We start from the raw sequence: 57,450 nt of genomic DNA on the forward strand, positions 1-57,450 counted from the left end.
GCCAACATTAAGAGATAAGCCTCATCGAAAGATGAGGCTTTTTTCGTTATGGCGTTGTGGATATTTCGTGTCAGTGACGCTAATGCTTCGGGCTCGAAGCATGTGGTTATCGTCATAGCCGGCCATCCCAATTCCTACGAGTGTACGTTATTGTTATTCGGATCAGTCCGAGATAATTTTAATCTCTTAGCTTGTAGCTGACGCTCTATCCCTACAGGTAACGTCTATCTTTTTCTTGTCCTAATTGACTTAATATCGTTTATATTGAAGTATTTATTATTAAGCAGATACTTAAATTCCAAGAATGATTGAAATTGAGTAATTTGCCCCAAGATCGTCTTAAGTGCTGCAGTTTTGTAGCGTCCATCAATGAGGTCCATGCCATGCTTTATGATTTAACGGTTGTACAATTTAGCAAGATGCTGAAAAATTTAAGCGTTATTCTTGAAAAAGGCGAATGCTTCGCAAACCTCAAGAAAGTTGATATGTCGGTTCTATTAAACTCACGTTTAGCGCCGGATCAATTCAATCTTATTCGCCAAGTTCAGATTGCCTGCGATACTGCCAAAATTGGCGTGGCACGTTTGACCGATAACTTAGATACAGTGCCAAAGCACGATGATAGCGAAACGACTTTAGCTGAGTTACAAGCGCGTATTAGCTCAGTATTAGATTACTTAGCGACGTTCAAAGCGGATGATTTTGCTAATGCGGCCACGATCCATGTCTCACAACCGCGTTGGGAAGGAAAATATCTGACGGGTTATGAGTTTGCCATTGAGCACGCTATTCCGAACATTTACTTCCATGTAACAACAGCCTACGCGATTTTGCGCCACAACGGTGTTGAAATTGGCAAGAAAGATTACCTCGGCGCTATGCCATATAAGTCGTAAATCTAGGCTAGATGTAGTACTGTTGCGTAGCCTAATTGTTGCGCAGCAGCGCTTTGCCGCTCGAGCTTACCAACCTTTCTGCATTACTACCTGTTCTTTCTTTACTTATGTTATGCCGCTTTGTCGCCGGGAAATTTAGGACTCGTTAGGGTTCTGTTGCGTCGATGAAGTAAATCAATACTCAGTTTTTCATTTCGACCTTATGTCTCGATCATCTTCATCCTATCAGCATGTATTTAATCTTGTTGGCTTAGGTGAATGATATGGACCGTAAGTTTATGAGTCGCCAAATTATCTGTTACTTAAATAGTGAATGGCGAATTGACTCATTATAGATGACCTGTTTTTTCGTCTAGAGCAGGGATTTACTGGAAGAGCCTATTTAAGGTTCTAATTAAAGGAGTTAGCTATGTCTATCGAATCTCAAGCCGTCGAGAGTCCTACGGATGCAACGACAACTGATTTACCGATGAAGAGCAAGAAAGCCAAAAAAGCCGCCATTACCAGTGGTTTGCGCCTCAAAGACAAGTTGACCCAAGACACTCGCCGCCGAATTGAAATTCTGCACGAGCAACGCCAACTATCCAATCGTTTCGGTGTGGATATTGAAATTGACTAAAGCCATCGGCTTGTCGCTAAGTATTGGATATCACATTTAGATATTTAGCCCGCATGTACAGCTTCACGACGTCCGTCGTGGAGCTTGCTCTCTTAACTTAGTAACTTAGTAACTTTGCTGACTTAATTCATACTCCATTATCGTGACCATCTCGCCCTTATAATCTTCATGCGAAATCATTGACCAACCCAGCGCTCGATAAAAATCGGCTTTATCTGCAGTAAATAAATAGATTTTCTGTAAACCAATCGCTCTAGCATGCTCAATGACGGCATTGACTAGCAACTTACCTAATCCTTTATTTCGATGGTCTGCATTCACATACACATTGGCGAGCCACGGGCTTAAGTCAGTTCGGCTGTCCATATCTGCGATGATTAATGAAGATGATCCCATCACTTGATTTGCCTGTTCGCAGATAAACATCTTGGGGATGGCGGCGTCAGTTAAATACTCGTTCATTTCCTCAATCAACGTAGTGACTGAAGCATCCGCAGAAATCAAATGTGCCCATGCTTGATGATGCCACTCCGCCAATTGTGGAATGTGCTGCGGGGCCGATTTTAGGTCGATAACTTTCATATAAATCTCTAGACTGATTGCTGAAAGGGGGAATGGGCAAATTATACCCTCTATTGGCTTGCATGAACTCAGTGGGCACAGGCCGAGTGAGTATACCGTTTAACTCGGGAGCGGCAGAAATACGCTGGCTTTAAGCCCGCCTTGTTTCGCATGGCTAAAACCGAGTTCGCCTTGATAACTGTCAACGATATCTTTGCAGATAGATAATCCTAAACCATGGCCCTGGATGCTTTCATCTAGCCGAATGCCGCGCTCAATGATAACGGACAGCGCGGCATCGGAGACGCCTTCGCCATCATCACTCACTTCTATCCCATAGCCTGTGGTTGGCACGTTTTGCTGACTGATATGGATCTCAATATTTTTGCGACCATGCTTGCAGGCATTATCCAGCAAGTTGCCTAAGAGTTCGAGTAAGTCATCCCGATCAAATGGCATTACTAAGCCGCTCGTGTAATGGCTATGAATAATGCGGTCTGGGTAAATGCGCTGCATTACTTTGATTAGCGGCGCAAGATCGTCATCGAGCACGGTATAACGCCCTGGAGTGGACAGGCCAACAATCTTAGTGCGCTTAAGCTCTCTCTCGATGATGTGGTGCAGGTTTGCGAGCACCTTGCTGCCCTCACTCCGCTGTTCTGGTGGAAGGCTTTCTAGGTAGGACTGCAGCCCTTGTAACGGACGTTTCATTTCGTGGGCTAAGTTACCCAAGGCATTACGGGAGCGTTGTACTCGCTGGCCCAATTGACTGACTAAACGATCTATCTCTTCGATCAGTGGGACTATCTCACTTGGCACTTGGTCAGGATTGATTTCTTGCCCTTGGGTGCGCATTTGCCGTATAGCTTCTGGCATCTGCTCTAAGGGTTTAAAACCGCGTTTAAGTAATTGATACTGTGCTATTAATAGAATGACAATCGTGAGCAACACGGCTGCGCTGGCAAAGGCTAAAAACTGCACTTGGGTTTGTTCAAGCGAGCTAATATCTTCTGTCACCCACAGGGTAACTAATTGATCATCTTTGATAACGGCCTGACTGAACATCAGCCAATGCTCTTTGCTGACAAACTCAGTGGCTTGGTGTTGCTCACCAGCGGTCAGTTTAGGCATGTTCACGTTATGGTCGAATAGGGAGCGTGAACGCAGAGTTTGCTCGCCGATTTGAATCGCAAAATAATGCCCAGAATTAACCCTGTGGTACACATTGGGCAAGCTGTCGGTGGTGAGCGCCCATGTGCCATCGGGATTATGATTCAGGGCGGAGATCAGGCTGTCGGCATCGTGTTGTAGACGCGAAGCGACAAAGTCTTGGGTTAATATTTGGATGCCTTGGTATAGAAAATACAATAACAGCACCATGGCAAAGGTGAGCGTGATCAGCAGATTGCGCGTCAGATAACCCTTGAGTGAATACACGCCTTTACTCCTTGAGTCGATAACCTTGGCCGCGGCGGGTTTCGATATAATCCTTGCCTAAGCGTTGGCGCAGGCGGTTGACGTACACTTCGATGACATTGCTGTCTTTGATTTGATCTTCTTCGTAAATGCGTTCACTGAGCTCTGACTTAGAGACGATTTTGCTGGGATTGACCATTAAGTAATGCAGCAGACGATATTCAATCTTAGTCAGTTCTATCACTGCACCATCAACATTAGTGACAGCTTGTTTGTCGACATCGAGGGAGACGCCTGCATGCTGCAACACATTGTCGGCGCGGCCAAAGTGGCGGCGAATCAACACTTCGAGCCTTGCGAGTAGTTCTTCGATGTGAAAAGGCTTGCCGAGGTAATCATCGGCACCCGCCTTGAGGCCATCGACCCGTTCGTGCCACGCATCACGGGCGGTGAGAATAAGCACTGGCATAGCCAAGCCTTTTTGTCGCCATTGGCCGAGGACTTGTAAACCGGGTTTGCCGGGTAAACCGAGATCGAGGATCACGGCTTCGAAGTTTTCTTCTTCGCCTAAAAAGGCACCGTCGATACCGTTATCGGCGTGCTCGACGGTATAACCCGCCTTGTTAAGGGCGGGGATGAGGCGCGCGACCAGATCAGTATCATCTTCAATCAATAGCAAACGCATCAGTCGACCTTTTCCTTTAGCCACTCGCCGGTTTTGGCGTCAATCTTGATTTCATACACTATGCCATCGTCACGAAGGATTTCGAGCTCGTAGATGATCCTTCCATGTTTTTGCTCGACTTCGAGATCGAGCAACCGTCCCTTTAGTCGTGATTCATAGCGTTGCATTATGGTGTCGAAGGGCAAAACCTTGCCCTCCTTAACCCACTCGACCACCTTGTTTGAAAGATCATCGTCGTGGGCATTGCAGCTGGGGCTGCTAATCATCCCAACGGCCAAAGCCAGGAATATTAACGGTATCTTCATCGAATATGCCCTTCTCTGCGAGGTTGTGACAATTGCTGCATTGACTGAATGAGCCGACTTTGGGGTTATCTTGCACCATACGCCTTGGGATCTCATCGTGTTTGCGAATAAAAAATGCCTGTTCTGTGATCTTCTGCGGCCCAGACCCTACGAGCAGCGGCGTGCTGTTTTTCATCACCTTACCATTTTGCGCCGCATGTTGAACCAGATATTCCTCAATTCTAGCAGTGACTTGAGGATCTAGACTGGCGTTGTCACCAAAGTGATTATCAAGATTTGCGGTAATGGCGCGCCACTTGTCGGCGGGGAGTAAGTTCGCGGGATAAGCCATGTGGCAGCTGCCACATTCTGCCGTATATTCCGCATTTTGTGGAACAGCGCGGCTGAGCTCGCGGCCATCGTCGGCATAGCCTGTGCCGGTTAAGGTTAGGCTGATGCCGATAACGCCAATGGCTAATGCCGCGGCTGTGAGTGATGAGCCGAGGAGCCAGCTAATAGGGTGTGCTTGTTGAGTCATGACATCTTCCTTTTTGTGTCGTTACCTTCTGTGGAAGGTATTGAAATTAATCGATTTAATTAAATGAGTTATTGAATGAGTAATATGGTCGACATTTGGCGGTTATTGCAGGCTTAACCAGAGTAAGGCATCGCCTTTTTCCTGTGGCGTGCAGTCGCGTTTAAAGGTCCAGTTACAGTTACGGGTAAACCATTTCTCAATTTTGGCTGAGTCGGTTAACCGATCTGCGGTAATCGACGGCGCCATAGGGTCAATGGGTTTACGGGTATTGTGGTGCATCCCCATGTCCGTGACTTTGGCGGTATGGCAACTGGCGCAGCTTCGACCGTCCATGTCCTGTAGCCAAAGCTTTTGTCCTGCGGCGGCGGTAAAGGGTCCAGCGCCTTGGGCTTGATAGCTTTGCAGTTGCGTGCCGATACGCTCGGCGCTAAGTGGCAGGCTTTGCACTTTACTGTTGGCGGCGCTAACGCTAAGGCTAGTCAGCAGCAAGGTGGAAATCGCTATTATCGCAAGGCGACTTTTATTCGTGTGTCTGGTTAATCTGTTCATAGGGCATTCCTTTTGGGCTGGATGTCTTATTGCTAAGCAAAATGGCTAATGGATTAATCTTCTTGTTCCACTGGGCGTTGTTTCTTGCCCGTGACCATGGCTCTGACTAAGTTTTCTTTGTGTAATAGGCTGCTGACGATGACGCCGCCAACATGGATGACCACAAGGAACACTGTGAAGTTGGCAAAGAATTCATGGACTTCTTTTATGGGGCCTTCGGGCAAAGTGGCGAAAAAGCTTGTGGCTAATGGGCCGTGCCCGTCGGTTGCGTACAGAGCTATGCCTGAGAATCCCGTGATGGCGATGCTGGCAATCAAGGCCACTATCATCATTGCCCCAGCGGGGTTATGGCCTATGTAGTCTTTGGCTTTGCCCGTGATGAGCCCTTTGAGGTACACCAGCACTTCTTTAGGGCGAGTGATAAAGTTGCTAAAGCGCGCATTGTGGGTACCCATCACGCCCCACAGCAGGCGAAACACCAGTAAAATTAAGATGCTATAACCTGCGTAACTGTGGATGGTCATCCACTCGTCTTCGCCTTCAGTGAGGTAGGCTAAGGCAAAAAAGCCGACGAGTGACCAATGGAATATGCGGATCAACAGGTCCCAGACTTTGATGGTTTGCAGTGTGTTTGATGACATGGTGTGACGCTCCTAAGTGGGTTTAGGTGTAGGCTACTTAACCCAAACTTAAACCTCGCTTAAATTTTGAGGCGCGAACATTTATCTAATTGATGGGGGTGAGTGGTGCGCTTGCTCGGGTGGCGAGTGTTAAATGTCAACTCAAGTGTCCTTGTTAACCTATTGGTATTAAGGTAAATTCTGCCATCTCAACCGAGTGAAGGGATTAACTTATTTATGTCTACCGCCGTTATTCGCGCTTTTATCAGCCGCAATCCGAGTCGTAAATCCTTTTGTATTTATGCCGTTTTATTATTTTTGACCGAAGTATTAATCGCCTTATATGCACCTGCGGGTTTTATTCGTGGTTTTGTGGGCGATGTATTGGTGGTGATCTTACTGTTTTGCATGGTGCGCGTTGTTGTACCCCCAGTAGTCAATCCGGTAGCCAATAGTACAGACGAGGGTATTAAACGCTTTTTTCAAACTCCTTGGCTGGCGTTTGCGGTATTGCTGTTTGCCTTTGCCATCGAGTTTGGCCAGTATTGGGGCTTAGTCGATAAGTTAGGCTTGGGTGGAAATCGATTGGCGCGAATAGTGATAGGTAGCCATTTTGATCCACTTGATCTCGTGGCATATTTTGTCGGTTACTTGATCTTAGTGGGCTGTTATTGGAAAAGCCGCCAGTCCTAGTATTTGAATCCGCAAGAGCCGCGTGACGTGTGTTTTCGCGGATAAGTAGGCGAGATAGGTAGACGAGATAAGTGGGGTAAGGGATGCAGCCGATAACGGGGTTTTCACTGCTAACAGAGCATGCCTATGGGTTTGAGCCTAATCCACTGAAAATACCCCTGTATTTCAATGGCCAACCTACTCACACTTTTATTGCAGGCCTAGTGATTGAAGGCCAATATCGCTGCGTTTTATCCAATAAAACCTTGGGGTATTTGGTCATCACTTCTTTCGATTGTCCCTTCGAAGAATCGACCGAGTTTAGTCTGCTTGATGAAGGGTTTAAGCTCATTGCGACAACCTCTTTGGCGCAAATGTACGATTCTTTTCTGCTTTATGCCCATTGGCCTATGACAGATAACCGACTGAGGTTGCACTATTACGGTCAGTTTGTGCTGGATTTAGTGATGACAACGGGCAGTTCTTGGTTACCTTTTCAGCCAAAACTTAAACTGGTTGAAGTTATCGATCCCCAAAGCGATCCACAAACAGCCTCCTCTCTTGCTGAATTAGCTCAGCGTTTAGCGCGGATTGATAATATAAACTGAGTGAGGTTTGAATTAAATTCAGTTAAAAAAGAAAGGGCTATTCGCCCTTTCATGTTTATCACTTGTATCGATTACTCATGCGGAAAGTTTTATAAGCCTGCTTGCAAAGACGTTTAAAAACCTAATAAAAGCTTCCTCACATCAGCTTGTTTGAGCCCCAAAAACCTTAGAAGAAACCTAAAGGATTCACATCGTAACTCACCAAGAGATTCTTAGTATTTTGATAGTGGTTGAGCATCATCTTATGGGTTTCGCGACCGATGCCGGATTTTTTGTAACCACCAAAGGCGGCATGGGCAGGATAGGCGTGGTAACAGTTAATCCACACGCGGCCAGCTTGAATGCCACGTCCCATACGTTGAGCCGTGTTCATATCACGCGTCCACACACCAGCACCTAGGCCGTACTCAGTATCGTTCGCGATCGCTAAGGCTTCGGCTTCATCTTTAAAGGTGGTGACCGAAATGACGGGGCCGAAGATCTCTTCTTGGAAGATACGCATCTTATTGTGGCCTTTCATAATGGTTGGGCTGATGTAATAGCCTTCGCTTTGTCCGCCATCGAGTTGGCAAAGTGTGCCTCCCAATAGCACTTCTGCACCTTCAGCCTTACCTATGGCTAAGTAACTTAAGATTTTATCGAACTGTTCTTTAGAGGCTTGAGCGCCAACTTGAGTGTCGGTATCTAAGGGATCACCTTGCTTAATGGTTTGCGCACGGGCGAGCACTTTTTCGATAAAGCGATCAAAAATCGATTCTTGGACTAGCACCCGAGATGGGCAAGTACAGACTTCACCTTGGTTGAAGAAGGCCAGCAACATGCCTTCGACGGCCTTATTTAAATATTCGTCTTCATGGTCCATCACATCGGCAAAAAACACGTTAGGCGACTTACCGCCAAGCTCAACGGTCGATGGAATTAAGGATTCGGCGGCGCATTTTAAAATGTGATAGCCAATTTCGGTGGAGCCCGTAAACGCAAGCTTAGCGATGCGTTTGCTGGTGGCCAGTGCTTGTCCCGCTTCGGCACCAAAGCCGTTGACTACGTTAAGAATACCCGCGGGTAATAGGTCTTCAATTAGCTCGAGCAAGACCAGAATCGAGACTGGCGTCTGCTCCGCAGGCTTGAGTACCACACAGTTACCCGCCGCCAGCGCAGGTGCGATTTTCCATGCGGCCATTAAGAGCGGGAAGTTCCAAGGAATGATCTGGCCGACCACGCCTAAAGGCTCTGGGAAGTGATAACTGACTGTGTTGCCATCAATATCTGCAGCGCTGCCTTCCTGTGCGCGGATACAACCCGCAAAGTAGCGGAAGTGATCGACGAATAAGGGCAAGTCTGCATTTAAGGTTTCACGTACCGCTTTACCGTTTTCCCAGGTTTCGGCAACGGCTAAGTATTCGAGATTTTGCTCGACGCGATCGGCAATGCGCAGTAACAGGTTTGAGCGCTCGGTGACTGAGGTCTTACCCCATGCTTCTTTGGCTGCGTGGGCGGCATCTAACGCTAATTCAATATCTTGTGCATCGGATCGCGGGATTTGGCAAAAGTTTTGGCCATTCACGGGGGAACGATTGTCGAAGTATTTGCCATTGACTGGGGCGACCCATTTTCCGCCGATAAAGTTGGCGTATTTTTCTTTGAAGTTAACGATTGCGCCTGCGGTTCCGGGTTGAGCATAAATCATAGAATCATTCCTTCTTGTGGATAGCATGCTGGGCGTTGGCGATTTTTACGCTCTTGGCTTCAGCAAGGGAGTCTTGTTGATGCATCTCTGCTGGATGCCTTTTTAAATATTTTTCGTTTTGCTTTAAGCCAATCCTATTGATTAGCTTAGTGTTCTCTTATGCAACACCTGAGGCTTGCATACCAAGGGTGCATCGCAAGGAGAGTGCCAAACTGGCAGGAGTTGTACACTTGTTGTGCTAACAGTATGATGAAAAGCTAATTTTGCAGATTTGAATAAGTATGGGCACTCAGGGAGAGAAGTGTGTCCTGTGGTTACTTTGTCATTGAGTGGCACACAGCAATTGTGCCGAAACGGAACACAGCTCTGGGGAGCACGGCTATGGCAGTTAAACCGCATTTACCATCGACACAAGCGTGGTTGGCCGATTCATGGCAGCGCAGCATTGGCGCTGGCTTGTCAGAATTTCAGTTACCCCAAGATCTTAGGCTCGATGCCTGCGAACTAAAGCAGAAACATGAGCAATATCAAATGCTCATAGCATTAGTGCAATCCCATGCCTTGCCTTTGTTTAATCAGTTGATGGCGCATTCTAATAGCCGACTCTTGCTCTCCGATGCCGAGGGTTATGTGCTTAAGCATTGGGGCGTGAGTCGCTACTCCACAAAATTGGCGGATGTGGCTTTGGATATTGGGGTGAATTGGCTCGAGCAGCACAAAGGCACTAATGCTATAGGGACGGCGCTTACCGCCAAACAAGCGGTATCTGTAGTGGGTGAGCAACATTTTATTCGCCAAAATCGTTTTATGAGTTGTACCGCCTGCCCAATATTTTCCCCCCAAGGTGAGATGCTAGGGGTGATTGATATCACCAGCGAGCAGCAAAGGCACACTCAGCAGACGCTGATGTTAGTGTCCAGTTTGGCGCAACAGGTCGAGACCGCGCTTTTGTGCCATCTGCCCGATAGTCATTATCGAATCGATTTAGCTGCGCAGCCAAACCTGTTGAATTCGGGTTGGCAGGGTATAGTGATTGCCGATAGCGATGGTCGCATTGTGGGGTGCAATCCCATGGCGAAACAATTGCTTAATCATGCTAAGGTGGGCGATACCGTCGAGCAGTACTTAGGCGATAATTGGAGCCGTGCGGGTGGTTTTAATCAGCATTTAGCCTTGCATCTACAGACTCAATCCTTAAATATTCCCAGCGCTAAGGGTCGAGTTGCGATTAGCAATAAATCGCTCAATCAGTTGGGGGTTAGGTTTCGCGATCCTCTATTAGAACGCGCTTGGCAACATGCCAATAAGGTGATCACCAAGCAAATTCCGCTGCTAGTGCTCGGAGAAACGGGCGTCGGTAAAGAGCAGTTTGTTAAAAAGCTCCATGCCCAGAGTGCGCGTCGCACCGAGCCTTTAGTGGCAGTGAACTGCGCCGCATTGCCCGCTGAATTAGTCGAATCTGAACTTTTTGGTTATCAGGCAGGCGCTTTTACTGGGGCGAATCGCACTGGATTTATCGGTAAAATTCGCCAAGCTCACGGCGGCTTTTTATTTTTAGATGAGATCGGTGAAATGCCGCTGGCGGCCCAGAGTCGTTTACTCAGAGTATTGCAAGAGCGCGAAGTGGTACCCGTTGGCAGTAATCAAAGCTTTAAAGTCGATATCCAAATCATTGCCGCAACCCATATGGATTTAGAACAACAGGTGACTCAAGGGCTGTTTCGGCAGGATTTATTCTATCGATTGAATGGTCTGCAAGTACGTTTACCTGCGCTGCGTGAGCGGCAGGATATCGAGCGTATTATCCATAAATTGCATCGTAAACATCGTATCGCCGCGCAGGATATCTGCCCAGAACTGTTAGGGCAAATGATGCAATACGACTGGCCGGGGAATTTGCGTGAGCTGGATAACCTCATGCAAGTCGCTTGCTTGATGGCTGAAGGCGATGACACTTTAACTTGGCAGCATTTACCTGATTATCTGGCGGCCAAACTAACATGCGAGCCGTTAAAAGTAGACCTGTTACAAGCTGCATCTTTATGTGATGAATTTAAAGAGGTAAGCCGTCAACGTTCTGCATCACCCCTGCAAAGTGGTAAGTTCGCTGTGGAGCCGAATGCCACAAAGGTTCAATCGGATTCCCTAAATGAGGCGATTTATAGCAATGTGCTGCAGGCATACCAAGCCTGTAATGGCAATGTGAGCCAATGCGCTAAGCGTTTAGGGATCAGCCGTAATGCCTTGTACCGTCGATTAAAACAGATGGGGCTTAAGGATTAATGCTAGCTTACGGCTCTTGTTACGAAGCTCAATCAATCGCCAAATATCTCCTAATCACCCCACGTTTATCCACTTCGCAATAGACTAAAACCGAGAGGTTTTAGTCCACAATCTCTAGCTTCAGTATCTGACAATGTGACTTTTTGTTGTTGCCAATTTATGTCTAATAGGTTTTATTGATTCATATAATCGATAAAGATCGTTTCTTCTAATTATAAATTCAGAACTATACTGCGGGCAGGCAGAAAAGAGCTTGGCGTTATGCATAGAAGAGGAACTGTTATGCATCTTACTAAAAGCCTTTTAATTATTTCTATGGGTCTGACATTGAATGTACAGGCCCAAACTTTACCAACAAATACCCTGACACGTGACAATGGTGCACCTGTGGGTGATAACCAAAACTCGACCACAGCGGGCAGTAATGGCAGCGTGTTATTGCAAGATGTGCAGCTTATCCAGAAGCTACAACGCTTTGCCCGTGAACGTATTCCTGAGCGTGTCGTCCACGCCAGAGGCACAGGTGTCCATGGTGAGTTTGTATCGAGTGGCGATTTTAGTAACCTAACCCAAGCGGCACCCTTTGCACAAAAAGGTAAAGTGACGCCCGTATTTGTGCGCTTTTCTACCGTGATCCACTCGAAAGGTTCGCCAGAAACGCTGCGTGATCCCCGAGGGTTTGCGACCAAATTTTATTCGGACCAAGGTAACTGGGACTTAGTAGGTAATAACTTACCCGTATTCTTCATTCGCGATGCAATCAAGTTTCCTGACATGGTGCATTCACTCAAACCATCGCCAGTGACCAATATGCAAGATCCGAATCGTTTCTTCGATTTTTTCAGTCACGAAGCGGGGTCAACCCATATGTTGACTCAGGTTTACAGTAACTTAGGTGTACCTGCCAGTTATCGTGAAATGGACGGTTTCGGTGTGCATGCGTACAAATTTGTGAATCGAGATAACCAAGTTAAATACGTGAAATTTAACTGGAAGAGTCTGCAAGGTGTTAAAGGCTTACGTCCCGATGAAGTGGTTAAAGTCCAAGGACAAAACTTTAACCATTTAACCGATGATCTTTATAGTGAGATCAACAAGGGTAACTATCCTAAGTGGGATCTGTACGTTCAATTACTCGACCCGACTGAGCTTAATAAGTTTGATTACAACCCGTTAGACGCCACTAAGGTGTGGCTAGATGTGCCAGAACAAAAAGTGGGCACTATGACGCTGAACCGCATGCCTGCAAACTTCTTCCAAGAGACTGAGCAAGCGGCATTTGCGCCATCGAATTTGATCCCTGGGATTGAGCCTTCGGAAGACAGATTACTGCAAGGCCGCATGTTCTCCTACGCCGATACTCAGCTGTATCGACTCGGCGCGAATTTGTCGCAATTGCCGATTAATAACCCCTTAGTGGCGGTGGCAAACCACAACCAAGAAGGTGCGGGCAATATGGGGCATACCCAGTCCGATGTGAACTATCAACCGAGCGTACATTTAGCCTTGGCCGAAGATAATCGTTATCGTGCGGTAACAACTGCGCTGACGGGGACTGTGCAACAAACGGCTATTAGCAAGCAGGATAACTTTAGCCAAGCGGGCGTCTTTTATCGCAGCTTGAGCAAGCAAGATAGAGCAGATCTGATCACTAACTTGGCCGGTGACTTAGGCAAAGTGAACGATACCAATGTGAAACATCAGATGCTCAGTCACTTTTATCGTGCAGACCCAGAGTTTGGTGAGCGTTTAACCAAGGCCGTAAAGGGTGATCTGGCTGACGTTAAACAGCGTTCAATCTGATGTTGTTATTTTTAGGACTGTTTTGGTCGCAGAGATTTGCGCGTTAACAGTCCGAACCTAGTAAGTCCCGCAAGACGTAAACAAGCTCTTTTCTGCCCAGTTTAAGAGGGCGTCTTGCGGGCATTTCGTCACGTCTTATTGTTTAAATCTCTATTTTAGCTGTGCTGGAAGCCATTGATGAAACACACTATTGCTATCTTATTATTGATTATTGTGGCCCTGAGTATGTCGGTGGCAATGGGGGCAGGTTCGGCTCAGACACCCGCAACTGTGAGTCAAACGGACGAGCCCGATACCGCACAAGTACAATTGCTGGTGGACTACTTTTTTGCTGCAGCGCGTACCGGCGATATCACAGTGCTTGAGCATTTTCTCGATGCGGGCTTCCCTATTGACCAGAGAAATAGTCAAACCTATACCGCGCTAATGGTGGCGGCTTATAACGGCCAAGAGGCTGTAACGGATTTATTGCTTGAGCATGGTGCTAATGCTTGTTTGCAAGATAAGCGTGGTAATACGGCAATGATGGGCGCTGTGATTAAGGCCGAATTCAATATCGTAAAGCGGCTATACGCGAAAGAATGCGATGCGAGCCTAACGAATAATGCCGGAATGACCTTGACTGAGTTTGCCCGCTACTGGGGTCAAAGTGGCGCTTTACAGCAGGCGAGTTTGAAGCAATAAAGACGCTAGATCTTGCCATCTCTTGCGCTCGATCACTCTGGGTCATTATCTTTAATCTGTTTAGATCTCAGCATTTACTATTAGCAATAAGTCTGCTTGTTAATGATGTCTATGCCTTTTATGGTAACTTTTTGAATATCGTTTAATACGGTTTGGCTTTCGGAGAGCGATTTATGTTTGATGCCTTACTACTGACGCAAGAAGATAAACGTACGTTTGCTCAAGTTTCACAAATCACAGACGCTGATTTACCAGAAGGGGAAGTCTTGGTTGATGTCGCCTATTCCTCGCTGAATTATAAAGATGGTTTAGCTGTGACCGGTGCTGGCAAAATCATTCGTCAGTTTCCTATGGTACCAGGCATCGATTTTGCGGGCGTGGTGCGCGAATCGACGGATGCAAGATACCAAGTTGGCGATCAGGTGATTTTGACGGGCTGGGGTGTGGGCGAAAACCACTGGGGTGGTATGGCGCAAAAAGCGCGAGTTAAAGCCGACTGGCTGGTGCCCATGCCGCAAGGTTGTGATGCCGCTAAAGCAATGATGATAGGCACGGCCGGGCTTACGGCGATGTTGTGCGTGCAAGCGCTGCAGCAGGCTGGGATAACACCGCAAAGTGGGGATATTCTTGTCACAGGTGCCAGTGGTGGTGTGGGTTCTGTGGCGGTGACTTTGCTCGCCAATGCTGGCTATCGTGTGGTCGCCTGCAGTGGTCGGGTTGAACAGAATGCGCCTTTATTGAAGGAGCTTGGTGCCGTAGAAGTGATTGATCGCAGTGAGCTTGAACAAGATGCTAAGCCGCTTGAGGCGCAGCGCTGGGCGGGTGTGGTCGATACCGTTGGCAACAAGATCCTCGCCAAAGCATTAGCGCAAATGCAATACGGTGGCGCCGCCGCTATCTGTGGTTTAGCGGGCGGTTTTGCATTACCAACAACCGTTATGCCGTTTATTTTACGGGGTGTTAGCCTACTGGGAATCGACTCCGTTTCTTGTCCATTTGAGAAGCGAAAAGCGGCGTGGGAAGCTGTGATTAAAGCACTACCCGAACATTTTTATCAGCAAGCTTGTCAGCAGATATCATTGGCAGAGGTGCCTGATTTCGCGAATAAAATTATCCAAGGCCAAGTCACTGGACGTGTATTAGTTAAGCTGTAATCCCGTTTCCTACGTTTTAACACGATGGCAACACTGAGGTGTTGCCAATTACGACTAATTAGTTCTGCCTCCTATACTTGTTCTTCATATCGGCTATTTCGGTAGTGTAATCGTCACTTTAAGGCCCGTTGGTATACGGTTCTCGGCTTTAATCTTACCTTTGTGGGCGGTAATCGCCGCTTCAGTGATTGCCAGCCCAAGTCCCCAGCCGCCACTTTCTCTTTGTCTTGCCGAGTCTGGGCGGTAGAAAGGTTTAAAAATGGCATCGAGTTCGGCGGCATCTATGCCTGGACCATCGTCTTTTATGGTAATTTGTACTTGATCAGCCGTCGCACTCGCCTGCAGGTGAATGTCGCTTGCGGCATAACGGATCGCGTTACGCAGCAGGTTTTCAATCGCGCGGGAAAGTGATTTAGGAAAATGCGCTAACTCAATTTCTTCATCGATATCGATAGTAATGCTTTTACCTTGCTGTTCTGCTTCAAATTCCGCATCGTCTAAAACTTGGCTCAGGGATTCGGCCAAGCCTAAATGTACTTTGGTTTCGTTAGTGCTGAGCTTGACCCGCGAGAGTTCTAACAATTCACTGATAAGCTTTTCGAGTTGCTCAGCTTCATAACCTATGCGTTCCGTTTCGGTGGTCTGCTGACCTTTTTTACGGGCGAGGGCAAGGGATAACTGTAGCCGCGTCAATGGGGTGCGTAGTTCATGGGAAATATCCCCCATGAGCCGCTGCTGATTATTCACCATAGCTTCGATGGAGTCGGCCATGCTATTGAAGGCCTTGGCTAATTGGCCTATTTCATCTTTACGCTGTGTGGTTGACTTATCGACACGGTGACTTAAGTCACCTTCGGCGAGGGCATTCGCACTTTTTTTGAGTGAATTTAATGCTTTACCTAAATGCCACGCGAGCAAGCCACATAATAATCCCGAAAGGAAAATCGCTAGGCTTAAGGTTAATAACTTATTTTCGGCGAAGAAGAAGAACCAAGGCCGTGGATGGTTATCCGGTAGGCGGCCATAAAGTGAATAGGTTTCAGCGCCCAGATTAAATTGATAGGGACCAAACACCAGCTCATCTTTAAACTGATGGCTAATCGGTTGTTTTTCTTCATCTGCCATCAGCATAAAGCTGCGCACACCGCGACTCACCCTGTGGGTGTTGATCACTTGGCCTTGGCTGTTGACAAGATAGACCCGTAGAGGTTTACCTTCCATGTCTCTGTGTCTTTCCCAGCGCCGAAGAAAATCGGATTCCAGTAAGGCGGGGTTTTCTTGAATGCGCTTAGCTATCGTCGATAGGACTTTTTCAAGGTGAGGTGGCAGTGGCGCACGGTCGTGATTTTGTTGCAGCAATGGTAACAGACCCACTAAGGCAATGATTAGCGAGCTGCACAGCCAAAATCCGAGCAATAATTTGATAAATAAACGATTAGGCACAGTCGATACCGCCGTTATGGGAGCCAAATATAACCTTTGCCACGGATGGTTTTCACCCTTGGCCGACCATCGCTACGCTCGGGGAGTTTTTTACGTAGATTCGATAAATGCATGTCTAAGCTGCGATCGAAGGGCATGAGTTTTTTGCCGAGCACTTTCTCGTTTAACTCTTCCTTGTTCATCAACTCTCCAGCGTGCAGTGCTAGGGTGTGCAGCAGAGTGAATTCAGTGCCTGTGAGTATGATTAATTGCTCATTACAGTAAGCTTCTTGGCGCGATGGATCTAAGCGTAGATCGCCAAACTCTTGGGCGGGCGCGGCATGGATTTCTTGGGTTGTTAAGTTCGAACGACGAATAATGGCGCGGATACGGGCGATTAACTCTCTGTCATTAAACGGCTTTGGCAGATAATCATCGGCGCCGATTTCAAGCCCAACTACGCGATCGATTTCATCGCCGCGAGCGGTCAGCATTAATACTGGGGTTTGTTTATGTTGGCGCAGTGCGCGTAGCACTTCAAAACCGTTTAATTTAGGCAGCATGACATCGAGTAGGATCAGATCGTAATCTGCAGTCAGTGCCAGATCTAAACCTTGTTTACCGTCGTAAGCCAAGGTTAATTGAAACCCTTCTAACTCGAGCAGTTGCCCTAGTAGCTCAGATAACCCCAGATCGTCATCGATTAATAATATCCGACTCATACTGTTCCTTAATCTCTGTAATGTGGCCTCGTATGCCTGTTTATCATAGGCACTTTTAGCGCTTTGGCTGAGTATACCTGTTTTGATGTCAATTGCTGTGTAGCAATGTAAGCCAAAGTAAAGAATAGAGTTATTGCCGCAACTTTACAGTGATTTACTCAGGCAACGCCCTCACTTACATATAGGGGTTTAGACTGGAAGGGTCGAAAGTGACTCGGCTTAAAAGGGTCGTCACTGTGTCTTATTACTTGCCATATTAAAGTTGAACCATCGAGGTTAACACTATGAAAACATTATCACCTTTGAAAGCGAGCCTGTTTGCCATTCTAGCGAGTTCTGCGGTTTTCGCGACGGCAGTTAATGCAGCACCTAAGGATGCTGGCTGCGACTTCTCTAAATCTGAATTCCATAAAGGCGACCGCATGGAACATGGCGGCCGACATATGGACCACGGTGGCATGCATCGTATGTTTGAAGGGCTCGATTTAACGGATGCCCAGAAAGCTGACGTCAAAAAGTTGTTTGCCGATCAGAAAGCCACGCGCGCTGATAATCGTCCAACGAAAGAGGAACGCTTGGCCCATCGCACTGAGATGCAGGCCTTAATTACCGCGCCTAGTTTTGATGAAACACAAGCAAAGGCACTGATGAGTGCGCAGCAAGAGCAGCGTCAAATTCAAGCCATTGAACGTATGAAGCTGCATAATCAAATATTTAATCTGCTGACACCAGAGCAGCAAGCTAAGTTTAAAGCGCGATTTGAAGCACAAGCTGGTAAAGAACCTCGCGGTTAAGCGTCTTAGCTGATATACAATAGGGTCATAGCTTCCCAAGATAGATCCCTTATGACTCAAACTTCCCAATACGATTTTTGGGTCAAACTGGCTAGCCGCGCTTCCGTGGCTACCGCTTTGATCCTTATTCTTATCAAGATGTTCGCTTGGCTTTATTCCGGCTCTGCCAGTATGTTGGCATCTTTGACGGATTCCTTTGCCGATGCTCTCGCTTCTATTATCAATTTTATTGCCATTCGTTACGCGCTTGTGCCGCCGGATCAAGACCACAGATATGGCCATGGTAAGGCTGAACCGTTAGCGTCTCTAGCGCAATCCGCCTTTATTATGGGCTCCGCATTTTTATTACTGTTCTATGGTGGCGAGCGTCTATTAACACCTGTTCCGGTTGAAAATGCCACCATAGGTGTAGTTGTTTCTATCATAGCGATTGTGATGACGTTAGCTTTAGTCATGTTGCAGAAACGCGCATTAGCGGCGACAAAAAGTACTGTGGTTGAAGCTGATTCGCTGCACTATAAATCAGATTTATTCCTTAATGGTGCGGTATTGTTGGCATTAGTATTAGCGCAATACGGTTGGTGGTGGGCTGACGGTTTATTTGCGGTAATGATTGCATTTTATATTGGTCATCAAGCCTTTGGCTTAGGTTATCGCTCAATTCAAGCCTTGTTAGACAGAGAGCTAGACGAAGAAACTCGCCAGCAAATCACGCAAATCGCGATGGAAGATCCACGGGTGCAAGGGCTGCATGATTTACGCACTCGTCAAGCAGGCAAAACTGTTTTTATTCAATTTCATTTAGAACTCGATGGCAATTTGAGTTTGAATGAAGCTCACAATATCGCCGATACGACAGGGATAAGAGTCAAAGCCGCCTTCGAAGATGCTGAGGTGATTATTCACCAAGATCCAGTCAAACCTGAAGTCAACGAAACATAAATTAAGGGCAAGCTATGGCATGGATGCAGATGCAAAGTCACAGATGGGATCATTCCACTCGATTGATATGCCGCTATCATAGGCTATCGACTCGCTTTGAGTTGATAGCCGAATCTGTGATTTCTGACATTAGCATTCCTATGAGTACAGAAATCACGCTCCTGATGGAACAGAAACCTTCGATAGTAAATCAAGCGGATAGTACCGTATCTCCTGTGATAGCGGGGGCTTGGAGTCAGTTAGTCCTGCGTAAACATCTTTATTACTTACCGCAGAAAATTGATCTCGACATTGCTAACCAAGCTTATCGAGTCCATATTTGGCCATTATTCCTTTGGTGCACCCGTATTACTTGTGTGGCGACTAGCAGAGTTGTCGTATCCGAATGTTTGGATGTGAGAAGGCGTCGTTCCCTCATCCGTTGGCTATATGCGAGTTTTATAGGATTGTTGCGGGTGCTAAGTTAAAATCGTTAGTTGTTTCAATTTAAAAAATAATACTTACAGTAAATATTATTTAGCCACATAACGAATAACAATAACTTCCATTTTCCGACTCAAGCTGAATCAATGCTGTATGATTTGTATTTTGATAATTTAAATCATGACACTTCAGAATTGCTTATTGTAATATCCGCGCAGTCTAATACTTTCGTTAAATCATTGGGGAATTATGATGAATAAATTATCAATTGTTGCTATCTCTTTATTATCAGCATTAGCTGCCACTCAAGTCTCTGCAGCAACCGACACTACTGGATTTTATGTGGGTGGCGCATTAAATAGAGTCACAGCTGATGCTTTTGATGGTCCAGAAACTGGTACTGGTGTAGGTGTATACGGTGGCTATAACTTCAATGAATGGTTTGGTTTAGAAGCTAACCTGTTTGCCACTGGTGACTTAGGCGATAAGGATGTTGATATTAGTGCAGGTGCATTAAGCTTCACACCTAAATTTACTGCACAAATTAATGATATTTTTTCTGCCTATGCCAAAGTGGGTATTGCATCTATGGCGGCGAATGTTGATGGCTATGGTTACGATGAAGACTTTACTGGTTTTGGTTGGACTTATGGTGTAGGTGTTAATGCCGCCGTAACAGAGCACTTAAATATCCGTGTAAGCTATGATGTCACTACAGGTGATTTAGATGCCGACCGTAGCTATTTAGGATTAAAAGATATTGACACTGATATTAAGCAATTCGCTGTAGGTATGCATTATCAATTCTAATTTTTTAGATTTGGCATATTTAATTCATGCCAATGAAAATTAATTTCAAATAGAAAGGGATGTGAAGATATCCCTTTTTATTGTTTGATATGAATAAGCTTGTATTGATATAACGAGTAGTAATGTTATTTTATCTACTCAATCCATCGACAGTTCTTTTAATTTCCGTGTTAAGGTATTTCGTCCCCAGCCTAAACGTTTCGCCGCTTCCTGTTTATGGCCTTGAGTATGGCGCAGCGCAGTTTCTAGCAGTATGCGCTCGAATGCGGGCTGCACCTCAGTTAACAGATCGCTGTTTCCTTCCGAGAGTTTTTGGTCTATCCACTCAGTCAGTGCCGATTGCCAATCTTGGCTGCCTTTCGTTGTGTGGGTGACACTCACAGGGTCTTTCAGTAATTCTGGCGGTAAATCTTGGGGTAAAATTTCTTGCCCCGATGCCATTACGGTTAACCAACGACAGGTGTTTTCGAGTTGTCGGACATTACCGGGCCAAGGTAATTGGGAGAGTTTTACCGCGGTTTCCTTGGTCATTATTTTAGTTTCTACACCAATTTCCTTCGCTGCCGAGGCGAGGAAATGGGTAGCGAGCTGGGGAATGTCTTCTCGTCTTTGTGATAGTGGCGGCAAGTGCACGCGGATCACGTTGAGGCGATGGAACAAGTCCTCTCTAAAGCCACCTTTTTGTACTAATAATTCAAGATCTTGGTGGGTCGCCGCTATGATACGCACATCGACTTGTACCGCATTATGACCTCCGACGCGGTAGAATTGGCCATCGGCGAGCACTCTGAGTAACCGTGTTTGTACGTCTAACGGCATATCGCCGATTTCATCTAAAAAGAGCGTGCCACCGTTTGCTTGTTCGAAGCGACCTTGGCGCACATTGGCTGCGCCAGTGAAGGCACCTTTTTCGTGGCCGAATAGCTCAGATTCGATTAAATCCTTAGGGATCGCAGCCATGTTCAGCGCGATAAACGGTTTATCTTTACGTGGGCTGTGTTTGTGTAACGCGCCAGCCACTAACTCTTTACCCGTCCCAGATTGGCCATTGATCAGCACGCTGATTGATGATCGTGAAAGCCTGCCTATGGCGCGAAACACTTCCTGCATCGCTGGCGCTTCACCTATGATTTCGGGTGTTTTGACTTGGGCTTCCTGCGCGGGTGCAGGGCTCTGTTCAGTGGCATGGGTAAGTGCGCGCTCAACCAGAGAGATAGCCTCATCGATGTCGAAGGGTTTAGGCAGATACTCAAATGCGCCCGCTTGATAGGCACTCACTGCACTGTCTAAGTCTGAGTGCGCTGTCATAATGATCACGGGAATATGGGGATAATGCACTTGCAATCGTTCGAGCAGGCTTAAACCATCCGTGCCGGGCATACGGATGTCTGACACTATCACGTGCGGTTGCGATATTTCTAATGCCTGCCACAGGGATTCGGCGGCGGCAAAGCTGGCGGTGCTGAGCTTAGCACCTTGCAGTGCCTTTTCGAGTACCCAGCGTATCGAGCTGTCATCGTCGAGGATCCACACTTGTTCACTAATTCGCATCTTGCTTCCTCATACGGTATGGGTAGGTACAGTCGAAATTATTTAGCGCTTAAAATTGGTAATGAAATGATAAATTCTGTGTGCCCAGCGCTGGAGAGGCAATCGATCCTTCCCGAGTGTAAACGGGCAATATTATGGGCAATCGAGAGGCCTAAACCTGAACCTTGCTCACGGCTTGTCACCATGGGATAAAATAATGTGTCCATTAGCTCAGGCGGTATACCGGGGCCGTTGTCGATAATCGATAGGGTTAACACTAGCTTGTGACGCTGTGAACCTATAGTGACTTGGTGTTGAGTGCGAGTGCGGATCAAAATCTCGCCCCCCGTATGCTCAAGTGCTTGCACCGCATTTTGTAAAATGTTCAGCACAGCTTGCTGCATTTGGTCTGGGTCCATCTCGATATCGGGAATGGATGGATCGTAATCTCGTTTGAGCTGGATGTTAGCGGGCAGCGCCATTTCAACTAACTTATAGACCTTTTGCACCACTTGATGGATGTTGTGCAGACTGTGCTGTGTCGGTCTTTGGGGGCCGAGCAGGCGGTCCACTAAATTACGCAGCCGATCGGCCTGCTCTATGATGAGCGTAGTGAATTCCTTCAGCGCCGGATCATCCAGCTCCCGCGATAATAGCTGCGCCGCACCGCGAAGGCCGCCTAAAGGATTCTTGATTTCATGGGCTAAGTTGCGCACTAAAAACTGTGCCGCTTGCTGCTGTGCATCTTGACTCAGTTGCTGATGAATGCGTCTTTGTTGGTCGACTTGGCGCAGTTCGAGCAGGCTGAGTTCTGCCTCGTCATCGAGGGGAATAAGGGTTAAATCAACGGTATGATGTTGGCCATCGAGCGTGACTAGTGCTGCCGTATTGACCGTTAAGCTTTGGCCGGCTGTTACTGCATCCATTAATAGCTGGGCGTCGACACCGAGGATTTGATAATGCTCGGGCAAAGTTTGTTCTACGAGTCTATGGCTACCAACACCTAATAATTGCTCTGCTGCTGCGTTGGCATAACAAGGCTTGAGATCCTTATCTATGACAAGTACAGCGGTAACTAAATGATTGAGCAGTGTCTCTTTATCCATCGACCGTTCCTAGAAATAGGGTTGCACCACTATGGTGCACCAATCTGGTGCAAGCTGCAACTTGTCTTCATCAAACGGTTTAGTCAGGAGGAGTTAATCTAACTTCATGTATTTAAAGTTTTTATACTAACTTTTACTATACAAATAGTGACATTAACGCTTAGCTGCTTGATGAAGAAATATCTTTCTTGGTGAACTTGATGCAAAGACTTTGCCGTTTTGAGTCAAAGCGTCAACGACTAAGGTATGTTCACCTCTGTCGATGTTTTTGAGTTTGAAGGTACCGCCAATTTGCGGCTGACCGACGGGGTTGCCATCGAGCTTGAGGGCCATCAAATACTGACTTTTTAGCTCTGGGGTGATAGTCGCAACGACGTCGAAATCGCCATTGTTATCTCTGACGGTTTCCTCTTCGGTCGGAGAGGTAATATTGACTTGATATTGAATAGATTCAATTGCTTGAACTGAGCTGTTTAAGTCTGTTTTGGGCAGAGGAAGGGCAATTTGATTTAAGGTCTTATCTTTTAGCTCAACGACTTGGGCATTTGGCTGCGGCTCATCGGAGTAATGGACTTTGCCATCCTTATCGACCCATTTATAAACAGTCGCTTGCGCTAACATGCTAAATAGCACTAAGCCGATGAGTGTGAGTGAACGCATGCTAAAGTCCCTGTAGCCTTGAGATAGAGTTAATCAAGATTAGTCTCTTTGACATCAAAAATCATGGTGTTTGTTGCACTAAGTGGTTAAGGATGTCATCACAGAGAAGGTATAAAGTCGACAGAAAATGGGGCGGAAGAAACAGGGGTTAGTTAAAGTTGGTTAAGCTCGGGCACTAACATGTGCCCGAATTCTATCCATCAATTACAGGCTTGCATCGAGTTGTTTCTCGATCTCACTCGCTTTGACCCAAGCGGCATGTTGGGATAATTGAGTGGCATAGCGTTCAATGTGTTCAAATTTCGCGAGATCGCCACTGTTCGCCAGTAGTTCTACCACAAAGGACATCATGATATCCGCACCCGTGAGCTTGTCTGCAACAAGATAGGTTTTATCGGCCAACATATCATTGAAGTAATGGCTTATCTTACTGACTTCTATCGCCGCATAACCTTCAAGGAAATTGGTTTTACAACCGTCCTTTTGCACGAACATACGCAGTAACAAAGGCAGCATGGCTGAGCTTTCGGCAAAGTGTAGCCATTGCAGATAACTGACATAGTCTGCGCTGTCTCTGGCGGGGGCTAAGGTATCCGCCGCATATTTTTCAATAAGATATTCGGTGATCGCGCCCGATTCGGCTATCACTTGACCGTCCATTTCGATAACGGGTGATTTGCCTAACGGATGAATTTGCTTAAGTTCGGGTGGCGCGAGAAAAGTCTGGCTATCACGTTGATAACTCTTAATTTCATAGGGTTGACCGAGTTCCTCTAGCAACCAGATGATACGTTTAGAGCGTGATTTATTGAGATGGTGCAAGGTGATCATGGGCTTTCCTTTGGACAGTGAGAGTACATTTTGGCTGTCGCACTATTATGGTGCGACAGCTCTTTTTAACGTATTTAGCACACTTGTGCGCCTGTCTTTGTTCATTTCAAGCTGAGCGTCGCGTATTTACCGCTTAGCCTCTCGCGTTCAATTGCGCAACTATGGTTTCGGCTACGGCTTCGGATGATCCCGGATTTTGGCCTGTGATCAAATGGCCATCTGCGACGACAAAGCTTGTCCAGTCATCACCTTTGACATAATTGCCACCATTTTTCTTCAGCATGTCTTCAACCAAAAATGGCACGACATGAGTGAGTTGCACGGCTTCTTCTTCAGAGTTGCTGAAACCGGTAACACGCTTGCCGCCGACCAATGGCTTGCCATCACTGGTTTTAGGGTGCAGCAATGCAGCAGGCGCATGACATACGAGCCCTAGGGGTTTATTGGCTTGATAAAACTGTTCAATTAAGGCGATAGAATGTTTATCTTCGGCAAGATCCCACAGTGGGCCGTGACCGCCCGGATAAAAAACCGCATCATAATCGGCTGCATTGATTTCACTTAAGCGAGTGGTATTCGCTAGCAGTGCTTGAGCCTCAGGATCTTTGCTAAAGCGCGCAGTGGCTTCGGTCTGAAAGTCTGGCTCATCACTTTTTGGATCGAGTGGTGGTTGACCGCCCAGGGGTGAGGCTAAGGTAATGTCAAAACCTTTATCTTTAAAAACATAAAAAGGTGAGGCGAATTCCTCTAGCCAAAAGCCGGTTTTTAAACCGGTATCACCGAGTTTATCATGCGACGTGAGTACCATTAATATATTCATTTTCATACCTTTACCTAAGTTGCTCACATCAATACGTGTGAGCTTTGGGTTTAGTTCATTTGACGTTATAGGGCTAAGGTCAAAATGTTACGGCTCATGGCTGGATCAATGTTGCCATGTTCGCCGAGTGCCACCATGCCGTGCAGTTCAAGCTGCTTCACTACGGTATCAACATGGCTGGCATCGAGATCATAGGCAGATAAATGTGTCGGTATGCCCATAGCTTCGAAGAAAGCCTTGGTTTTTGCAATAGCGACATCGATGCGCTCGTCATCTCTACCTGTGTTGATATGCCACACGCGGTCGGCGTACTGGAGTAGCTTTTCGCGCTTAGCCTCTTTTGTACATTGCAACAGGGCCGGCAGTACGATTGCCAATGTGCGCGCATGGTCGATATCGTAAAGTGCAGTTAGTTCATGGCCAATCATATGGGTTGCCCAGTCGTGGGGAACACCGACGCCAATCGTGCCGTTGAGTGCCATAGTGGCAACCCACATTAAGTTCGCGCGAATGTCGTAATCTTCGGGTTGAACTAGCACTTGTGGACCAAGCTCAATCAAGGTTTGTAAAAGACCTTCGGCAAATCTGTCCTGCACGGCGGCGTTAACGGGGTAAGTGAGGTATTGCTCTGTGATATGTACAAAAGCATCGACAACACCGTTGGCCACTTGGCGCTCTGGTAGGGTGAAGGTTTTCGTCGGATCAAGTATTGAGAATTGTGGATAAACCAAGTCATTACGGAATGGCAGCTTAGCTTGCAGTGATTTGCGGGTCACTACGCTGGCGTTGTTCATTTCGGAACCCGTCGCAGGTAAGGTTAACACTGAGCCAAAAGGCATAGCTTGAGTCACATTGGCGCCCCAGCTAGTGAGAATGTCCCAAGGTTCGCCTTCAAATACCGCTGCAGCGGCCACAAATTTAGTGCCATCGATAACCGAACCACCGCCAACCGCGAGGAGGAAGTCGATATTCTGCTCACGCACTTGGGCGACGGCTTTCATTAAGGTTTCATAGGTTGGGTTTGGCTCAATGCCATCGAACTCGACAACGAAACGATTACCCAATGATTGTTTAACTTCGTCTAACGTGCCTGTTTTTCTAGCACTGCTGCCGCCAAAGAGGATCATCACTTTAGCATCGCTCGGTACTAGAGAATCAATTTCGGCGATAGTGTCTTTACCAAAACGGATGCGGGTCGGGTTGTAATAGTTAAAATTTAGCATGGATGATGTTATTCCTATTATTACTTTAAATGAGCAGCGTTAATTGAGCTGCATTAATTAATCGTCCGTCAAATTAGTAGACCAGTCGTCTAATTTCGGGGCATGAAAATGTATTCTTTAAAAATCTGGGCTGACTGATATCAGCCAGTATTAGTTTTGAGTCGGTATTAGGTTAAAGGGCCGTTTTAGGCGTTAAAATGGATTCAGTCGTTACGAGTGCACGTTCGAGTGCCGCAGGGCTGTGGCCCAACTTGTTCATTAAGCTGGCACCTAACCACATGTGATACAACATTTCAGCGGTCGATTGCGGATCTTGCTCGGCGATTGAACTGTCGTTTATGCCCACTTGAACACAAGTCGTTAACCTCTCTATGATACCGGCGGAACCTTTAAGTAAGGCAACACGCATGGCTTCGGATAAATCGGCCACTTCGGCGCTGAGTTTCACGACCAGACACTTTTGATCTATGCAGCCATCGGCTTGTACGTGCAACCATTGTTGCCAGTATTGCATCAAGCGTTGATAGCCTGTCAGTGCTGAGTCATTGAACAATGCGTCTAAATCTAATTGATATTTTTCAAAATAATCAGTAATAAGCGCTTCGCCAAATTGTTCTTTGGATTTGAAGTAGTGATAAAACGAGCCTTTTGGCACTTCGGCCGCCTGCAGCAGTAGGGATAAGCCGACGCTGGAGAAGCCTTTGCGTACGATCAGCTTGTAGCCGATGTCGAGAATGTGCTGGCGAGTGGATTGAGTTTCAATTTTCATGTGGGTTAGGATAAATCAAATTAGACCGGTCGTCTAGTGTTGTTTTTATCGGCGATTTCAACACATTCGATTTAGTATGCTTTGCATTGTGAGTTTTACGCTGCCTTGAGCCAGGTTAATAAAATTGCCAAATTGATAAATGTCAGACGGATAAAGCATGCAGATGGTGAAATTGTGGCAAGGAGAAATGGTTCGGTAGGACAACATACTCACAGTGCTGAGATAAACCGTCACTGTGAGCATTCTATTCACGATTGATGTGAAATATTAATCGTACTGCCACTCAATCGAGATGATTAGAGGTAGCTACAGCAATATTCGGCAATGGCAGTATTGCGGATTTTAAAGCTAACATTCGCAGCCAGCTCAAATTGAGTGCCTTCGCTAAACTCCTGCCATACAGAGCTCTCCGGTAACAACACCTCAAAACGGCCGCTAGTCACTTCCATGATTTCGCCTTGGGAGGTTGAGAACTCATATTCCCCTGGTAATACAACACCTAAGGTTTGCTTGCTGCCATCGGCAAAAAATACGCTACGGCTAGCCACTTTGCCATCAAAGTAGATGTTGGCTTTTTTAGATACTGACACTTGCTCGAGTAAACTCATTATTAATCCTCTATAAATTGGCTTGGGATGAATTTATATGCATATTTAATAAATTTCCATGCATCATTTGTCGCATGGATGTGCGCATTGAATATAAGTTGATGCTAACGTTCGGTTTATCGCTTATTTCCCACTATATCATTTTGTTTGAAATGGTCGGTATGGCTTGGTTGTCATTTAAAGTTATTAATCATTTTTCTACTTAAAAATAATGAGTTGTCGGAATTTTAGTGAACTTTTGATGAAAATAGTCGGCACCGCTTTGTTTAGCTGAGATTCTTCTCCTATAGTTTTAAGGCAGGTTTGATTCTGCAAAGATTGAAGGAATGGAATTCGACGCGCGACAAGGAGTCTCACCATGGGTTTTACTCGTAAAATTCAGCTTATCAGTTTATTGATTGTCCTATTACCCCTCATATTTGCCACCGCAATAGTGACTTACATTGCTCGGGATGAATTGTTTGCCGAGGCTCAGTCTCGTTTAGTGGCAGTGCGTGAGATCAAGCAACGGCAGATTGTTGGCATGTTTCAGGACTTTTCCGATAACCTGCAGGCCGTCAGCGCCGTAATTGCCAGCCAAAAAAGCCTCGATACTCTTACTGACATAGATCAAACCTTGCAGTCATTAAATAAATCCCTCGGTTTTTATGACCTATTTATTATTAGTGACGATGGCACCGTTTTATATACAGTGGCGAAGGAGTCTGATTTCGGCACCAATTTGCGTACTGGACCCTTCCATGATTCGGGATTAGCACAGTTATTCAATAAGGCATTGGGATCGGCGGGCACAGTATTACTACAAGATTTTTCCGCATACGCGCCTTCAAATGGTCAACCTGCGGCATTTATTGGCCAGTCGATTCAGTTCAATCAGCAAAGATTGGTGGTGGCGGCTCAAGTATCAATCGATCGCATCAACAGAGTTATGCAAATTCGTGAGGGTATGGGGCAAAGTGGTGAAACTTATCTCATTGGCCCAAATAATCGTATGCGTTCTGATTCTTTTCTCGATCCCATTAATCGCACTGTTACGGCTTCGTTTGCAGGAACGGTAGCTCAGAATGGTGTCGATACGCTGGCGGTAAAGGAGGCGCTGGCAGGTAAATCGGGTGTGATGCAAGTGAATGACTATAACAATAATCCCGTTTTATCCGCTTATTCTCCTGTCGTTGAGCTCGGTTTACGTTGGGGTTTGATGGCTGAAATTGATGTGAGTGAAATAGCAGCTCCCGCCTACCGTATGATGTTTATCGGCTTATCTGTTTGTGCAGCAGCCTTAGTGTTGGCGTTCGCTGCCGCTAAGTTAGTTACAGGGTTTGTATTAAAGCCGCTCGGCGGTGAGCCTGAGGACATGTGTAACTTGACCAGTATGATCGCCTCTGGCGATTTAACTCATAATTTACCGCATGTTCAAACGGATAATCACCTGATGAGTTGGTTGGCGCGGATGCAAACTAAGCTCAAAGAAATCATCAGTCAGCTGGTGGGCGTTGGGCATGAACTTGAATCTGCCGCCGAACAAAACTCTGCCGCTATGACACAAGCCGATTGCAGTATTCAGATGCAGGCTAAAGAAACTGATATGTTGGCTACTGCAGTTGAAGAAATGAGTTATGCCGCAGCTGAAATCAGCACGAATACGATGAGATCCTCCGATGAAGTGTCCGCCTGTACCCATTCGAGTGAAATTCTTTCGCAAAACTTGGCTAGTACTCGTAAAAGCTTAAAAGTGACCTTGAGCAGTTTTGCAACTATTCATCAACAGGTGGGCAGTCTTGAGGCGGATAGTCAGAAAATCGGCTCAGTATTAGCTGTGATAAATGCGATTGCGGAACAAACTAATCTCTTGTCTCTTAATGCGGCGATTGAAGCAGCGAGAGCTGGCGAGCATGGTCGTGGATTTGCTGTGGTTGCCGATGAGGTGCGTCAGTTAGCGGTGAAGGTTCAGTTAGCAACTCAGGATATTGGGCAAGTGTTAAAAGGTATTCAGCAACAGTCAGGTGTGCTGGCGTTGCATAGTGTGACTTGTTCCACTGAAGCCTCTAAAACCGCAGAAGATGCGGATGGAATGCAGACCGCGGTGGATGATATTGCTTTGCGCTTAGAAACCTTAAAGGCATTAATGATTCAAACCGCAACCGCTGCGGAAGAACAAACAACGGTTTCGGCGACGATTGCGCAGGGGATTGCGGGCTTAAGCGTGGCGGCGGAGGAAAATAGTGCGGCTATCAGCCAAGTAGCAGCGAGTACGCGGAGTCTGTTGGGGTTAGCAAATCAGCTTGGTTTAACAACGGCACAGTTTAAGGTGTAGATATTTTTCGCTGCATTTACAGTGTTCTCACCTTAGTTGGTGCTGTAAATGTGACTGAGCTGGATGTTACACATCCGCCAGAAATGGATTTCTGGCGGATATTTTTATCAGGACTTCAGTTGGTTATCCCATGAGTGAGCATTAACGTTTACGCCAAATTGTCATTTCTGAGATGGAATGTTGGAATTTACGTTTAGTCTCGCGGATCACGAAGGGAATTTCCTTCACTGCGACCAGCTCAAATTGGCCGATCAAGGTTTCGGTCAAACCATCTAAGGTGGTGAAGTTCTCTCCTTTGACTTTAACGCCACCTAACCATTTATCCTTGGGCGTATAATCTTCAAGCCAAGTGTATGGCGAGGCAATCACAAGGTATCCACCTTGATTAATCCGCTGGGCAATACTGGTTAAAAAGTGTTTAGGCTCGTTCAACCTGTCGATAAGATTTGAGGCATAAACCAAATCATAACCTGTGTAGATGGGCTTTAAATTACAGGCATCACCTTGCATAAAGTTGACCTTTTTCGCCTCAAGCTCATATCCCAGTTTTGCGAGACTCGCACTCTTAAATTCCTGTAAGTCGCCTTCGGTGCGTATGGTGTAACGTTTTTCACCTTGTTCTGTCAGCGCATAGGCCTGTTGAATAAAGCGCGCCGAGAAGTCGATACCATCAACATGATCAAACACTTTTGCCAGCTCGAAACTCGCGCGACCAACGGAGCAGCCGATATCCAGGGCTTTAGCAGTATGAGTCAATTGAATTTCACTCAGCGCTTGCTGCACACCATTGACGCAGAAGTTAGCAACCCCGAAATATTCGGCGCCATAGTGAAATTCAAGGTATTGGGAAATCAGTTCATCCGTTTCGTACACATTGACCTCTTCCATTTGAGCTGGATTTTGGGTGGATTCCACATAGCGAAAGCCCGCGTGTTGATAAAAATGTCGACGAAACGAATAGCGTGATGAAGCTATTGCCTCATTACCCGTAGAGATCCACGAGCCGCCTTTGATGAGATTATGTTTGCCATCGAAGGTTGGGGTGGAGAAATCATCGTAAAGTGGGTGTACGGCGAAGCCGTCAAAACCGTCGATTGCGGTTTCTGTCCATTGCCAAACATTACCGACAATATCGAAAAAGCCATTATGTTCGAAGCGATTCACTGGGCAAGAAGAGGCGTAATAAGCCAAAGCAATATTGCCCGGCACTTCATGCCAATCGGGCGCATCGGCGGGCACATTCTCGCGTAAGATGTACCACTCAGCTTCAGTTAATAGACGTATATTGCTTTGCTTTTGTTCGGCTTTCCAATTACAGAAGGCCTTAGCTTCGAGCTGATTCACTTCAACAGGCCAGTTTAATGGCAGCGGAATTTCTTCCACTAAGTTACGTTGCCACCATTTATCTTGTCTTAAGCGCCAAAAACGCGGCATTTGTGCTTGGGTATAGGCAAGCCAAGCTTGGCCTTCTTCATTCCAAAATTGGGGTGAGCGATAGCCGCCAGCCTCGACGAATGCGAGATACTCTTGATTCGAGACTAAGAATTTAGCAGCCTTAAAGTCGTTAACGTTAAATATTTTATGGCCGTACTCATTGTCCCAACCGTAGGTTTGGTCTTGTTCAGTTTTGCCTAAGGTCACTTTTTGCCCTTTTACAGCCAATAAACTGTTGGCCTCGGCAGGGGCGGTGTCTTGGCACGCAGGCCAGAGGTGGTTGGGTGCGACATATTCCAGCGGCAGTTGGCGGATGATCACCGATGAGGTTTCTAAATGAATACGCTCATGTTCAATGCCCATCAAAATTATCCAAGCTGGGCTATTTTGAGTGATAGGTAACGCTAGAGGCATTTCATCGATAACACGATTGACGACAGCACTAACTTGTTGGCGATAGCTTCGCACCTCTGCCACATCCGGCCACGGATAATTTTGTTCGTTCAAATCATCCCAAGACATCTCATCGACACCAATGGCGAACATGGATTCGAAGTTGTCGTTTACCCGTTCATCGAGAAATTTACCGAGTTTGAGTTTGTTGATATAGAAAGTGGCCGTATGGCCAAAGTAAAAGATTAACGGATGGCGCAGCCGCTCGGCTTTGAGGTAATAGGCGCTATCTTCTTGGATCAAATCATACAGAGATTCGTATAAAGCCCATGTCTGATTAAAGTATTGCTTAAGCTCTTGACGCTTTCCGGCCTCAGTTTCACCAATGAGCTTAAGGGTTTGAGGGGGTTGCGTTATGGGCTTATCCATAGACAAGTAAACTCCGTATTTATCGGCCTGCGGTGCAAGCATGGGAAGATTAATCTATCGTGTGTGACTCTATACGCGATTACTGAGCTCAGGATCACTTTGTCAGCTTAATGTGTCGGTTTGAGGCAAAGTGTTTTACAAACTAACAGAAAGACCAATTGGGTCCAACATCAGTGCTGGAGCTTAAAGCATCTCAGGTATGACCCTCTGGTTTGGGATTATCTTACAAAGAAAGTGATGCTATCCCTTACAGGGATTAAAATTATTTTATCCCTGAAGAGTATTTTCTCTGTCGGGGTTAAGGCAGAATGATCCCGTCCGTAAAATTATTATGCAGGATATAACGGGATGACAATTAACGCATTATGGATACCCGCCTGGTATGAGCTTGATCCGTCGATCGTAGTGGGTGTGACTGAGGAGTTTGTTTTTCACAAGACTGCCGCAAACGAGGCGTTAAAGTTTTACAGCGGTGCAAAGGAAAACGATGCCGTTAAGGCAACCGGAACTATTTCGGCCATTAAGCACAATGTCTTGGGGGACATTGAAAGTGTCGATGCGCAGGGGCTCGATTATACGCTTGTGTTGCAAGATGGACGGCGTTTGTTAGTCAACGCAGAGGAAAACCCTGGCTTGGTTTATGAGTGGGTTGATGACAGTTGGCAGCCTTCAGATATGGTCATTACAGATTGGACATTAGCAGTACAATTTGCGTCTTTATCACCATTGACGCCAATAAAGTAATTGAAGGTTTATCGTGAGTAACTAGATGGCAAAGTGCAGTTAGCGCTCGGGATCCGAGGTTGACTGCACTTTTACTTGTTCAGCAAGTTGTTGGTATTCTTGTTTGATTTCTGCAATATAAACATCGTGAAAATTCAATTCATTAAATTCTTCTATACAGAGCTGATAACGGCGTAGCTGCTCAGATTTTTCTTCGGCGGTATCCCATATTTCCATTAGCATAGCGTTTGATTCCATTCATAAATTTAATATATGTATCCAGCATGCATTTTAACTATGTCTACTGATAATTAATCGAGTCGGCTTCAAAATGGTTACGCTTCATTTTGTCCTGAGACGTTATCTTTTCTATAAATCGATTTTAAACAAAGTGTTAGAGTTAACAGCTGTGTTATACCGTATGGGTGTATAACTGTTTTCCTCGTCTTCTTCGGGACAAATGCTTACATCAAGGCGCTGCCATATCCTTATAGTGTTTCTATCTTGATGATTGGATTGTGCCTGTGAGCATTTTGCTCTAGATTGATATTTCTTTGTTTTTATCTTCTGGCCTTGATGCTTTTTTGCCCTTTGGAGCCGTGTAATGGCTAATATTCTGTTAGTTGCCAATCTCAACTGTGATCGGATCTTACTGCTTGATAAACCTTTAAAAACGGGTGGACGTTTCCATTATCAAGATGGCGGCCAAAGGCTCGGCGGCGGTGGAGCAAATACCGGATTAGGTTTAGTCTGGGCAGGGCATAGTGTCGCGCTGGTGAGTCAAGTGGGCCGTGATGACATGGGGGATTGGCTCATTGCAGAAGCCAGTACTCAAGGGCTCGATTGTCGTTTAGTGCAGCGCCGCGCCGGCAATACATGCGAAATGCTGCTTGTAATGACGCCAGATGGCGAGCGCACCATTATTCGGCCACAAAGACCCATATTTGAATTATCTGTACCGCCGAAATGGCAGCAATGGGACGCGTTGTATTTTAATACTTCCGCTGAAGGCTCTGTCAGCTGGGCAAAAACAGCTTTAGAACATTGTCTTGTGGTCGCGCAATTAGCCAAGGACGACAGACAGAGACCTTGTCATATTTTATTGGCCTCCATGAGTGATATTCAGGGGCGTTGTGATGGCGCATCTTGGGAATATGGCAAAAGCATTGGCGGCGATTGTCTGCGTTACTTTATTGTCACCGATGGTATCAATGGGGCTAAGGTTTACACGCATGATCAAGTGCAGCATGTTGCAGCTATCCCTGCCACAGTTGTTGATACCACTGGCGCGGGTGATGCCTATGCGGCAGGGTTGATCCACAGTCTCTGCATCGGCCTGTCGATTACTGAGGCCATGGCAGAAGGGGCGATTTGGGCGGCATTTGCGGTGGCAACTGATAGTTCTATTCCGGGTGAGGCACTAAAACAGTATTTAGAGGCGAAGCAAATCGCATGAAAATCTGCGGGCGAGCAGTTTGAGTCATCTTTTTGTCATACGTCCTTGCTAGAGTATGTCTTGTGGCGCATAGCTTGTCCCTTAACGTTTTCTTGTACTTTTCTCCCATTTATTGGTTAGTATGTTTTTTGCCTCGTTTCCCCAACGAGGCATTTTTTTGCTCAAAATAAAGTTATTCCATCGTAGAACGCCAATACGACAGAAATCTTGTGCGGCCATGGCGCAATTGCGTTAACATTTATTCAACTAAAATAGTTATCGTTAAATTAAAATAATAAGCCACTCAAGGTGTTCTGTAGTCTTTGGAGTTGAGAATGGGCAATAACGCTTGGAATGATAAAAATAAATTTATTTGGCTTCTGTCTGTTTTGCTTTTGGTCGCCTTTTTAGTGACCAGCGGTATCAGTTACAAAGTAGCCCATGATTCACTGAGCCAACAAATAGAGAGCAATACCTTACCGCTCACAAGTGACAATATTTATTCAGAAATTCAACAGGATTTGTTACGACCCATCTTTATTTCATCCTTGATGGCGCAGGATACCTTTGTTAGGGATTGGACCTTAAGTCATGAGCAAGAGCCCAAAAAACTCATTCGTTATCTTAAGGAAATCCAAGAGAAATACGGTACAGTCACTAGCTTTTTTGTGTCTGAGAAAAGTCGAAATTATTACCATTCCACGGGCATTTTAAAACAAATCCAAGATGTAGAGCCTGACGATGCTTGGTATTTTCGAGTGCGTTCTTTACCTGAATCTGAACATTATGAGGTCAATATTGATGCCGATACGGCTGATCGCAGTAAGACAACAGTATTTGTGAATTATAAGGTTTTTGATTTTGAAGGAAAATTTATTGGTGTTACCGGTGTGGGGTTGGCGGTTGAAAAGGTTAAAGCCTTAATTGAGTTATATCAAAAGCGTTATAACCGCCGAGTGTTTTTTACCGATCGGCAAGGTAATGTCACTTTGCATGGCGATCAATATGACGGTACGGATTCGCTGCAAACGAACGTAGGGCTTGATAATTTGGCTACGCGTATTTTAACCAGCCCAAGTGCCGCCTTCAGCTATCAGAAAAACGGGAAAACGGTTTATCTCAATAGTCGCTTAGTTCCTGAGTTTAAGTGGTATTTGATTGTTGAGCAGGAGGATGCGCCACAAGAGCGGGAACTGTTAAATACGTTTTGGGGTAATTTGGCGTTAAGCCTAATGGTGACCCTAGGTATTTTATTCATCTCAAACATGACCTTAGGTCGTTATCAGCGCAAACTAGAAATTATGGCTTCTACCGATAAGCTCACTGGCGCCGCTAACCGTCAGGTGTTTGATGAGTACTTTAGGCAGGCGTTAGATAAAGCTAAGCTGACACAATCGCCGATTTCAATACTCTTGTTGGATATCGACCACTTTAAAAAAGTGAACGACAGTTATGGGCATGGGATTGGTGACTTAGTATTAAAAACCATGACTAATATGCTGCGTGGTTTACTGCAACAACAGGATATTTTATGTCGCTGGGGCGGTGAGGAGTTTTTAATTTTACTCCCTGAGATGGATTTATCTCGAGCGGCAGAACTGGCAGAACAGATCCGTGACCTCATTTCCCAGCGGGAAATTAAAGTGAATGGATTGCACATTTCTATTACTGCCAGTATTGGTGTTGCTGAGCATCAAGTGCAAGAGCCCGCAGAGGACCTTATCAAACGTGCCGATCTGGCCTTGTATCAGGCAAAAGAAGCGGGCCGAAATCAAGTGGTGTTAAATCATTCATAGACTCTACTCGGTTCTTCTTGGCAGCAATGTTTAGTCTACCTTTGTGGGTTATGGCGCGGGTTGATTGTGTTATTGGCGTATCGCGGTTTACACTCTGACAGTAATGCGCGATAGGCCATTGATTTGGAGTTGCTGATGTCAAAGTTGTTGATTAATAAATTGTCTGGATTGTACTTAGGAACCCATCTTCAAGAAATGTCCGGAGTTGCTACGGGGATTGATGGTAAGCAAGCGGCTCAACAACTGTTAGTGCATATCGACCATGTTGAAGGGGACGCGCAGGCCGATCCAAAACACCATGGCGGCCTTGATCGCGTGCTACATCATTTCCCCCGCGAGCACTATGGCCAATATCGTCGTTGGGATTTAATCACCCTGCTCGAAGATGTGCCCAGCATGGGAGAGAACATTAGCACCGTTGGACTGAACGAAACTCAAGTCAATATTGGCGATATCTTGCAAATTGGCGCAGTAAAAGTGCAAGTGACTCAGCCGCGTTCACCTTGTTTTAAATTGAATCTGCAATTTGGTCACAGAGAATTCGCACTCGCCATGCAGCAAAGCCAATTATGTGGTTGGTTTTATAGAATCTTAACCCCAGGGATTATTCAGTTAAACGATAAGATTGAATTAGTTGAGCGTCGTACTGATATCAGTGTTGCCGAGGCCATGTCACTCTATTTCTCGCCAACGTTTAATGCTAGTGCCTATGATCGTTTAGCTTCCTGCGAGGGATTAGCGCTGAGTTGGGTTAATAGCCTACAACGCCGTTTAGCATTACAGACAGTAGAAGATTGGCAAATGCGTTTATATGGGCCGAGTGGAAAATAAGGCTTTATATTCAAAATGATAAAACAGGGATGACCTATGATTGAACCCGTGACAAAAAGTGATAAAGATTTTGGCTTACTGGTATACGCCTCAAGTTTTATTGGATACTTAGTGCCGTTGGGCTCTATTCTTGGTCCTTTGATCATTTGGCTGATGAAGCGTGAAGAGTCCGCATTTGTTGATCAATGTGGCCGTAGTTGCTTGAACTTTAAATTGAGCCTGTTGATTTATGTGATCATCAGTGGCGTATTAGCTTTGGTCGGCATTGGTTTCATCTTTTTAGCCATACTCGGCATATTCGATTTGGTGTGCACTGTGCTGGCGATTATTAAGGCCAGCGAAGGTAAAGTGTATCGCTATCCATTAACGATTAAATTTATTGCTATGGATTAATTACCTCTGCGAGTTAAAGAAAAACGCCTTAGATGGAAACATCTAAGGCGTTTTTTATGGCGTAAGTTTTAAGATTTTACACCTTAAACTTGGCCACTAAGGTATCTAAGCGGTGTGACAGTTGATTCAAGGCTAAACTCGCCTGTGCCGCCGCTTGTGCAGTATTGGCAGTACGTTGAGTAATGTCATTGATTTCAGTGACGTTACGGTTTATGTCCTCCACCACTGTGGATTGTTCTTCCGTTGCCGCAGCAACTTGAATGTTCATGTCGCTGATAAGACCAATGCGATCGCTAATGCCAATTAACGATTTGCTGGCTTCATCGACGGCCACAACGCCTTCGTGGGAGCGGGTACGGCTCTGGGCCATCGCATTAACCGCGCGGCTGGCTTCCGATTGCAGCTTGTCGATCATGCCTTGCACTTCATTGGTCGATGCTGCTGTGCGTGAGGCTAAGTTACGTACTTCATCGGCCACGACAGCAAATCCGCGTCCAGCTTCGCCGGCACGTGCTGCTTCAATGGCCGCGTTAAGGGCTAACAAGTTAGTCTGCTCAGAGATTGCGCGGATCACATCTAAAATACCACCGATGGATTTAGTGTGGGTCGCGAGGGACTCAATCACTTCACCCACTTGGCCAACGTCTTTCGACAATTGGTTAATGGTATCGCGGGCACGGGTTACCACAACTTGGCCGCTGCTGGCTTCAGTATCTGCATCTCTGGCGGCAACCGCAGCTTGGGCGGCATTACTGGCAATTTCGTTAACCGTCGCGCCCATTTCATTAATGGCCGTTACCACCATCATAGTGCGATCTTTCTGCTCGTGGCTGTCTTCTAAGGTTTGTTGTGCCTGATTCGACACATCCTTAGCCGAGAAACCGAGCTGTTCGCTGGTTTGTGCCACTTCGATGACAGATTCCTGTATCTTGCTGATAAAGCTGTTAAATCCTTTGGCGAGCTGTGCAATTTCATCTTCACCATTGACTGGTAGACGTTGACGTAAGTCACCTTCGCCTTCGCCTATGTCGTGGAACATGGCGGCAACTTGGGCAATAGGACGACTCACAGAACCTGCCACTACGATGGCGAGTACAATAAAGCCCGCTGCAATTATTAGCGTCCAGATTAAGATCTGATAAGCCGCTTCGGTTAATAGTGCGAATACTTCGGCCTCTGGCACCTGTGCGACTAAGTACCAATCCATAGATGCGATATAACTACTGGCAACCAGCATGTTTTCGCCATTGATTTTGGTATTGATCAGATTGAAATCACTGCGGTTTAATAATGAGCTTGAACTCGCACCCTTGTATAAGTTGCTTAGGCTGCTCTTACCAATTTGGCTCGTATCTGGGTGGAGTTTTACCTCACCTTTAGCATCCACTAAGTAGACTAAACCAGTTTCTTCAATCTTAAACGAGCTCAGCAAACGCACCATGTCATCGAGTGATTTAGCAAGCCCGACTAAGCCGCGACCATTGGGTTGTTGGTAGTTGATGAAGAGTTTGACTTCGCCGTTGGCCTCAGTAAATACGTTCAACATACGTTCTTGGCCACTGTCTCGGTAACCAAAAAACCAGCCATCCTGCGCAGGAGTGAGCACTCGCAGAAAACCATCTTGAGTGTAGTAGGCGGCAGTTTGTCTATCTGCGTAGGAAGCTTGTGCTAGCTTATACTGACGAGTGATGTCTTTGAGTTGGGCTACGACTTGGGGTTCTTGGGCCTGTGGTCTACCGTCTTCTAGCCATTGCAGTAACATGCGGCTACTGGCCAATTGCTCTGCAGCATTCATCAAAGTGGAAATGTCGAGATCGATCTTATTGCGAATTTGCATCATTAAGCTCGGTAATTCCGAACCTAACATCCTTTGTTGTACGACATTTTTCGCGCTACGTTGGCTTAATACGCCGACGAGTATGGTCGACAACAGTACTGCAAATGTCACTGTTAACAGAATTTTCTGCTTAATGGTGAGGTTATTAAATATCATAAATATCAATATGCCTGTGTTGGACTATTTTGAGTTATCGGTCAACGCACTCTTGTACGGTAAAAGATTATCGGACAGAAATGTGAAAAGTTAACCTTAGTCTAGGCCGGTTGCCGAATAAAACAGCGTATAGAACACTTATTTGGCCTAACCTGTTGGTCTTGCTGTAGATCTAATTATGTAGAGTATAGATGGAAATGAGATGGTGATTGAAAACGAACTCTTTTTTGTGTGGCAATTGTGGCCAATGTCGCGAGTAAGGGCAAGCAAAAAAAGTGAACTATTCGTGTAAAAGGTGAAAAAAAGGCGCTCCACTGAGCGCCATAATTTACATTTATCATCCAAATGTTACATGTTGGGGTAGTTTGGACCACCACCGCCTTCCGGTGTAACCCAAGTGATGTTTTGGCTCGGATCTTTAATGTCGCAGGTTTTGCAATGAATGCAGTTTTGCGCATTGATTACAAACTTGGGTTGACCCGCCTCTTCGACGATTTCATACACGCCGGCTGGGCAGTAACGCTGTGCTGGCTCATTAAACTGAGTCAAGTTAATGCCCAGTGGAATACTGCTGTCCTTGAGACGTAAATGGCAGGGCTGATCTTCCTCATGATAAGTGCTCGACAGATACACTGAGGACAGTTTATCGAAGCTAAGCTTGCCATCGGGTTTTGGATAATCAATCTTGCTGTAAGCGCTCACAGGTGCCATTTGCGCATAGTCTGGGTGCTCATCACGCAGTGTGATAGGGAACTTTCCGCCAAACCAGTTTTGATCTATATAGTTGAATGCGCCGCCTAAATAGGTACCAAATTTGTGCATTGCTGGACCAAAGTTGCGGGATTTATGCAATTCTTCGTATAGCCAGCTTTCTTCAAGGTGGGTTTGGTAACAGTCGAGATCTTTACCGCCTTCAACCCCAGCCATCATGGCTTTACCTAAGGTTTCTGCTGCAACAATTCCGCTCTTCATCGCAGTGTGAGTGCCTTTGATTTTCGCAAAGTTCAACGTACCCGCGTTGCAGCCTATGATAAGACCGCCAGGAAAACTCATCTTAGGTAGCGAGTTTAAGCCGCCTTTAGTAATCGCGCGGGCGCCATAACTAAGGCGTTCGCCACCCGTTAAATACTTAGCAATCACAGGGTGGGTTTTATAGCGCTGGAATTCGTCAAATGGGCTCAGATGCGGATTTTTGTAGTTCAAATCAATAATAAGGCCGACCGCAATTTGATTATCTTCCATGTGATAAAGGAAGCCGCCACCCGATGCGCCCTCGGTTAATGGCCAGCCACCTGTGTGAACGACTTTGCCTTGTTCGTGTTGCTCGGCGGGGACTTTCCAAATTTCTTTGAAGCCTAAACCGTAATGCTGTGGTGTTTTACCATTATCTAAATGGTATTTTTCGATAAGTTGCTTGCCTAAGTGGCCGCGGCAACCTTCGGAGAAAACGGTATATTTAGCGTGCAACTCCATGCCTGGCATAAAGCTGTCTTTGGGTTCGCCATCGGCACCCACTCCCATATCACCAATCAAAATACCTTTAACGCTGTTATCGGCGTTAAATAGCAGTTCACTGGCGGCAAAGCCGGGGAATATTTCGACACCGAGTTCTTCTGCGCGATTGGCAAGCCAGCGGGACAGATTACCGACGCTGATAATAAAATTGCCGTCGTTGTGCATGGTTTTTGGCACAAAAGCATTAGGCATGACTCTGCCGTCGGTGGCTGAGCTGAGTAGGTAGATTTCGTCGTGGGTGACAGCGGTTTTTATTGGGGCATCTTTTTCGCGCCAGTCGCTGAATAGCTCGTCTAGCACTTTTGTCTCGAACACTGCGCCTGACAGAATATGCGCGCCCACTTCTGAGCCTTTTTCTACCACACAGACGGTAATTTCTTTACCTGAATCCTGTGATATTTGCATTAATCGACATGCCGTGGCCAAGCCAGCTGGACCAGCACCGACGATAACAACATCGAATTCCATTGATTCGCGTTCCATCAGTTCACCTCTTCCTTCACGTTTCCCCGATTTTTATCGAGTGTTGTAGTTTGTAAACGGGCGTTTTATTGCTTGCACCACCTTACCTGAAAATAAGATAAGGTCACAGTGGATTAAGCTGCTGTTTAGTCTAATTCAATACAAATCTTTAGGTGAGGACTGTCACAGATTATTCACGCTAGCGTGATCTAGGTTAATAAATACCTGTTTAGGGGTATAGCTAGTGAGTACTTTCGGCCTATAATCACCGACGACGGTTCTCCGAGCTTGCCTGCCTAAGTCGAAAGATATGGAGGTGTAGCCGTGGTAATAATGCCACCGGGGTGGGATAAGAAATGCTCTCACCTCCCACACTTGGAAAGGTGATCATGTCTCAATTACAAGACAGCTTTGGTCGAAAATTTCACTATTTACGGATGTCAGTCACTGACGTTTGTAACTTCAAATGCAGTTACTGCCTCCCTGATGGTTATCATCCTGAAGGTAAACCAAAATTCTTATCTCTCAATGAGATAGAAAACTTAGTCTCCGCATTTAGCCAAGTCGGCACCCAAAAAATCCGCATTACAGGCGGTGAACCTACCCTGCGTAAAGACTTTACCGACATCATTCGTGTCGTCGCCGATAACCCGCGCATTCATACTATTGCGACGACCACTAATGGATATCGACTCGAAAAGCATGCCAAAGAATGGTTCGATGCTGGCTTGCGTCGTATCAATGTGTCCGTGGATAGTTTAGATCCCAAAATGTTTTACCAGATCACCGGCGAAAATAAGTTTGATGAAGTGATGCGGGGGATTGATGCCGCCTTGTCAGCAGGTTTCGAGCGAGTAAAAATCAACGCCGTACTGCTTAAAGGCTTAAACGATAAAGATTTGCCACGTTTTTTACACTGGATTAAACACACGCCAATCGACCTGCGTTTTATCGAGCTGATGGAAACGGGTCTTGGTCGTGAGTATTTTGAAGCACATCACCTAGCGGGCGCCGACATCAAAGCACAGTTACTGGCAGATGGCTGGCAATTAGATACGCCAAGCGCCTCCGATGGTCCAGCCCAAAATTTCAGCCGCAGCGATTATCAGGGCCGTATCGGCCTGATCATGCCCTATGCCAATAATTTTTGTGCTACCTGTAACCGTTTACGGGTATCTGCTAAGGGTAAATTGCACTTGTGCCTCTTTACGGAATCCGGTGTCGATTTACGTGATCTGCTACAGCATTCTAACCAGCAAGCGGAATTAATTGAGCGTCTGCACGGTCAATTAGCCCAGAAGAAAGAAACCCATTACTTGCATCAAGGCATCACAGGTGTCACTCAGCATCTTGCCTCTATTGGCGGCTAGACCTGGTTTTAGGTCTGTTGCCATAGCCAATTTAGCGCGAGTATAAGTTCAATTTCCCTTGTACCCTGTTTTGACCTCAATTAAAGGATCGCTCCAATGAGCAATGTATTTACTCATATTAATGCCGATGGCAATGCCCATATGGTCGATGTAACTGAAAAAGCCGTTACCGAGCGCGAAGCCCGTGCAGAAGCTTTTATTGAGATGGCGAGCACGACACTCGAGATGATCATGAGTGGCAGCCACCACAAGGGTGATGTGTTTGCGACCGCGCGTATTGCGGGCATTCAAGCTGCGAAAAAAACCTCAGATCTTATCCCTCTCTGCCATCCGCTGATGCTAACGAAAGTTGAAGTTGATTTAGAGGCACAACCTGAACATAACCGCGTGCGTATTACTAGCCTGTGCAAGTTATCCGGCAAAACGGGCGTAGAGATGGAAGCGTTAACAGCAGCTTCAGTGGCGGCGTTAACTATCTATGACATGTGCAAGGCTGTGCAAAAAGATATGGTGATCTCCCAAGTCCGTCTGTTGGAAAAGCGTGGCGGCAAGTCGGGACATTTTAAGGTTTAGCGGATCAAAAACGAGAGAAGACTATGATTAACGTGTTGTTTTTTGCTCAAGTTCGAGAATTGTTGGGCACAGCTAAATTAAGTTTAGAGGCGAGCGAGCAGACTCAAACTGCCGAAGCATTACGGGCAACGCTGGCGGCCACCGACGACAAATGGGCCAAAGTATTAACCTCTGACAAATTGCTGGTGGCGGTAAATCAGACCATTAGTCAATGGGATACGCCTGTAAACGATGGTGATGAAGTCGCCTTTTTCCCACCGGTTACAGGAGGTTAATATGCGTTTATTACCCGCAGTTCGAGTGCAAGAGGTCGATTTTAGTGTTTCTGACGAATATTGCCAGCTAGCTCAAGATGATAGCGATGGTGCCGTAGTCACTTTTGTCGGCAAAGTGCGTGATTTTAACGATGGCGCCGCGGTGACAGATTTAACCTTAGAGCACTATCCGGGCATGACCGAAGCCGTGTTAGAACAAATCGTTGCCGAGGCGCGTAGCCGTTGGCCGCTTAATAAAGTTACGGTTATTCACCGTGTCGGTACTATGGCTTTGGGTGAGCAGATTGTGTTTATCGGCGTAACCAGCGCCCATCGCAAGGCCGCTTTTGCTGCCTGTGAATTCTTAATCGACTTTTTAAAAACCAAAGCGCCATTCTGGAAATTAGAAGCGGGCGAGCAAGGTAAAAGTTGGGTTGAAGCGAAAGATGCCGATGAACAGGCGGCTAAGCTATGGCAACACAAAGACTAGTCGCGTGACAGAGATACTCGTAGTCGCAACGCAGCTTGCCAGTTTAAGACCCGCGCGAATATTGCACTAAGGTGACCCAATGCAGAGTTTGACCCGTTTCTTTCATACCTGTGTTTTTGCATTACTCTGGTGCTTGGCGGTCGTGCCATCGACGAGTCGCGCGGCGGATAATACAGCGATTCCCGCAATTGCCGCTGCCTCTGATTTACGTTTTGCCCTCGATGATATTAGCCAAAAATTTACCAATGAAACTGGGCTAAAAGTAAAAATATCCTATGGGTCATCGGGCAATTTTGCTACTCAAATCCAAAATGGTGCGCCCTATGAATTATTTTTATCTGCGGATGAAAAATATATTCAGCAATTGCATAGTGCTGGCGTTGCCCGCGATGCTGGCGTTCTTTATGCCCAAGGGCAACTCGCTATTGTTGTACCTAAAACCGGTCGTTTGTCCGTTGATCCTGAACTTAAGGGGTTAGCCGAAGCACTCGCTGCAGGAAAAATTACCCGTTTTGCTATTGCTAATCCTGATCACGCTCCCTATGGCGAAAAGGCCAAAGAAGCATTGCAGTTTGTGCAGTTGTGGGATGCGATTCAAGCTAAATTGATCCTCGGGGAAAATGTGTCCCAAGCAGGGCAGTTTGCGATTAGTGGTTCAACCCAGGGCGGGATTATTGCGCTCTCTTTAGCTATGTCTCCTACTTTTGCCAAACATAGCGATTACGCCATAGTGCCAGCAAAAATGCATAGTCCACTGTTTCAGCGTATGGCATTAATGGCCAAGGCGGGTGAAACAGCTCAGCAATTTTATGATTATTTAAGAGCCGATAGTGCCCGTCGTGTTTTGGCCGATTATGGTTTTTCATTGCCAGAGCAACCATGATGGATTGGCAGGCACTTTGGTTATCGGTCAAGCTGAGTGGTATTACAGTTTTAGTGTTGATTCCTCTAGCTATATTGGCTGGACGGGCATTAGCCTATCGTCAATTTGTCGGCAAATCTTGGGTCGAGGCGCTGATCATGGTGCCCTTAGTATTACCGCCGACTGTGATTGGTTATTACTTGCTGGTGGGGCTTGGCAGTCAAAGTTGGCTCGGACAATGGATTGAGCAAGTCATGGGTCAGCAACTCGTGTTTCACTTTTCAGGTCTGGTTATCGCCTCTGTTTTAGTTAATATTCCCTTCGCTGTGCAGCCGATACAACGCGCCTTTGAAACTGTACCTAATGATGTTCGCGACGCAGCCGCTTGTTGCGGCATGAGTCGACTTAAAATTCTACTTAAAATTGAATTGCCTATGGTGTGGCCGGGTGTGCTAACGGCATTAGTTCTGTGCTTCTCCCATGTGCTTGGGGAGTTTGGCGTTGTGCTGATGATGGGCGGCAATATTGCTGGCGAGACTAAGACGATTTCGATTGCAATTTATGACAGTGTGCAATCATTCGATTTTAATGCCGCTGGCACTATGTCATTAGTCTTATTGCTGTTTGCCGTGACGGCGTTAGCACTAACAACCAGTCTATCGCGGCGTTTAGGAGGTCAGCGTGGTGCAAATTATCGCTGATCTGCAGTGTCAGATCCAAAATCATAAACACATTAAACTCAACGCCGATTTTCGCTGTAAAGCGGGTGAAGTACTTGCTGTGGTCGGGCCGTCTGGCGGTGGAAAAACCACACTGCTACGGATGATCGCTGGGTTGAATCATCCCGATACGGGACAAATCCACTTTGGCGATCGGCCTTGGTTTGATGATAAAGCGCGTATCGCCTTAAGCCCGCAGCAACGCCATATCGGTTATATGCCGCAGCATTTTGGGCTATTTCCGAATCTCACTGCCTTAGAAAATGTAGTCGCTGGGCTTGATCATATTCCCAAGGCGGAACGCATACCGCGCGCGAAAGATTGGCTCGAACGGGTCAATCTACAGGGATTACCCGATCGATTACCGGCGCATTTATCGGGCGGCCAGCGCCAGCGCGTTGCGCTTGCCAGAGCGCTTGCTCGCGAACCGTCAGTTTTGTTGCTGGATGAGCCTTTTTCTGCGGTGGACAGGGAAACTCGCGAGCGATTATACCTTGAGCTTGCGCGCCTCAAAGAGCAGTTACTCTGCCCAGTGATTATGGTCACCCATGACTTAAATGAAGCCTTACTGCTGGCTGATTCGATGATTTTGATCAGCCAAGGCAAGATGCTGCAGCAAGGTGCACCTTTCGAGGTGTTATCGCGGCCACGAAATGAAGCTGTGGCTAGGCAGATGGGGCTAAGAAATATTTTTGATGGTGAAGTGGTATTTCAAGACAGCATTAAAAATCTCACTTGGCTTAAATTTGGTGAGCAGCTAATTGCCTGCGACTATGGCAAAGAGCGCCCTGTGGGAAGTCGAGTCCGTTGGGTTATCCCCAATCAAGGTATTCGTTTTAATTCGATTTCCAAAGGGCGTTTATGCCGCAGTTTTAATAAATTAGATGTCACGATCGACGCTATGCTGGTGATGGGCGAATCCGTTCGGCTTATCTGCTACGTTACTGGCACCCCGTTACAACTTAACACTGAAGTCTCGCTGCATTTTGCCCAAAAGCTTGCTCTTACTAAGGGGATGCAAACCACAGTGGCACTCAAATCCGAACAAATTCATATTTTGGAATAGCTTAGCCTTTAGTCCACCATGATAACTCTGAGTAAACCTGCCACCATTTAGGTGCGATTTCGCATTATCGCGTCTAGCTCAGTTATCAATTGGGCTATTGTCGTTTGAAATTGAGCCAATTCCGCTTCAGCATTATTATTTCCCTGTTGCCTCATTTTTTCTTCGAGTATCCAAGCGTGCTCTGCTATTGATGTGAGCCCTAACATACTGATAGTTCCAGCACATCTATGGATCTTATCCGCAAGTTGAGGTGTTTTAAGTTGAATATCCTGAAGTGAGGTTTCGAGCTCAGTTTTAAACATTAATAGCATTTTGCTTAATGTCTCTTCCCGACCAAAGGCATCCTCTAATATTTTTATATCGATAAGTGCTGGTTTTGCAGACGGTAGCCATTTCAAAAGCATTTCATACAGCTCATCTAAGTGCAGTGGTTTTGCTAGTAAGTCATCCATCCCAACTGCGATGCACCTTTGTTTCTGTTCATTTAACACGTTGGCCGTGAGTGCGATGATGGGAATATGTTGCCCCTCGATTTCCTGCGATCTCACTTGTTGGCAAAAAGTGTAGCCATCCATCACTGGCATGCGGCAATCGCATAACACTAAGTCATATTGAGTCTTTTGCATGAGGGCGAGCGCTTGGGCACCGTTATCTGCGATATCGCATGTTAGGCGTAACTGTTTCAGCTGTCGCTGCACCAATATCTGATTAAGTTGATGATCTTCAACTAATAATATTTTGCATTCTGGCCAGTTAAACTTAAATTGAATATCCCTTTGCGGGGTTGAGACGATAGTATCAATCCACCCCATGTTGATGTAACACACATCCTTCACAGCTTGCGATGTTAAGGGGTTAGCATTCAATAAACATTGCTCATTTTGGTATCTATAACCCAGTGCTTCATTAAAGTGAGTACAGAGTATGTGTTGCCGATCATCCGAAGCATTATCAGTAAACAACAGGTCTGCATTGGCTTTATTCTCTGTTAATACAATGCCTAATGAAGCTAAATGCCAAGATAAAGTGTGACGTAGTTTTATATCGCCGATGGCGATATATGCTTTTAATCCCTGTAATTGCTCATCAAATTCATTCTGAGCCACCACAGGTAACCGAATGCGTAAACCAATAAATGTGCCTAAATGAGGGGCGCTATTCAGGATGATGTCGCCGCCCATCATTTCGGCGAGTGTATGGCTAATGGCAAGGCCCAAACCTGCACCACCATAGCTACGTGTTGTCGAGACATCAGCTTGCTCAAAAATATTGAATATTCGCGCTTGAGTCTCAGTATTCATACCGATACCCGTATCTTGTACGCCAATGAGCAGTAATTGTTGACCTTCTTGTTCGGCTTCAAGCTTGACTGAGACTTCAATAAACCCGCGTTCAGTGAATTTAATGGCGTTATTTACCCAGTTGAATAGGATTTGCTTTATGCGAAGACTGTCTCCTGTTACCCGTGCTGCTACGTCTTGGTCAACGTGTAAGTAGAGGCTTAAGCCTTTAGTGCGTAAATCATTCATGACCATATTAAGCGTACTATCGAGAACTTCACGCAATAGTATTGGTGTCGATTCTAGACGCATTTTTCCCATGTCTATTTTAGAAAAATCGAGAATGTTATTAATGATTTGGAGGATTTCTTCCGCGCCATTACTAATGATTTGCACCATTTGTTTTTGTTCTATGCCAAGAGGGGTAAAGCTGAGTTGCTCTGCCATACCCACGAGTCCATTCATGGGCGTGCGGATCTCATGGCTCATGGCTGCGAGAAATTCAGCTTTTCTTTTAGTGGCTTGCTCGGCGTTTTCTTTTGCGATGGCTAGAGCATTTTCGACGATGCGCCGTTTATTGATTTCTTGCCTGAGTTTTAAATAGGCTATGGTTAAGCCGCCAATGAAAAGTAGTAACCCTATCGCAATCGGCAGTAGTGTTTTGAGTAAGGTGTGCCAAGAGATGCCTTCGCTGTAATTTACGGCTAGCCAAGTATTGCGGATCTGCTGTTTTTCTTTCTCACTCATACTGGAGAAAACACGGTTAATTAATGGGATAAGTGGCCAATAAGGTTCACGAACGGCAACAGCGAGTTCATCTTTATAAGGCGTTGGTGCCGCTACTCGTAATTCATCGTCAAATTTGTCGTCGATGAGCATAGTCACAACGGCCAAATTACCTATGTAAGCCGCTGCTTTGCCCTTTGCGACTAAGGTCAGACCTTCGTCAGGATTGGCTGAAACTACAACATCGATATTCGGATAGGCTTTTTTAATGCTTGGCAGCAGTAGATTATCTGTGATGACCACGCGTTGAAAGTTCAGTTCTGACAGCCCCGCGATTCGCGGACTGTTGCGGGCAGTGGCTATAACAATAGGGAAAGACGTAAACACTTCGCTCATGTGCCAGTCTGGATATTGTGCTTTCAATCGTGTTGGAATAATGGCGAGATCAATCTCATGATTAACGAGTGCGCTTTGGATTTCATCCCACGTTCTGGTTTTTTGTGCCGCATAATCAAGCCCTAGTTTTTCTCTGAACTGTTCAAGATAATCAGCAAGTAAACCAACCAAGATGCCTTTATTGTTAACCGAAGAGAATGGCATCCAATGACTTACAAATCCGACTCTGAGTGAAGGTAAACCTGCCAGCCATTCGCGTTCATTGGGTCTAAGTAGAAAATTACTGTGGCCTAAAAAATGAAGATCACCCATACCTAGCCAAGTTACTTCGAGAGCATTGCGCTCTTCTACACTCAGAGCCATTAAGGCGTTATCGAGTTGTGTTACAAGCAGGCTATTGTTCTTCGTGATCCCTAAATGTAAGTTTTCCATCATCAGGGGGGCTTGGGCAACGATAAGAAGTTCAGGGTGTGCACTAATGTATTGGTTAGCAACATGAAGATTACCGATATAGGCATCGGTCGTTTTATCAATGACGGAGGAAAGTGCTTGTTCTGTATTAGAAAATGTTACTTCTGTTACGGTTGGATAATGCAGTTTGACTAATTTCTCCGTCGAGAATCCTTTTTCAACGGCGATCCGAGCTTGGCCAAATTCACTCACATCGCGAAAAAATCGGCTGTCGTAACGAATAACGACAACAGTAGGGGAGGTGTAGTATGAGCGGCTAAACATAAGGCATTGAGTACGTTCAACAGTACGAAAAGCGTCAAGCAAGACATCGACTTCCCCATTACAGCCAGCAGAATAGAGGCTCATCCAATTGGGATAAACCTTCCAGTCAATTTGATAATTAAGATTTTTGGCGAGCAGTTGTATGAGTTCGACACTAAATCCCGTTGTTATCTGGTCATTAATTTGTTGAAAAGGTCCCCAGCCATTGGCGAGTACGCCTACTCTAATTGTTGTGGTTTTGGGCTGTTCGGCATGAGTGATAAAAGTCATGCATAGCAGGGATAAGCAACTGAAGATGCAAAGAAGTTGGTAACGCAATTTTTGAGTCGCACTCATCTCTATGACCAAAGTGTATTAAGTCTCGAAAAAAACACCGATGCCAAGTAGTATAGATAAGGCATCCATAAGTTCACATTATCACGAGGAGTTATATATGGCTTTTAAGATCATCCTTGCCGACGATCACCCTATTATACTCACTGGCGTGCGTAGTTTGATGGCTGAAATGCAGCCAAGTTGTGACATTGTTGCTGAAGCAAATAATGTTTCCGAATTATGGCGTACATTAGAACAACATGAATGTGACTTATTGATCACAGACTTTAGTATGCCTAATGATGACAATGTCGATGGTATGGCCATGATTAAACAGCTAAGACGAAAATATCCAAATTTGCCCATAATAGTGTTGACTCAAGTACATAATTTAGGTGTATTACAAGCGCTGTTACAGATTGGAATACAAGGCTTATTATTAAAAAAATCAGTCATTGCCGAATTAGAAAAAACAGTTAAAAAAGTATTGTTAGGCTCTGTTTACATTGGCGAAACTGTCCGTGAATTATTAAATGAACAAGGTATTAATCAATATACCATCCCAGTTGAACTTTCACTGAAAGAAATAGAAGTGGTACGTTTACTGGCAAACGGCATGTCAGTGACTCAAGTTGCCAGCTATTTACACCGCAGTGTAAAAACCATAAGTACCCAAAAAACCAATGCGATGCAAAAACTCGGTTTAAAAAGTGACAGTGAATTGTTTCATTATGCACAGCAACAGGGATTATTTTAATGTTAAAATGGAGGAATTTCAGCCTCGAACATAATAGTTACATCCCCTTGGTAAGTGCTTCCTGGATATTTCATCATTTCAGTTAAGTTGGTTTTGTTAATTTCAAACAATAGCTTTCTTGCAACATTGATATATTCCCCATCTGTATTTGTAAAATGGTACTTTGATGTCGATAGCGGCACTGATTTTCCTATACCATTTATATAACTGATTTCTATATTTGTTTTGTGACTGTTTTTAATGTTTTTAAGTTGGCACTGGCCATTGTTTTGATATTGGCAATAACTCAATGAAACATCAAATGGTGCGCTAAACCAAAGCTTAAACGGCAATTCAGCCTTTAAGTTGGGCGGTGTTTTTCCGCTGTTCATCCATGGTGCCCAGCCCTTAGGCGGTTGCAAGATTACTTTATTGCTGCCAGCAGGGAATTCTAACTTAAGTTGATGCGTGACCCTTAAGGTAAATTCTATGGTTACGTTTGAGTCTGAATAGGTTGCATCACCAAAGTCGAGATCTTTATTGCGTCCAAGGCTCAGGGTTATATTGCCTTTATAAGTACCATTTTCCATCTTTAAAGGATCGGGAGGTTGCAGTTTATAACCAATATAAATCCTTTGGAGGGTAATATTTTTTGAGGTGAATGTAGTGTTAAATATATTGTTGTAACAAATCCCTCCTAGTTTTTGGTTGGCATTCTTTATATCATAGAAATATTCAAATATACTTGGGCTAGCCCAAGTTTGTTGTCTAAAACTACAATCACCCTGCACAGTTGTTTCTAGCCAAAGTGTCCCACTTGTGCCAGCTTCTTTTATAATATTTGGTGTTTGACTTGCGCCAATTTGCGTTAATTTAAACTTCATTCTATGAGAGGATCCTCCACCTTTTTTAGTTAACTCAACGGTCTTTTCGCCTGTAAATTTCTGATAGGTAATGGCATGCTCCAATTTATCATCATTGCTGACGAGTCGTGAGGTCATCTTTATTGGTATATTTATAGCCTGCTCTTTTTCTAGTGAGGCAGTGCCGTTACACCAGAATCCTTCTACTTGCCAGTCTACTGAACATGGTGTCGTGTTAATAAACTTACTACCATTAATATCATAGGGCGCAGGTTTATATTCAGCAGTAACTTGAATGGTAGCTGCCTCTGTTAATGGGCTAAGTAGTAGATATCCCATTAAAGTATATAAAGCGTAACGATAGTTCACTTGGCTAGGCTCTCTGTTAATGTTTGCTGTGCCCATGTTTGGGTATTACAAGTGATATTGCCTAATAGCAATAGATTCTGTTCACGTTTAACTCGGTGTAAATCGAGTTCAAGGTTGCACTCTTGTATACCTTGATATTCCACTTGCAAGCTCGGATGGTGTTCACTCATTTCAACGGCAAAAAATCCGTCAGCTTCACTTAAGCTGCGCCCTGCATGGTTGGCGATAAGCGCGCCCTTAAGCGGCAATCCCTGTTGATTCACTAAGCGGCCAATCACAGTGACAGTCTTCATGACTCTGATTTGTTGGTAACTGACGCCTCCCTTATTGAGGTGGTAATGCAATACGCTCGGTTGGATGACTGAAGGTGTGTCATCAAAGTCCTGTATGGCGAGTTGTACGCTACCACTGCGATAGGCGGTCACTGGCACTAAGTTGCGCCCAGGCTTTAAGGTGACACTGCCACCGTGCTCATCTTCTGCTTGTAAAAGGATGTCTGGGGTATCAGCCATGACATCGATTATCATGCCCGCATCGTGGTTTTGGCTTTGGCCTGAGATGCTGAGTTCACCCTGTTGCCCCAGTGCAACCATGCTATCAAGGTTGATACCTCCTGTGATGCCGCTGTTATAGGACGATGACTGTGCATAGGCATCCCCGCTAACAATATTATTGCTAAAGCGGCTATTGGCGGTTGCACCAACACCATAGCTATCCGTGTTTAGTCCCATCCCTATGGTTTCAATGCCACGCCAGTCTAGTTGCTGTTGGTAATCAATATAGGCATGCTGTTCTTGCCCGCCAGAACGTGAAGTTCTGCTGCCTAAGCCACCACCCATTCGACGCGTTTGATCGCCTAAGTTCATACTGAAATAAAGTGCTCCGCCTTGGTCGCGCTGGCCTGAAGTGTTAATGCTGCCAGGACGATCGAACGCATTTAAACTCCAGCTCATTTGGCGTCCCCAGAGTTTGCCGCTGTACTGCCAACCTAAGTCAATTCCTTGACCTTGCTCGGATTGATGTGACAAATAGGCCGAAACAGAGTGACCATTTCCTAAGTTATGTTGCAAAGATACACTCGTCTTTTGGGGATTAGAGTTCGTGATATCACTACTTTGCGATTGATTGAGCTGTTGCTGATGGCTGAGTACAAAGCTGCCGTGTCTATAGCTATAAACTGCTTGTAAATCAAAATCGCTGCCCTGTTGTTCATTCATCACCCAGTTACCAAAAAAGCGCAGTTGTTGGTTCCAGTCCCAATCAGCCGAAATGCTGTAGTGCCAACCTTTATCCATAAATTGAGCCGCGGCGCCAAGGATGATCGCCGGTGTTAATAAGTAGTTTGCGAGTACCCCCGTGCTGAGTCCGCGTCTGCTTTCATCATCCCAATTCGTTATATCTTGTAACTTTTCTCCAGCAAACAAGTTCACCCGAAAGGGTTCTTCAGTGTTTTGCCATTGAATGGGTTTGTTAATGATTTCTCGACGACGTTCAGTGACTTGGCCATCTTCTAGAATCCGAATTTCAACTTCATATATGCCAGATGGTAATACTTTAGTATCAATGGCTTGTAAGCCAGCGTTAATCTGTTGCGAGTTGATCAATTGTCCATTTTGATAGATTTCTACCACACCTGCACGATTCGGAGTGACATAAATGGGTGTGGCACTGGCATAGGCTTGATCGACCAATAACTGATTAGAGTCACCCAACATCACGCCCATCACAGCTTGTGAGCTGCCGCTATAAATGATGGGCTGACGAACTAAACCTTGGGCATAAGGGGAGAAATACCCGAGTCGATAGAAGTGTCCTTCGTTTTGGTGTTCTGTATACAACTGTTGAATAGTCGAGTTGAGTGTCTCTTCATTATTTTGAGTGACTTCACCTTCAAGCAGTGTGGTCCACTGGCCTAAACTTGCTTGGGCTTGCAAATTATAACGGCCTGCGTAATCGCTCTCATTGGATTGACTCCAATTGAGTTGTTGTCGAAATAGCGCGCCGTAGCTGCCTTGTTCAGGCAAGGCATAGTAGTGTGAGTTTGATGGCTGCTTTTCGATATTGGCCGTTAAAATAGATAATTGAGAGTTCTCCAAATTATATTCAATCGCTAATATGCCGCCCTGACAGCCTTTTGAGCACAAACCCAACTTATGTTTTTGGTTTAATTGCGCTATCCATAATTGTTGCTGACGTTCGTCAAGATCGCTTTCGCTCACGTCTATGAGTTTTAATAGTTGCACACTGGTATCGAGTCCTAACACTATTTCACCTTCGCCAAGCAATTTATTATCAATGGTGATTCTTACTGTTAATGGGGCATTGAAAAAATGCTCAGAAAATCCATCAGGTAAGTCTTGATATTGCTTTAGCAGCTTGAGCGAGTCCGATGGCGTGTTATTAGCCAAAGAGCAAGAGCTAAAGATTAGCGTTGCGATCAGAATAGTCAGGATCAAAGATGACAAGTGTGTTGCCTCATATCGAAAAAATGAAAAGCATGAGTCGTTAACTTGAAAATTAATAAAGCTCCCTTTGCGGGAGCTTTTTTGAAATTTAACTTAATAAATCTCTATGGTTTTTTAGGTGGTGCTTCAGATTCGAAAATCATATTGACCATGCCTTGGTAGTTACCTGCGACATAGCCGCTTGCTGGGACAGTTGGAATGATCTCTAGTCCAAGGGTTTTACCCGTTTTAGCATTGTCGACATCGACTAATTCTGTCGCAGATGTCTTCAGTTCAATACCGCCCACTTTAACTGTTAGTGCAATATTATCATTGCCACTGGCGATAATGGCTGGGTTTGATAAGTAACCTGTAATAGCACCAATGGTACTTTTAACTTCTAGTTGCTTATTTAATTGATCTAGCTTTTTTGTATGGGCGTTATATGCTAACTTTTGCTGGCTGTTGATCCAGTTATCATTGCCTGTTGGTTGCACAAAAAAGTTCTCTGACGGAATTTGTGCAATCACAGTGACTTGATGTTCAATCTTTTCAGCCGCAAATGAGTTCATGGCCACTAATAAGGTTATTGGGGCCGCTTTCCATATTTTCATTACAGTCTCCTTTAGGATGCATTAGTTACCAATAACTATGCTTTTGGTTTTATCACCTTCAATCAATTGAAAGTGATAGCTTTCGTTACTATTTTTTACCAGTTGTTTTTTTGAACCGGGTAAGATGTGCAATTTGGTCGCTGTGGAACACTCTTTGGTTTTTTTGTTACATGATTCAAAAAAATCTAAAATGATAGTCGTATTCCCGTTATTTTTTATTTCTGCGCTATTTGTGTCTTCCGTTATTTCAGTTGAGTATTTAGGTTCTTCTGGGGTGATAAATAAAAATGCCCCATAACCTGTTAGTATTTGTATTCCGGCCGTGAGTTCTTCACGAATTTTTTCAGTTTTTTGCTCATCAAATCCATCATTGTTTTTTGGCTGCACTGGTACAAAGCGAACTCTAAAGTAACGTTCTGTGTCTTTTTTATCTAAGAATAACAATCTCGTTGCTTGTACTCCCTTGGCTGGGATAATTAAGCGAGACGGGCTCGCTATCAAGGCGCGGTTTTCTGTTTCCTGTTCTGGCACTTCATAGGGTTGGCCATTTTCATCATATTTTATTTCGTTAATCGATATTTTAATAAATGCGGTTGAATCACCTATGTTCATTATTTTTTTCAAATAAGTGGTTTTATTGCTAGGCATATAGTCAAATAAGGTTCCTATGCTTATTTCTGCCGCAGCATAAACTTGAGAGCTATAAAAAATAATACCAAACAGCGCTAAATATAATCGCATTATTATTGAGTTACCTTGTATTGAGTTGCCTTTATTTCATTTTTGGTTGATGTTGCTGTTCGATTGGAACAACATTTTAGCTGTATTTTATATGGATGATTTTTATGCGTTAATAGGAATAGTCCTATAATAAAGTGCAGTGATTTTTTGTTTTTAGGATTTATCTGATAGAAACGAGTGCCAATTTAGTTAAAAATAAGTCAGATATATTAATATTCTGTAGGTATCTATGCTGTCAGTTAAGCGTAAAAAAGTGAGTGAAGATATTGCAAGCTGCATTATGTCTGATGTGGTTATGCCTTTTTATCAGCCTATTATCGGGGTTGATAAAACCGTTATAGGATATGAAGCACTTGCACGCCGTTGGGATGCCAAGCGTCATGCATATACAGGTATTGATTTTTTATTGTTAGATAAAAATGCTGCTTTGCATATTGATATATGGATGTTGAGGTCGATTATCAAAGACTTACCTCGATTAGCCGATCAAGGCGTTGGCATACTGTCCATTAATTTAAATCCTATGCCATACAGTGTGACTTACCAAAATTTATTACAAATGCTGTTGCTTCAAGCAAAAGTGCTGTGCATCAAAATTTGGTTTGAAGTGTTAGAACACACTTTATTAGATGATAAACAGCATGAATTGATTGAAATGTTACGGGCACGAGGAGCCAGCATCGTACTGGATGATTTTGGCACCCAAGAATGTAATTTCTTGCGTATGATGGTATTGCCCTATGATGTCATCAAGTTAGACCGTTCCCTTTTGCTGCAAGCTTGTCGCTCTTCACATTCAATGCGTATGTTGACGAGCTTAGTTGAGTATTTACAGCGATTAGGAATGCAGGTTGTTTGTGAAGGTGTGGAGACTTTGACGCACATTGATGTGGCAACCTTATTGGGATGCGATTATCAACAGGGGTATGCCTATGCTATGCCTGCGCCGATTTCACACTGGGATCGTTAGGGCGAATCACGCATTAGCTGCAAATTAACTGAGGCTGTTTATTTTGTTTTTCGCTTACCGAGTAATCCAATCCAAAATGTCCCTTCCAATAGCATGCCTAAGATGATGAACACCAATGCACTGGTGGCGCTGCCATAGGCATAAGCGCTTAATGCTGCTATTAGTAACAAGCTTAAGCTTATCCATCGTATGACTGGTTTCATTTTCACTCCGATTTAAAAATACCGTTACCTGACGCTAAGTTATCTGACTTTAGTCGAGGGAGATTTATTTGCCAATCCCACTTTTTAATGACACAGATAGACTAAAATACCCGCTAAAATTCAATCCTCTTGATTCTAAATGGCGAAATTGAGGGTTATCACTGAAAATGTCATGTTTAAAAATCCTCAGATGATCAAAGCTTAATCTTGTTTCCATCGGTGTTTAAGCTGGTATTAGGTAGACTTTACACATTAGCCACAAAATGATTTAGTGTTTGGCTTATCAG

The 57,450-nt window shown here is 45.3% G+C and carries 55 protein-coding genes and 1 riboswitch; of the genes, 27 read left to right on the plus strand and 28 right to left on the minus strand.

From position 1 onward, the window contains the following. Positions 1–383 precede the first annotated feature (383 nt). Both KO533_RS15265 and KO533_RS15270 read left to right on the plus strand, forming a co-directional pair. On the plus strand, positions 384–896 hold the full coding sequence (locus tag KO533_RS15265) for a DUF1993 domain-containing protein (RefSeq protein ID WP_105251047.1): 513 nt from the start codon (positions 384–386) through the stop codon (positions 894–896). Between the two features lie 409 nt (positions 897–1,305). After that, positions 1,306–1,515, plus strand: a complete 210-nt coding sequence (locus KO533_RS15270; RefSeq protein WP_105251048.1) for a hypothetical protein — start codon at positions 1,306–1,308, stop codon at positions 1,513–1,515. 105 nt (positions 1,516–1,620) lie between these two features. On the opposite strand, the gene KO533_RS15275 is transcribed toward KO533_RS15270, so the two are convergent. The 7 genes from KO533_RS15275 to KO533_RS15305 all read right to left on the minus strand — a co-directional run bounded on the left by KO533_RS15275 (position 1,621) and on the right by KO533_RS15305 (position 6,189). Then, on the minus strand, positions 1,621–2,097 hold the full coding sequence (locus KO533_RS15275) for a GNAT family N-acetyltransferase (protein WP_219254944.1): 477 nt from the start codon (positions 2,095–2,097) through the stop codon (positions 1,621–1,623). Between the two features lie 99 nt (positions 2,098–2,196). Then, a complete protein-coding gene (locus KO533_RS15280; protein WP_219254946.1) occupies positions 2,197–3,513 on the minus strand; it encodes a sensor histidine kinase in 1,317 nt (438 codons plus the stop codon). A 4-nt stretch (positions 3,514–3,517) separates the two neighbouring features. Further along, entirely contained in the window at positions 3,518–4,177 is a 660-nt protein-coding gene (locus KO533_RS15285) for a response regulator transcription factor (protein WP_011787606.1), read from the minus strand. Then, complete coding sequence (locus KO533_RS15290) at positions 4,177–4,443, minus strand: PepSY domain-containing protein (RefSeq protein ID WP_012196525.1); 267 nt, start codon at positions 4,441–4,443, stop codon at positions 4,177–4,179. The genes KO533_RS15285 and KO533_RS15290 overlap by 1 nt, the downstream gene beginning before the upstream one ends. Continuing rightward, positions 4,436–4,999, minus strand: coding sequence for a diheme cytochrome c (locus tag KO533_RS15295; RefSeq protein WP_219254948.1), 564 nt, complete (start codon positions 4,997–4,999; stop codon positions 4,436–4,438). Before KO533_RS15295 ends, KO533_RS15290 begins: the two co-directional genes overlap by 8 nt. Before the next feature lie 102 nt (positions 5,000–5,101). Next, positions 5,102–5,548 (minus strand): DUF1924 domain-containing protein, encoded by a 447-nt coding sequence (locus tag KO533_RS15300; protein ID WP_219254950.1) that lies wholly within the window; start codon positions 5,546–5,548, stop codon positions 5,102–5,104. 53 nt (positions 5,549–5,601) lie between these two features. Further along, a complete protein-coding gene (locus tag KO533_RS15305) occupies positions 5,602–6,189 on the minus strand; it encodes a cytochrome b/b6 domain-containing protein (RefSeq protein WP_219254952.1) in 588 nt (195 codons plus the stop codon). Positions 6,190–6,405: 216 nt separating this feature from the next. On the opposite strand from KO533_RS15305, the gene KO533_RS15310 reads away from it, so the two are divergent. Both KO533_RS15310 and KO533_RS15315 read left to right on the plus strand, forming a co-directional pair. Beyond that, positions 6,406–6,861: a DUF2809 domain-containing protein gene (locus tag KO533_RS15310; RefSeq protein WP_219254954.1), complete on the plus strand. Its 456-nt coding sequence runs from the start codon at positions 6,406–6,408 to the stop codon at positions 6,859–6,861. Between the two features lie 83 nt (positions 6,862–6,944). Continuing rightward, entirely contained in the window at positions 6,945–7,448 is a 504-nt protein-coding gene (locus tag KO533_RS15315) for a hypothetical protein (RefSeq protein ID WP_219254956.1), read from the plus strand. A 166-nt stretch (positions 7,449–7,614) separates the two neighbouring features. On the opposite strand, the gene KO533_RS15320 is transcribed toward KO533_RS15315, so the two are convergent. Continuing rightward, on the minus strand, positions 7,615–9,135 hold the full coding sequence (locus tag KO533_RS15320; protein ID WP_006079725.1) for an aldehyde dehydrogenase family protein: 1,521 nt from the start codon (positions 9,133–9,135) through the stop codon (positions 7,615–7,617). A gap of 381 nt (positions 9,136–9,516) precedes the next feature. Between KO533_RS15320 and KO533_RS15325 the strand changes: the two genes are divergently transcribed. From KO533_RS15325 to KO533_RS15340, 4 genes are all read left to right on the plus strand, one after another. Continuing rightward, the gene (locus tag KO533_RS15325; RefSeq protein WP_219254958.1) at positions 9,517–11,418 is read left to right on the plus strand and encodes a sigma-54-dependent Fis family transcriptional regulator; all 1,902 of its coding nucleotides are present in this window, start codon (positions 9,517–9,519) and stop codon (positions 11,416–11,418) included. A gap of 282 nt (positions 11,419–11,700) precedes the next feature. After that, positions 11,701–13,221: a catalase gene (locus KO533_RS15330; protein ID WP_275956793.1), complete on the plus strand. Its 1,521-nt coding sequence runs from the start codon at positions 11,701–11,703 to the stop codon at positions 13,219–13,221. A gap of 177 nt (positions 13,222–13,398) precedes the next feature. Continuing rightward, positions 13,399–13,905 carry an ankyrin repeat domain-containing protein gene (locus tag KO533_RS15335; protein ID WP_219254959.1) on the plus strand — a complete coding sequence of 169 codons (507 nt, stop codon included), beginning with the start codon at positions 13,399–13,401 and terminating at the stop codon, positions 13,903–13,905. A 173-nt stretch (positions 13,906–14,078) separates the two neighbouring features. Further along, the gene (locus tag KO533_RS15340) at positions 14,079–15,059 is read left to right on the plus strand and encodes an MDR family oxidoreductase (protein ID WP_219254962.1); all 981 of its coding nucleotides are present in this window, start codon (positions 14,079–14,081) and stop codon (positions 15,057–15,059) included. 93 nt (positions 15,060–15,152) lie between these two features. Here the strand turns inward: KO533_RS15340 and KO533_RS15345 are convergent, their stop codons facing one another. Together KO533_RS15345 and KO533_RS15350 are read right to left on the minus strand one after the other, a co-directional pair. Then, entirely contained in the window at positions 15,153–16,502 is a 1,350-nt protein-coding gene (locus tag KO533_RS15345) for an ATP-binding protein (RefSeq protein ID WP_105253044.1), read from the minus strand. Between the two features lie 14 nt (positions 16,503–16,516). Beyond that, positions 16,517–17,203: a response regulator gene (locus KO533_RS15350; protein ID WP_105251061.1), complete on the minus strand. Its 687-nt coding sequence runs from the start codon at positions 17,201–17,203 to the stop codon at positions 16,517–16,519. A 284-nt stretch (positions 17,204–17,487) separates the two neighbouring features. Here KO533_RS15350 and KO533_RS15355 point away from each other — a divergent pair, with 284 nt between their 5' ends. From KO533_RS15355 to KO533_RS15370, 4 genes are all read left to right on the plus strand, one after another. Further along, positions 17,488–17,997, plus strand: coding sequence for a Spy/CpxP family protein refolding chaperone (locus KO533_RS15355; protein WP_106648427.1), 510 nt, complete (start codon positions 17,488–17,490; stop codon positions 17,995–17,997). A gap of 51 nt (positions 17,998–18,048) precedes the next feature. Then, complete coding sequence (locus KO533_RS15360; RefSeq protein WP_219254964.1) at positions 18,049–18,939, plus strand: cation diffusion facilitator family transporter; 891 nt, start codon at positions 18,049–18,051, stop codon at positions 18,937–18,939. A 14-nt stretch (positions 18,940–18,953) separates the two neighbouring features. Then, positions 18,954–19,406 (plus strand): hypothetical protein, encoded by a 453-nt coding sequence (locus KO533_RS15365; protein WP_198572482.1) that lies wholly within the window; start codon positions 18,954–18,956, stop codon positions 19,404–19,406. 208 nt (positions 19,407–19,614) lie between these two features. Continuing rightward, positions 19,615–20,172: a porin family protein gene (locus KO533_RS15370; protein WP_212600230.1), complete on the plus strand. Its 558-nt coding sequence runs from the start codon at positions 19,615–19,617 to the stop codon at positions 20,170–20,172. Positions 20,173–20,310: 138 nt separating this feature from the next. On the opposite strand, the gene glnG is transcribed toward KO533_RS15370, so the two are convergent. The 8 genes from glnG to KO533_RS15410 all read right to left on the minus strand — a co-directional run bounded on the left by glnG (position 20,311) and on the right by KO533_RS15410 (position 27,719). Then, on the minus strand, positions 20,311–21,723 hold the full coding sequence (gene glnG / locus KO533_RS15375; protein WP_219254966.1) for a nitrogen regulation protein NR(I): 1,413 nt from the start codon (positions 21,721–21,723) through the stop codon (positions 20,311–20,313). A gap of 38 nt (positions 21,724–21,761) precedes the next feature. Next, the gene (glnL, locus tag KO533_RS15380) at positions 21,762–22,808 is read right to left on the minus strand and encodes a nitrogen regulation protein NR(II) (protein WP_219254968.1); all 1,047 of its coding nucleotides are present in this window, start codon (positions 22,806–22,808) and stop codon (positions 21,762–21,764) included. A gap of 153 nt (positions 22,809–22,961) precedes the next feature. Continuing rightward, positions 22,962–23,468 (minus strand): DUF4124 domain-containing protein, encoded by a 507-nt coding sequence (locus KO533_RS15385; protein WP_131525137.1) that lies wholly within the window; start codon positions 23,466–23,468, stop codon positions 22,962–22,964. Between the two features lie 204 nt (positions 23,469–23,672). Beyond that, the gene (locus tag KO533_RS15390) at positions 23,673–24,299 is read right to left on the minus strand and encodes a glutathione S-transferase (RefSeq protein WP_168826402.1); all 627 of its coding nucleotides are present in this window, start codon (positions 24,297–24,299) and stop codon (positions 23,673–23,675) included. Positions 24,300–24,432: 133 nt separating this feature from the next. After that, positions 24,433–25,125 (minus strand): type 1 glutamine amidotransferase domain-containing protein, encoded by a 693-nt coding sequence (locus tag KO533_RS15395; RefSeq protein ID WP_219254971.1) that lies wholly within the window; start codon positions 25,123–25,125, stop codon positions 24,433–24,435. Between the two features lie 59 nt (positions 25,126–25,184). Then, positions 25,185–26,342 carry an iron-containing alcohol dehydrogenase gene (locus tag KO533_RS15400; RefSeq protein ID WP_219254974.1) on the minus strand — a complete coding sequence of 386 codons (1,158 nt, stop codon included), beginning with the start codon at positions 26,340–26,342 and terminating at the stop codon, positions 25,185–25,187. Between the two features lie 172 nt (positions 26,343–26,514). Then, the gene (locus tag KO533_RS15405; RefSeq protein ID WP_219254976.1) at positions 26,515–27,111 is read right to left on the minus strand and encodes a TetR/AcrR family transcriptional regulator; all 597 of its coding nucleotides are present in this window, start codon (positions 27,109–27,111) and stop codon (positions 26,515–26,517) included. Between the two features lie 296 nt (positions 27,112–27,407). After that, entirely contained in the window at positions 27,408–27,719 is a 312-nt protein-coding gene (locus tag KO533_RS15410) for a pyrimidine/purine nucleoside phosphorylase (RefSeq protein WP_219254978.1), read from the minus strand. Between the two features lie 358 nt (positions 27,720–28,077). Here KO533_RS15410 and KO533_RS15415 point away from each other — a divergent pair, with 358 nt between their 5' ends. Further along, the gene (locus tag KO533_RS15415; protein ID WP_105251072.1) at positions 28,078–30,033 is read left to right on the plus strand and encodes a methyl-accepting chemotaxis protein; all 1,956 of its coding nucleotides are present in this window, start codon (positions 28,078–28,080) and stop codon (positions 30,031–30,033) included. 141 nt (positions 30,034–30,174) lie between these two features. On the opposite strand, the gene ovoA is transcribed toward KO533_RS15415, so the two are convergent. After that, the gene (gene ovoA / locus KO533_RS15420; RefSeq protein ID WP_219254980.1) at positions 30,175–32,289 is read right to left on the minus strand and encodes a 5-histidylcysteine sulfoxide synthase; all 2,115 of its coding nucleotides are present in this window, start codon (positions 32,287–32,289) and stop codon (positions 30,175–30,177) included. 348 nt (positions 32,290–32,637) lie between these two features. Here ovoA and KO533_RS15425 point away from each other — a divergent pair, with 348 nt between their 5' ends. Then, a complete protein-coding gene (locus tag KO533_RS15425; RefSeq protein ID WP_105251074.1) occupies positions 32,638–33,033 on the plus strand; it encodes a hypothetical protein in 396 nt (131 codons plus the stop codon). Positions 33,034–33,072: 39 nt separating this feature from the next. Here the strand turns inward: KO533_RS15425 and KO533_RS15430 are convergent, their stop codons facing one another. Beyond that, complete coding sequence (locus KO533_RS15430; RefSeq protein WP_105251075.1) at positions 33,073–33,255, minus strand: hypothetical protein; 183 nt, start codon at positions 33,253–33,255, stop codon at positions 33,073–33,075. 361 nt (positions 33,256–33,616) lie between these two features. Between KO533_RS15430 and KO533_RS15435 the strand changes: the two genes are divergently transcribed. The 4 genes from KO533_RS15435 to KO533_RS15450 all read left to right on the plus strand — a co-directional run bounded on the left by KO533_RS15435 (position 33,617) and on the right by KO533_RS15450 (position 37,467). Continuing rightward, on the plus strand, positions 33,617–34,468 hold the full coding sequence (locus KO533_RS15435) for a PfkB family carbohydrate kinase (RefSeq protein ID WP_219254982.1): 852 nt from the start codon (positions 33,617–33,619) through the stop codon (positions 34,466–34,468). 314 nt (positions 34,469–34,782) lie between these two features. After that, positions 34,783–36,243: a diguanylate cyclase gene (locus KO533_RS15440; protein ID WP_219254984.1), complete on the plus strand. Its 1,461-nt coding sequence runs from the start codon at positions 34,783–34,785 to the stop codon at positions 36,241–36,243. Between the two features lie 135 nt (positions 36,244–36,378). Further along, complete coding sequence (locus KO533_RS15445; protein ID WP_219254986.1) at positions 36,379–37,074, plus strand: MOSC domain-containing protein; 696 nt, start codon at positions 36,379–36,381, stop codon at positions 37,072–37,074. 36 nt (positions 37,075–37,110) lie between these two features. Next, positions 37,111–37,467 carry a DUF4870 domain-containing protein gene (locus tag KO533_RS15450; protein WP_105251079.1) on the plus strand — a complete coding sequence of 119 codons (357 nt, stop codon included), beginning with the start codon at positions 37,111–37,113 and terminating at the stop codon, positions 37,465–37,467. Between the two features lie 76 nt (positions 37,468–37,543). Here the strand turns inward: KO533_RS15450 and KO533_RS15455 are convergent, their stop codons facing one another. Continuing rightward, a complete protein-coding gene (locus KO533_RS15455; RefSeq protein WP_219254988.1) occupies positions 37,544–39,460 on the minus strand; it encodes a methyl-accepting chemotaxis protein in 1,917 nt (638 codons plus the stop codon). A 348-nt stretch (positions 39,461–39,808) separates the two neighbouring features. Next, positions 39,809–41,458, minus strand: coding sequence for an electron transfer flavoprotein-ubiquinone oxidoreductase (locus tag KO533_RS15460; protein ID WP_105251081.1), 1,650 nt, complete (start codon positions 41,456–41,458; stop codon positions 39,809–39,811). Between the two features lie 247 nt (positions 41,459–41,705). Beyond that, positions 41,706–41,839: riboswitch (molybdenum cofactor riboswitch) on the plus strand. On the opposite strand from KO533_RS15460, the gene moaA reads away from it, so the two are divergent. The 7 genes from moaA to KO533_RS15495 all read left to right on the plus strand — a co-directional run bounded on the left by moaA (position 41,827) and on the right by KO533_RS15495 (position 46,771). Beyond that, positions 41,827–42,807, plus strand: a complete 981-nt coding sequence (gene moaA, locus KO533_RS15465; protein ID WP_105251082.1) for a GTP 3',8-cyclase MoaA — start codon at positions 41,827–41,829, stop codon at positions 42,805–42,807. Its footprint overlaps the riboswitch before it by 13 nt. Before the next feature lie 96 nt (positions 42,808–42,903). After that, positions 42,904–43,380 (plus strand): cyclic pyranopterin monophosphate synthase MoaC, encoded by a 477-nt coding sequence (moaC, locus tag KO533_RS15470; RefSeq protein WP_006079755.1) that lies wholly within the window; start codon positions 42,904–42,906, stop codon positions 43,378–43,380. Between the two features lie 23 nt (positions 43,381–43,403). Beyond that, entirely contained in the window at positions 43,404–43,655 is a 252-nt protein-coding gene (gene moaD / locus KO533_RS15475) for a molybdopterin synthase sulfur carrier subunit (protein ID WP_006079756.1), read from the plus strand. 1 nt (position 43,656) lies between these two features. Continuing rightward, complete coding sequence (moaE, locus tag KO533_RS15480) at positions 43,657–44,124, plus strand: molybdopterin synthase catalytic subunit MoaE (RefSeq protein ID WP_219254990.1); 468 nt, start codon at positions 43,657–43,659, stop codon at positions 44,122–44,124. Positions 44,125–44,203: 79 nt separating this feature from the next. Further along, positions 44,204–45,007 carry a molybdate ABC transporter substrate-binding protein gene (gene modA, locus KO533_RS15485; protein WP_219254993.1) on the plus strand — a complete coding sequence of 268 codons (804 nt, stop codon included), beginning with the start codon at positions 44,204–44,206 and terminating at the stop codon, positions 45,005–45,007. Continuing rightward, the gene (gene modB, locus KO533_RS15490; protein ID WP_219255078.1) at positions 45,007–45,687 is read left to right on the plus strand and encodes a molybdate ABC transporter permease subunit; all 681 of its coding nucleotides are present in this window, start codon (positions 45,007–45,009) and stop codon (positions 45,685–45,687) included. Before modA ends, modB begins: the two co-directional genes overlap by 1 nt. Beyond that, entirely contained in the window at positions 45,668–46,771 is a 1,104-nt protein-coding gene (locus KO533_RS15495; protein ID WP_219254995.1) for an ABC transporter ATP-binding protein, read from the plus strand. Before modB ends, KO533_RS15495 begins: the two co-directional genes overlap by 20 nt. Before the next feature lie 47 nt (positions 46,772–46,818). Here the strand turns inward: KO533_RS15495 and KO533_RS15500 are convergent, their stop codons facing one another. Further along, positions 46,819–50,178 (minus strand): transporter substrate-binding domain-containing protein, encoded by a 3,360-nt coding sequence (locus KO533_RS15500; protein WP_251073465.1) that lies wholly within the window; start codon positions 50,176–50,178, stop codon positions 46,819–46,821. 163 nt (positions 50,179–50,341) lie between these two features. On the opposite strand from KO533_RS15500, the gene KO533_RS15505 reads away from it, so the two are divergent. Continuing rightward, positions 50,342–50,980: a response regulator transcription factor gene (locus KO533_RS15505; protein WP_168826430.1), complete on the plus strand. Its 639-nt coding sequence runs from the start codon at positions 50,342–50,344 to the stop codon at positions 50,978–50,980. A 2-nt stretch (positions 50,981–50,982) separates the two neighbouring features. Here KO533_RS15505 and KO533_RS15510 read toward each other — a convergent pair whose 3' ends face one another. From KO533_RS15510 to KO533_RS15525, 4 genes are all read right to left on the minus strand, one after another. Further along, entirely contained in the window at positions 50,983–52,191 is a 1,209-nt protein-coding gene (locus KO533_RS15510; RefSeq protein ID WP_219254998.1) for a hypothetical protein, read from the minus strand. After that, entirely contained in the window at positions 52,188–54,656 is a 2,469-nt protein-coding gene (locus KO533_RS15515) for a CS1-pili formation C-terminal domain-containing protein (protein ID WP_219255000.1), read from the minus strand. Before KO533_RS15515 ends, KO533_RS15510 begins: the two co-directional genes overlap by 4 nt. Before the next feature lie 104 nt (positions 54,657–54,760). After that, positions 54,761–55,249: a CS1 type fimbrial major subunit gene (locus tag KO533_RS15520; protein ID WP_212600250.1), complete on the minus strand. Its 489-nt coding sequence runs from the start codon at positions 55,247–55,249 to the stop codon at positions 54,761–54,763. 21 nt (positions 55,250–55,270) lie between these two features. Continuing rightward, entirely contained in the window at positions 55,271–55,990 is a 720-nt protein-coding gene (locus tag KO533_RS15525) for a hypothetical protein (protein WP_212600251.1), read from the minus strand. A gap of 229 nt (positions 55,991–56,219) precedes the next feature. On the opposite strand from KO533_RS15525, the gene KO533_RS15530 reads away from it, so the two are divergent. After that, on the plus strand, positions 56,220–56,960 hold the full coding sequence (locus KO533_RS15530; RefSeq protein WP_219255002.1) for an EAL domain-containing protein: 741 nt from the start codon (positions 56,220–56,222) through the stop codon (positions 56,958–56,960). Between the two features lie 38 nt (positions 56,961–56,998). On the opposite strand, the gene KO533_RS15535 is transcribed toward KO533_RS15530, so the two are convergent. Further along, entirely contained in the window at positions 56,999–57,163 is a 165-nt protein-coding gene (locus tag KO533_RS15535; RefSeq protein ID WP_105251095.1) for a hypothetical protein, read from the minus strand. Positions 57,164–57,450: the final 287 nt, after the last annotated feature.

Source organism: Shewanella sp. NKUCC05_KAH (assembly GCF_019345585.1).
GTDB classification, from domain to species: domain Bacteria; phylum Pseudomonadota; class Gammaproteobacteria; order Enterobacterales; family Shewanellaceae; genus Shewanella; species Shewanella oncorhynchi.

What these genes read in the sequence shown, in the direction of transcription:
- KO533_RS15265 (WP_105251047.1), top strand. Translation starts at nt 384, where the DNA reads ATGCTTTATGATTTAACGGTTGTACAATTTAGCAAGATGCTGAAAAAT.
- KO533_RS15270 (WP_105251048.1), top strand. Translation starts at nt 1,306, where the DNA reads ATGTCTATCGAATCTCAAGCCGTCGAGAGTCCTACGGATGCAACGACA.
- KO533_RS15275 (WP_219254944.1), bottom strand. Translation starts at nt 2,097, where the DNA reads ATGAAAGTTATCGACCTAAAATCGGCCCCGCAGCACATTCCACAATTG.
- KO533_RS15285 (WP_011787606.1), bottom strand. Translation starts at nt 4,177, where the DNA reads ATGCGTTTGCTATTGATTGAAGATGATACTGATCTGGTCGCGCGCCTC.
- KO533_RS15290 (WP_012196525.1), bottom strand. Translation starts at nt 4,443, where the DNA reads ATGATTAGCAGCCCCAGCTGCAATGCCCACGACGATGATCTTTCAAAC.
- KO533_RS15295 (WP_219254948.1), bottom strand. Translation starts at nt 4,999, where the DNA reads ATGACTCAACAAGCACACCCTATTAGCTGGCTCCTCGGCTCATCACTC.
- KO533_RS15300 (WP_219254950.1), bottom strand. Translation starts at nt 5,548, where the DNA reads ATGAACAGATTAACCAGACACACGAATAAAAGTCGCCTTGCGATAATA.
- KO533_RS15305 (WP_219254952.1), bottom strand. Translation starts at nt 6,189, where the DNA reads ATGTCATCAAACACACTGCAAACCATCAAAGTCTGGGACCTGTTGATC.
- KO533_RS15310 (WP_219254954.1), top strand. Translation starts at nt 6,406, where the DNA reads ATGTCTACCGCCGTTATTCGCGCTTTTATCAGCCGCAATCCGAGTCGT.
- KO533_RS15315 (WP_219254956.1), top strand. Translation starts at nt 6,945, where the DNA reads ATGCAGCCGATAACGGGGTTTTCACTGCTAACAGAGCATGCCTATGGG.
- KO533_RS15320 (WP_006079725.1), bottom strand. Translation starts at nt 9,135, where the DNA reads ATGATTTATGCTCAACCCGGAACCGCAGGCGCAATCGTTAACTTCAAA.
- KO533_RS15325 (WP_219254958.1), top strand. Translation starts at nt 9,517, where the DNA reads ATGGCAGTTAAACCGCATTTACCATCGACACAAGCGTGGTTGGCCGAT.
- KO533_RS15330 (WP_275956793.1), top strand. Translation starts at nt 11,701, where the DNA reads ATGCATCTTACTAAAAGCCTTTTAATTATTTCTATGGGTCTGACATTG.
- KO533_RS15335 (WP_219254959.1), top strand. Translation starts at nt 13,399, where the DNA reads ATGAAACACACTATTGCTATCTTATTATTGATTATTGTGGCCCTGAGT.
- KO533_RS15340 (WP_219254962.1), top strand. Translation starts at nt 14,079, where the DNA reads ATGTTTGATGCCTTACTACTGACGCAAGAAGATAAACGTACGTTTGCT.
- KO533_RS15350 (WP_105251061.1), bottom strand. Translation starts at nt 17,203, where the DNA reads ATGAGTCGGATATTATTAATCGATGACGATCTGGGGTTATCTGAGCTA.
- KO533_RS15355 (WP_106648427.1), top strand. Translation starts at nt 17,488, where the DNA reads ATGAAAACATTATCACCTTTGAAAGCGAGCCTGTTTGCCATTCTAGCG.
- KO533_RS15360 (WP_219254964.1), top strand. Translation starts at nt 18,049, where the DNA reads ATGACTCAAACTTCCCAATACGATTTTTGGGTCAAACTGGCTAGCCGC.
- KO533_RS15365 (WP_198572482.1), top strand. Translation starts at nt 18,954, where the DNA reads ATGGCATGGATGCAGATGCAAAGTCACAGATGGGATCATTCCACTCGA.
- KO533_RS15370 (WP_212600230.1), top strand. Translation starts at nt 19,615, where the DNA reads ATGAATAAATTATCAATTGTTGCTATCTCTTTATTATCAGCATTAGCT.
- glnG (WP_219254966.1), bottom strand. Translation starts at nt 21,723, where the DNA reads ATGCGAATTAGTGAACAAGTGTGGATCCTCGACGATGACAGCTCGATA.
- glnL (WP_219254968.1), bottom strand. Translation starts at nt 22,808, where the DNA reads ATGGATAAAGAGACACTGCTCAATCATTTAGTTACCGCTGTACTTGTC.
- KO533_RS15385 (WP_131525137.1), bottom strand. Translation starts at nt 23,468, where the DNA reads ATGCGTTCACTCACACTCATCGGCTTAGTGCTATTTAGCATGTTAGCG.
- KO533_RS15390 (WP_168826402.1), bottom strand. Translation starts at nt 24,299, where the DNA reads ATGATCACCTTGCACCATCTCAATAAATCACGCTCTAAACGTATCATC.
- KO533_RS15395 (WP_219254971.1), bottom strand. Translation starts at nt 25,125, where the DNA reads ATGAAAATGAATATATTAATGGTACTCACGTCGCATGATAAACTCGGT.
- KO533_RS15400 (WP_219254974.1), bottom strand. Translation starts at nt 26,342, where the DNA reads ATGCTAAATTTTAACTATTACAACCCGACCCGCATCCGTTTTGGTAAA.
- KO533_RS15405 (WP_219254976.1), bottom strand. Translation starts at nt 27,111, where the DNA reads ATGAAAATTGAAACTCAATCCACTCGCCAGCACATTCTCGACATCGGC.
- KO533_RS15410 (WP_219254978.1), bottom strand. Translation starts at nt 27,719, where the DNA reads ATGAGTTTACTCGAGCAAGTGTCAGTATCTAAAAAAGCCAACATCTAC.
- KO533_RS15415 (WP_105251072.1), top strand. Translation starts at nt 28,078, where the DNA reads ATGGGTTTTACTCGTAAAATTCAGCTTATCAGTTTATTGATTGTCCTA.
- ovoA (WP_219254980.1), bottom strand. Translation starts at nt 32,289, where the DNA reads ATGGATAAGCCCATAACGCAACCCCCTCAAACCCTTAAGCTCATTGGT.
- KO533_RS15425 (WP_105251074.1), top strand. Translation starts at nt 32,638, where the DNA reads ATGACAATTAACGCATTATGGATACCCGCCTGGTATGAGCTTGATCCG.
- KO533_RS15430 (WP_105251075.1), bottom strand. Translation starts at nt 33,255, where the DNA reads ATGCTAATGGAAATATGGGATACCGCCGAAGAAAAATCTGAGCAGCTA.
- KO533_RS15435 (WP_219254982.1), top strand. Translation starts at nt 33,617, where the DNA reads ATGGCTAATATTCTGTTAGTTGCCAATCTCAACTGTGATCGGATCTTA.
- KO533_RS15440 (WP_219254984.1), top strand. Translation starts at nt 34,783, where the DNA reads ATGGGCAATAACGCTTGGAATGATAAAAATAAATTTATTTGGCTTCTG.
- KO533_RS15445 (WP_219254986.1), top strand. Translation starts at nt 36,379, where the DNA reads ATGTCAAAGTTGTTGATTAATAAATTGTCTGGATTGTACTTAGGAACC.
- KO533_RS15450 (WP_105251079.1), top strand. Translation starts at nt 37,111, where the DNA reads ATGATTGAACCCGTGACAAAAAGTGATAAAGATTTTGGCTTACTGGTA.
- KO533_RS15455 (WP_219254988.1), bottom strand. Translation starts at nt 39,460, where the DNA reads ATGATATTTAATAACCTCACCATTAAGCAGAAAATTCTGTTAACAGTG.
- KO533_RS15460 (WP_105251081.1), bottom strand. Translation starts at nt 41,458, where the DNA reads ATGGAACGCGAATCAATGGAATTCGATGTTGTTATCGTCGGTGCTGGT.
- moaA (WP_105251082.1), top strand. Translation starts at nt 41,827, where the DNA reads ATGTCTCAATTACAAGACAGCTTTGGTCGAAAATTTCACTATTTACGG.
- moaC (WP_006079755.1), top strand. Translation starts at nt 42,904, where the DNA reads ATGAGCAATGTATTTACTCATATTAATGCCGATGGCAATGCCCATATG.
- moaD (WP_006079756.1), top strand. Translation starts at nt 43,404, where the DNA reads ATGATTAACGTGTTGTTTTTTGCTCAAGTTCGAGAATTGTTGGGCACA.
- moaE (WP_219254990.1), top strand. Translation starts at nt 43,657, where the DNA reads ATGCGTTTATTACCCGCAGTTCGAGTGCAAGAGGTCGATTTTAGTGTT.
- modA (WP_219254993.1), top strand. Translation starts at nt 44,204, where the DNA reads ATGCAGAGTTTGACCCGTTTCTTTCATACCTGTGTTTTTGCATTACTC.
- modB (WP_219255078.1), top strand. Translation starts at nt 45,007, where the DNA reads ATGGATTGGCAGGCACTTTGGTTATCGGTCAAGCTGAGTGGTATTACA.
- KO533_RS15500 (WP_251073465.1), bottom strand. Translation starts at nt 50,178, where the DNA reads ATGACTTTTATCACTCATGCCGAACAGCCCAAAACCACAACAATTAGA.
- KO533_RS15505 (WP_168826430.1), top strand. Translation starts at nt 50,342, where the DNA reads ATGGCTTTTAAGATCATCCTTGCCGACGATCACCCTATTATACTCACT.
- KO533_RS15520 (WP_212600250.1), bottom strand. Translation starts at nt 55,249, where the DNA reads ATGAAAATATGGAAAGCGGCCCCAATAACCTTATTAGTGGCCATGAAC.
- KO533_RS15525 (WP_212600251.1), bottom strand. Translation starts at nt 55,990, where the DNA reads ATGCGATTATATTTAGCGCTGTTTGGTATTATTTTTTATAGCTCTCAA.
- KO533_RS15530 (WP_219255002.1), top strand. Translation starts at nt 56,220, where the DNA reads ATGCTGTCAGTTAAGCGTAAAAAAGTGAGTGAAGATATTGCAAGCTGC.
- KO533_RS15535 (WP_105251095.1), bottom strand. Translation starts at nt 57,163, where the DNA reads ATGAAACCAGTCATACGATGGATAAGCTTAAGCTTGTTACTAATAGCA.